Origin of the sequence: Botryobacter ruber, from assembly GCF_003347595.2 — a bacterium.
Taxonomy (GTDB): Bacteria; Bacteroidota; Bacteroidia; order Cytophagales; family Hymenobacteraceae; genus Pontibacter; species Pontibacter ruber_A.
In genome coordinates, this window is record NZ_QCZK02000016.1 from 1 (window position 1) to 57,671 (window position 57,671).

47 protein-coding genes (1 of these 47 running past the window's edge) are annotated in these 57,671 nt (G+C 50.3%); 20 read left to right on the forward strand and 27 right to left on the reverse strand.

Annotation, left to right across the window (positions count from 1 at the left end; genetic code table 11):
- Nucleotides 1-258: 258 nt before the first annotated feature.
- The 10 genes from porN to lipB all read right to left on the reverse strand — a co-directional run bounded on the left by porN (nt 259) and on the right by lipB (nt 10,369).
- Nucleotides 259-1,125: a type IX secretion system ring subunit PorN/GldN gene (gene porN, locus DCW36_RS03575; RefSeq protein ID WP_114782831.1), complete on the reverse strand. Its 867-nt coding sequence runs from the start codon at nt 1,123-1,125 to the stop codon at nt 259-261.
- A 12-nt stretch (nt 1,126-1,137) separates the two neighbouring features.
- Nucleotides 1,138-2,748, reverse strand: a complete 1,611-nt coding sequence (gene porM, locus DCW36_RS03580) for a type IX secretion system motor protein PorM/GldM (protein WP_114782832.1) — start codon at nt 2,746-2,748, stop codon at nt 1,138-1,140.
- Between the two features lie 51 nt (nt 2,749-2,799).
- Complete coding sequence (gene porL / locus DCW36_RS03585) at nt 2,800-3,603, reverse strand: type IX secretion system motor protein PorL/GldL (RefSeq protein ID WP_114782833.1); 804 nt, start codon at nt 3,601-3,603, stop codon at nt 2,800-2,802.
- A gap of 73 nt (nt 3,604-3,676) precedes the next feature.
- Nucleotides 3,677-4,696, reverse strand: coding sequence for a T9SS ring complex lipoprotein PorK/GldK (porK, locus tag DCW36_RS03590; RefSeq protein ID WP_114782834.1), 1,020 nt, complete (start codon nt 4,694-4,696; stop codon nt 3,677-3,679).
- A 222-nt stretch (nt 4,697-4,918) separates the two neighbouring features.
- Nucleotides 4,919-5,878 (reverse strand): PorP/SprF family type IX secretion system membrane protein, encoded by a 960-nt coding sequence (locus DCW36_RS03595; protein WP_114782835.1) that lies wholly within the window; start codon nt 5,876-5,878, stop codon nt 4,919-4,921.
- Nucleotides 5,879-6,047: 169 nt separating this feature from the next.
- Nucleotides 6,048-6,851: a uroporphyrinogen-III synthase gene (locus tag DCW36_RS03600; protein ID WP_114782836.1), complete on the reverse strand. Its 804-nt coding sequence runs from the start codon at nt 6,849-6,851 to the stop codon at nt 6,048-6,050.
- A gap of 64 nt (nt 6,852-6,915) precedes the next feature.
- Entirely contained in the window at nt 6,916-8,079 is a 1,164-nt protein-coding gene (locus DCW36_RS03605; protein ID WP_114782837.1) for a DUF4271 domain-containing protein, read from the reverse strand.
- On the reverse strand, nt 8,063-9,112 hold the full coding sequence (locus DCW36_RS03610; RefSeq protein ID WP_240676037.1) for an MraY family glycosyltransferase: 1,050 nt from the start codon (nt 9,110-9,112) through the stop codon (nt 8,063-8,065). The genes DCW36_RS03605 and DCW36_RS03610 overlap by 17 nt, the downstream gene beginning before the upstream one ends.
- 176 nt (nt 9,113-9,288) lie before the next feature.
- Nucleotides 9,289-9,693 carry a hypothetical protein gene (locus tag DCW36_RS03615; RefSeq protein ID WP_114782838.1) on the reverse strand — a complete coding sequence of 135 codons (405 nt, stop codon included), beginning with the start codon at nt 9,691-9,693 and terminating at the stop codon, nt 9,289-9,291.
- On the reverse strand, nt 9,677-10,369 hold the full coding sequence (gene lipB, locus DCW36_RS03620) for a lipoyl(octanoyl) transferase LipB (RefSeq protein ID WP_240676038.1): 693 nt from the start codon (nt 10,367-10,369) through the stop codon (nt 9,677-9,679). Before lipB ends, DCW36_RS03615 begins: the two co-directional genes overlap by 17 nt.
- A 221-nt stretch (nt 10,370-10,590) precedes the next feature.
- On the opposite strand from lipB, the gene DCW36_RS03625 reads away from it, so the two are divergent.
- Nucleotides 10,591-10,950, forward strand: coding sequence for a YraN family protein (locus tag DCW36_RS03625; protein WP_114782840.1), 360 nt, complete (start codon nt 10,591-10,593; stop codon nt 10,948-10,950).
- A gap of 182 nt (nt 10,951-11,132) precedes the next feature.
- Here DCW36_RS03625 and DCW36_RS03630 read toward each other — a convergent pair whose 3' ends face one another.
- Together DCW36_RS03630 and htpG are read right to left on the reverse strand one after the other, a co-directional pair.
- Nucleotides 11,133-12,035, reverse strand: a complete 903-nt coding sequence (locus tag DCW36_RS03630) for a toxin-antitoxin system YwqK family antitoxin (protein WP_114782841.1) — start codon at nt 12,033-12,035, stop codon at nt 11,133-11,135.
- 242 nt (nt 12,036-12,277) lie between these two features.
- The gene (gene htpG, locus DCW36_RS03635) at nt 12,278-14,101 is read right to left on the reverse strand and encodes a molecular chaperone HtpG (protein ID WP_114782842.1); all 1,824 of its coding nucleotides are present in this window, start codon (nt 14,099-14,101) and stop codon (nt 12,278-12,280) included.
- Nucleotides 14,102-14,395: 294 nt separating this feature from the next.
- On the opposite strand from htpG, the gene DCW36_RS03640 reads away from it, so the two are divergent.
- The 5 genes from DCW36_RS03640 to DCW36_RS03660 all read left to right on the forward strand — a co-directional run bounded on the left by DCW36_RS03640 (nt 14,396) and on the right by DCW36_RS03660 (nt 20,481).
- On the forward strand, nt 14,396-14,743 hold the full coding sequence (locus DCW36_RS03640) for a hypothetical protein (protein ID WP_125185432.1): 348 nt from the start codon (nt 14,396-14,398) through the stop codon (nt 14,741-14,743).
- 170 nt (nt 14,744-14,913) lie between these two features.
- Nucleotides 14,914-17,271, forward strand: a complete 2,358-nt coding sequence (locus DCW36_RS03645) for a TonB-dependent receptor (protein WP_114782844.1) — start codon at nt 14,914-14,916, stop codon at nt 17,269-17,271.
- A 48-nt stretch (nt 17,272-17,319) separates the two neighbouring features.
- Nucleotides 17,320-17,892, forward strand: coding sequence for a hypothetical protein (locus tag DCW36_RS03650; protein WP_125185433.1), 573 nt, complete (start codon nt 17,320-17,322; stop codon nt 17,890-17,892).
- A 335-nt stretch (nt 17,893-18,227) separates the two neighbouring features.
- Nucleotides 18,228-19,469 (forward strand): MFS transporter, encoded by a 1,242-nt coding sequence (locus DCW36_RS03655; protein WP_114782846.1) that lies wholly within the window; start codon nt 18,228-18,230, stop codon nt 19,467-19,469.
- Between the two features lie 682 nt (nt 19,470-20,151).
- Nucleotides 20,152-20,481, forward strand: coding sequence for a DUF4286 family protein (locus DCW36_RS03660; protein WP_114782847.1), 330 nt, complete (start codon nt 20,152-20,154; stop codon nt 20,479-20,481).
- Between the two features lie 218 nt (nt 20,482-20,699).
- Here DCW36_RS03660 and DCW36_RS03665 read toward each other — a convergent pair whose 3' ends face one another.
- From DCW36_RS03665 to DCW36_RS03685, 6 genes are all read right to left on the reverse strand, one after another.
- On the reverse strand, nt 20,700-21,179 hold the full coding sequence (locus DCW36_RS03665) for a GNAT family N-acetyltransferase (RefSeq protein WP_114782848.1): 480 nt from the start codon (nt 21,177-21,179) through the stop codon (nt 20,700-20,702).
- Nucleotides 21,180-21,262: 83 nt separating this feature from the next.
- A complete protein-coding gene (locus DCW36_RS03670) occupies nt 21,263-21,646 on the reverse strand; it encodes a co-chaperone GroES (RefSeq protein WP_114782849.1) in 384 nt (127 codons plus the stop codon).
- 16 nt (nt 21,647-21,662) lie between these two features.
- A complete protein-coding gene (locus DCW36_RS03675; RefSeq protein ID WP_114782850.1) occupies nt 21,663-22,199 on the reverse strand; it encodes a hypothetical protein in 537 nt (178 codons plus the stop codon).
- Nucleotides 22,200-22,278: 79 nt separating this feature from the next.
- A complete protein-coding gene (locus DCW36_RS03680) occupies nt 22,279-23,442 on the reverse strand; it encodes a homogentisate 1,2-dioxygenase (RefSeq protein WP_114782851.1) in 1,164 nt (387 codons plus the stop codon).
- 328 nt (nt 23,443-23,770) lie between these two features.
- Nucleotides 23,771-23,926 (reverse strand): hypothetical protein, encoded by a 156-nt coding sequence (locus tag DCW36_RS22455; RefSeq protein ID WP_164891018.1) that lies wholly within the window; start codon nt 23,924-23,926, stop codon nt 23,771-23,773.
- A 117-nt stretch (nt 23,927-24,043) separates the two neighbouring features.
- Complete coding sequence (locus DCW36_RS03685) at nt 24,044-25,729, reverse strand: S41 family peptidase (protein ID WP_114782852.1); 1,686 nt, start codon at nt 25,727-25,729, stop codon at nt 24,044-24,046.
- Nucleotides 25,730-26,251: 522 nt separating this feature from the next.
- Between DCW36_RS03685 and ruvX the strand changes: the two genes are divergently transcribed.
- Nucleotides 26,252-26,668: a Holliday junction resolvase RuvX gene (gene ruvX / locus DCW36_RS03690; protein ID WP_114782853.1), complete on the forward strand. Its 417-nt coding sequence runs from the start codon at nt 26,252-26,254 to the stop codon at nt 26,666-26,668.
- Complete coding sequence (gene def, locus DCW36_RS03695; RefSeq protein WP_114782854.1) at nt 26,665-27,234, forward strand: peptide deformylase; 570 nt, start codon at nt 26,665-26,667, stop codon at nt 27,232-27,234. The genes ruvX and def overlap by 4 nt, the downstream gene beginning before the upstream one ends.
- A 428-nt stretch (nt 27,235-27,662) precedes the next feature.
- Here the strand turns inward: def and DCW36_RS03700 are convergent, their stop codons facing one another.
- The 3 genes from DCW36_RS03700 to DCW36_RS03710 form a co-directional block, all read right to left on the reverse strand.
- Entirely contained in the window at nt 27,663-28,313 is a 651-nt protein-coding gene (locus tag DCW36_RS03700) for a response regulator transcription factor (protein WP_114782855.1), read from the reverse strand.
- Entirely contained in the window at nt 28,306-29,778 is a 1,473-nt protein-coding gene (locus DCW36_RS03705; RefSeq protein ID WP_114782856.1) for an ATP-binding protein, read from the reverse strand. Before DCW36_RS03705 ends, DCW36_RS03700 begins: the two co-directional genes overlap by 8 nt.
- A gap of 111 nt (nt 29,779-29,889) precedes the next feature.
- Nucleotides 29,890-31,149: an anthranilate phosphoribosyltransferase gene (locus DCW36_RS03710; protein WP_114782857.1), complete on the reverse strand. Its 1,260-nt coding sequence runs from the start codon at nt 31,147-31,149 to the stop codon at nt 29,890-29,892.
- Between the two features lie 387 nt (nt 31,150-31,536).
- Here DCW36_RS03710 and DCW36_RS03715 point away from each other — a divergent pair, with 387 nt between their 5' ends.
- The 5 genes from DCW36_RS03715 to DCW36_RS03735 all read left to right on the forward strand — a co-directional run bounded on the left by DCW36_RS03715 (nt 31,537) and on the right by DCW36_RS03735 (nt 37,056).
- On the forward strand, nt 31,537-32,904 hold the full coding sequence (locus DCW36_RS03715) for an alginate export family protein (RefSeq protein ID WP_114782858.1): 1,368 nt from the start codon (nt 31,537-31,539) through the stop codon (nt 32,902-32,904).
- 98 nt (nt 32,905-33,002) lie between these two features.
- Nucleotides 33,003-34,271, forward strand: a complete 1,269-nt coding sequence (locus DCW36_RS03720; RefSeq protein ID WP_240676039.1) for a CmpA/NrtA family ABC transporter substrate-binding protein — start codon at nt 33,003-33,005, stop codon at nt 34,269-34,271.
- 97 nt (nt 34,272-34,368) lie between these two features.
- Nucleotides 34,369-35,232, forward strand: coding sequence for a nitrate ABC transporter permease (ntrB, locus tag DCW36_RS03725; protein WP_114782859.1), 864 nt, complete (start codon nt 34,369-34,371; stop codon nt 35,230-35,232).
- A 170-nt stretch (nt 35,233-35,402) separates the two neighbouring features.
- Nucleotides 35,403-36,227 carry an ABC transporter ATP-binding protein gene (locus DCW36_RS03730; RefSeq protein ID WP_114782860.1) on the forward strand — a complete coding sequence of 275 codons (825 nt, stop codon included), beginning with the start codon at nt 35,403-35,405 and terminating at the stop codon, nt 36,225-36,227.
- Between the two features lie 379 nt (nt 36,228-36,606).
- The gene (locus tag DCW36_RS03735) at nt 36,607-37,056 is read left to right on the forward strand and encodes a hypothetical protein (RefSeq protein ID WP_114782861.1); all 450 of its coding nucleotides are present in this window, start codon (nt 36,607-36,609) and stop codon (nt 37,054-37,056) included.
- Between the two features lie 190 nt (nt 37,057-37,246).
- Here the strand turns inward: DCW36_RS03735 and DCW36_RS03740 are convergent, their stop codons facing one another.
- The gene (locus DCW36_RS03740; RefSeq protein WP_114782862.1) at nt 37,247-42,169 is read right to left on the reverse strand and encodes a LamG-like jellyroll fold domain-containing protein; all 4,923 of its coding nucleotides are present in this window, start codon (nt 42,167-42,169) and stop codon (nt 37,247-37,249) included.
- 496 nt (nt 42,170-42,665) lie between these two features.
- The gene (locus DCW36_RS03745) at nt 42,666-45,698 is read right to left on the reverse strand and encodes a LamG-like jellyroll fold domain-containing protein (RefSeq protein WP_114782863.1); all 3,033 of its coding nucleotides are present in this window, start codon (nt 45,696-45,698) and stop codon (nt 42,666-42,668) included.
- A gap of 425 nt (nt 45,699-46,123) precedes the next feature.
- On the opposite strand from DCW36_RS03745, the gene DCW36_RS03750 reads away from it, so the two are divergent.
- Nucleotides 46,124-47,155, forward strand: a complete 1,032-nt coding sequence (locus DCW36_RS03750) for a zinc dependent phospholipase C family protein (RefSeq protein ID WP_114782864.1) — start codon at nt 46,124-46,126, stop codon at nt 47,153-47,155.
- 83 nt (nt 47,156-47,238) lie between these two features.
- Here DCW36_RS03750 and DCW36_RS03755 read toward each other — a convergent pair whose 3' ends face one another.
- A complete protein-coding gene (locus tag DCW36_RS03755; protein WP_164891019.1) occupies nt 47,239-48,234 on the reverse strand; it encodes a GNAT family N-acetyltransferase in 996 nt (331 codons plus the stop codon).
- Between the two features lie 488 nt (nt 48,235-48,722).
- Between DCW36_RS03755 and DCW36_RS03760 the strand changes: the two genes are divergently transcribed.
- On the forward strand, nt 48,723-50,138 hold the full coding sequence (locus tag DCW36_RS03760) for a sensor histidine kinase (protein WP_114782866.1): 1,416 nt from the start codon (nt 48,723-48,725) through the stop codon (nt 50,136-50,138).
- Nucleotides 50,139-50,372: 234 nt separating this feature from the next.
- Here the strand turns inward: DCW36_RS03760 and DCW36_RS03765 are convergent, their stop codons facing one another.
- Nucleotides 50,373-52,748, reverse strand: a complete 2,376-nt coding sequence (locus tag DCW36_RS03765) for a TonB-dependent receptor (RefSeq protein ID WP_240676040.1) — start codon at nt 52,746-52,748, stop codon at nt 50,373-50,375.
- 288 nt (nt 52,749-53,036) lie between these two features.
- Here DCW36_RS03765 and DCW36_RS03770 point away from each other — a divergent pair, with 288 nt between their 5' ends.
- On the forward strand, nt 53,037-53,819 hold the full coding sequence (locus DCW36_RS03770) for an SDR family NAD(P)-dependent oxidoreductase (protein ID WP_114782867.1): 783 nt from the start codon (nt 53,037-53,039) through the stop codon (nt 53,817-53,819).
- A complete protein-coding gene (locus DCW36_RS03775; RefSeq protein ID WP_114782868.1) occupies nt 53,819-54,445 on the forward strand; it encodes a hypothetical protein in 627 nt (208 codons plus the stop codon). Before DCW36_RS03770 ends, DCW36_RS03775 begins: the two co-directional genes overlap by 1 nt.
- Nucleotides 54,446-54,458: 13 nt before the next feature.
- Here the strand turns inward: DCW36_RS03775 and DCW36_RS03780 are convergent, their stop codons facing one another.
- Nucleotides 54,459-54,974, reverse strand: coding sequence for a lipocalin family protein (locus DCW36_RS03780; RefSeq protein WP_240676041.1), 516 nt, complete (start codon nt 54,972-54,974; stop codon nt 54,459-54,461).
- 30 nt (nt 54,975-55,004) lie between these two features.
- Nucleotides 55,005-55,436, reverse strand: a complete 432-nt coding sequence (locus DCW36_RS03785; RefSeq protein ID WP_114782870.1) for a GNAT family N-acetyltransferase — start codon at nt 55,434-55,436, stop codon at nt 55,005-55,007.
- Nucleotides 55,437-55,676: 240 nt separating this feature from the next.
- Here DCW36_RS03785 and DCW36_RS03790 point away from each other — a divergent pair, with 240 nt between their 5' ends.
- The 3 genes from DCW36_RS03790 to DCW36_RS03800 all read left to right on the forward strand — a co-directional run.
- A complete protein-coding gene (locus DCW36_RS03790; RefSeq protein ID WP_114782871.1) occupies nt 55,677-56,174 on the forward strand; it encodes a YajQ family cyclic di-GMP-binding protein in 498 nt (165 codons plus the stop codon).
- 331 nt (nt 56,175-56,505) lie between these two features.
- Nucleotides 56,506-57,279, forward strand: coding sequence for a TerC family protein (locus tag DCW36_RS03795; RefSeq protein ID WP_114782872.1), 774 nt, complete (start codon nt 56,506-56,508; stop codon nt 57,277-57,279).
- Between the two features lie 145 nt (nt 57,280-57,424).
- Nucleotides 57,425-57,671: the beginning of a M28 family peptidase gene (locus tag DCW36_RS03800; RefSeq protein ID WP_114782873.1), read on the forward strand. The gene runs 2,051 nt beyond the window's last position; 247 of the gene's 2,298 nt are visible here — the first part of the coding sequence; the start codon lies at nt 57,425-57,427; its stop codon lies beyond the right edge, outside the window.

Here is a 57,671-nt window from a genome sequence, read left to right on the forward strand (position 1 = left end):
ATACAGGAAGGAGATTCCTTGTGGTCCATATCACCAAGTGTATGTAGATTCCCTATAGTTACCTTCCTGCATCTGTCTTTTAAAAGTATATAAAATTTGTACTGTATACGCTTGTGGTAAAGGTATGAGATCCCCTACGCGTTGACAAAGTAGGAGTAGTTTTGTGGAACTGATTAAATACTATCTGGTATAAATATCCTGCATAAAAAAAGGGAAGTTCTGTGAACTTCCCTTTAACATTTCAAGCTACTTGTGTGTCTAATAACTCCAAAGACTGTACTCAAATTCTATCAAAGCTTCCGCTGCGTCCTGTGAGGCGAGCAAGCCTTTTTGTCCGGCTCCATAAATATCAGACAGGGCTCTGTTGCCTGGGTTTGATATTTTGGTAATATACGAGCTAAACAGCCACAGGTCAAAAGCATCTGCCAGATTGATGTGCTTTGCTTCGTTCTGGGCATTGTACCAGATCGCTACATCCTTGTTGGCTTCATTTTTGAAAATACGTGCCAGATCGCTCATTTTAAACGTGGCAATATTCTGCTCAAAACCAAGCGGGTTAAGCGTAGAAGGCAACTTTATGCTGATAGACTGAATATCGTGGTACATGCGCGAGCGCTTCTTATCGAATATTACCTCTTCTTTCAGTTCCAGCAAATACAATTGCTTCGGGAAGTATTCTATACTAACAGGAGCTGTACTTGTTTGGGTAGCATTATTCCCAAGAGCTGTTGCCCATGGATCGTCTGCCGCTTGTTGCTGCCCAAAACCAGCTGCTTTTTCTTCCTCAGATAAACCACCCTCTGTATCTCTCACACTCATGTTCGTGGAAAACTCCTCCTGCGTAAGAGGCGTATTCAGCGAATCGCTTTTATAGGCTGTCAGTTCCCCGCTTTTCACCGCATTAATAATAATTTTGGTGATCTCTTTATTTTCGGAGAACATAGGCTTATTCTGCTTTTCACGCAGGTCTATCTTCCGCCAGACGATTTTTTTGAACATCACGTCTGAGTCGGGGATGGGCCTTACCGAAGCTCTGCTATCTGCAGTGCTTGGCACCTGTTGCGCCATAGTTCCTACCGAGAACATAACGCCTGCAGCTACTCCTATTATTTTAACTAATTTCATACTTCTTGCTTATTAATTCAGCGGAACACTGAAGTTTGGCTGACCTACATTGACATCTACTGCCCTGTTCTGGTAATTCAACCGCTTCACATCCAGTACCTCAATCACGATTCGGTCTCCTTTGCTGGCTTTTGCTGCAAAGTTTGTCAGGTTTGCGCTAGGGCCATTAAACTCGCCCTGGTCAATCGGAGCATTACCTCTTACCAAATAAGCTCTCCATTTCATTACCCTGAAGTTGGCATCTTTGGGAAGTAATTGTTTAAATCCTTCGTCTGCAACAGCATCAATGGTCACTTGTCGGAAGGAAGCTGCCGGAACGCCGCGTTTTACATCGATCGGTCTTCCGTTTACCAGTGGCACAATTTCTGGTTTAGGAATCGGACGTACTTTAAACGTTTCAGAGCCGATGTTATTGCCGCCGCTGCTTACATTCAGTTTTACCTCAGTAGCACTCGGAATAAGTGTCACCATTCCTTTTTTGGCACCTTTTACAGCCGTTGCACCGGAAGCGCTAAAGCTCGGGTCATAAACTGCTCCCAAAGCTGGCACCTGCACATTCAGCTCATTGGCGCACTGAAAGTATAACGCCTGAACAGAAGCAGATTGTATCTGGATTACAGGTTTTGCTACAATATATTCCTCCGTTACCATAAAAGTGGTGTCACGTCCGTTCTGGTTTATGGTAATCTGGCCTTTCCAGGTCTGCTTTGAATTACCTTCCGCATCATAATTAGAGGCTGAAGCGGTAAATTCAATCACGCCTTTTCCATCCTTCACAGGTATTGGTTTGCCCTGGAATGTCATTTTCGGGGTGATGGCATCAGAAGAAGCCGCGATAAACATATCTGCTTTATACTTTGTACCGGCCGCAACTACTTTAGATTCGGCGCGGGCCATCGCAAATATTTTCTCGAACTTGATAATTTCTGCACCTACCTCACTGGCAAGCTGTTGCAGCACATCGGCTTCGTACTTTAAAATCTCAGATTCCTTTTGCGAAAGCACTGCGAGTGCCGCCACCATCGGCGTCTGCTCAAAGTTAAGTTCTGCAAAATCTTTGTTTTTCTGCGCTTTGTCTAACTTAGCAACCGGGTCCTCGCTACCACTTAACGCGATACTGTTCGGTAACTTTAACTTGTCAGGGTGCGGCGTGGTCTCGCGCAGAAACTTCATGTAAGCATCCAGCTTGTTCTTCAGGTCATAGGCAAACCCGTTTCTTTTGTCTGCAGCACCAATCATGGTTCTGGCCACAGCATCGTCTGCTGTCGGGTTTACATAATGACCAGTTTCCGGGCTTATACCGCCGGAAGCTTTAACTAATTCTTCTCTTATACCACGTATATAGGTAATGATTTTCTTTGTTTCATCCCGTACGGCGTCTGCACTTGCCAAAACGCGTTTATCACTTGCAGTAGTCGCACCTTCCTCAACGGTTGATCGGATACTGGATAAAACATCTGCATGGTCTGCTGAAGTTTTGTTGTTCATCTCTTTCAGACTGTTGTCGAGGAACTCAAACTTCAAAAGGATTGCAGAGCTTACGTTTAGGGCGAGCATGGCGGTCAGTACTAGGTACATCAAACCGATCATCTTCTGCCGTGGTGTCTCTTTAGCTCCAGCCATTTTTACTCGTTATTGCTTTGCTTTATAATTTTCTGAATTAATTAAGACGCATTAGCCTTTCATAGCTGTAAGCATATTGCCGTACACGTTATTGAGCGAGTACAGGTTTTTAGTCAGTTTGCCTACTTCATCCTTCAGCTGTTCTGTGTCTTTGCTTGCATCAGAGAGGTTTTCCATGGCTGCGCTCAGGTTGCCGTAGAACTTGCTCATTGCTCTCATGTGGTTGTTGGCATCCTGTAGTTCCATTTCATACACCGCGTTCAGGGCACCCAGGTTTTTGGTCATGCTCTGAATCTGGTTGTGGTATTCCTTAGCATCTACTGTAGAGCCAGCCAGTTGAGAGATAGCATTGGCAGTTTCTGAATAAGCTACATTTATTTTTTCTAAAGAGTCTGTAGCTGCTTTTACTCTTACCGTATAATCCTGCGTTACCGCTGTCGCCTGGCTAAGATCGGCCATTTGAGCAGTTGTATCACTTAACCTGTTCAATCCGAGGCCCAGGCGCTGGATGGTATCCGGCGTGATGTCTGCATCGCTCATCATGTCGTCCAGTTTTTTAGAAAGCGACACACCTCCTGAAGTTGCTGCAGAAGCAGGTATTAATGCTTCTCCGGCATAATCGTCGGCTAACTGCGGGTATACCCTTGCCCAATCCGGCTCTGCATGAACAGGCTGAAACGCACTCAGGGCAAAGATGATAGCCTCGGTACCAAGACCCGCGATCAGCATTTCGTCGCCATAATTCCAGTGCATCAGTTTAAACAATGCACCCAAGATAACCACAGCCGCACCAAGACCATATACTTTAGGCATTAAAACGTCGTATAAGAAATTGCGACCTCTAGCTTTGCTCATTTTTTCTTTTTGTTAATTGTGAACGATGATAAGAGTTTTTTTAATTAAGTTTTGTTGTGTAAGTGCAATTAAATTAATTTAGTTCCTGTCCGGATGATCTTCCGATGTAAATTAATGAATTTCTGAAACCAATGTACGACCTGGCGGAATCCTGGTACTCAAAATTTCTCGTACCTGTCTCCAGGAAATAGGCTATATCTTTCCAGGAACCACCTCTAACCACTTTGCGCGGTTCGTTGTCGTCTTTGTAGCGCGGGTTCAGGTCCCAGGTGATCGGCACAGTAGCATCAGAATAAGCATCTTCGCACCACTCCGCTACGTTACCGGCCATATCATATAATCCAAAATCGTTCGGGAAGAACTGGGCAACCGGCGAGGTGTAAGTAAAGCCATCGCTGTAGTAATCGCCGCGGCCTGGTTTGAAGTTAGCCAGCAGACAGCCTTTTGCATTGCGTAGGTACGGTCCACCCCACGGATACACCGCCATATCTCTTCCGCCGCGGGCAGCATATTCCCACTCCGCTTCTGATGGCAGGCGGAATTTTGGCACTGGCGCTAAACCAGCATCCGCATTTGCCTGATTTTTGTGTTTCGTGCGCCACTCGCTGAAGTATTGTGCGGCAAACCAGTCCACACCTACTACCGGGTAATCATCAAAAGCAGGGTGTGAGTAATAATACTCCATCAGGGGGTCGCCCATGTGGTAAGTAAAATCCCGCACCCATACTGTTGTATCCGGATAAAGCTGCGTCATCACAAACTCTTCGCCCAGCACATCCAGGGAATCCTGCCGCATCACTTCCATGAACTGGCGGTATTCGTTGTTTGTGATTTCGGTTTCATCCATATAGAACCCGCCAATGGTAACCTGCTTGTTCAGGTTAGCCATGGATGCAGCTATATCCTGGTCTGCCTGGCCCATATGAAAAGTTCCGCCAGGACACGGCACCATACCATAGGGCACCTCCTGTGGATTATACTCCGGCCGGTCCACTGCTCCAACAAGATCTCCCTGAGGACCTTTTCTCATTCCACAACTTGCGAGCAATAGCACTGCCACAGCAAAAAGAGACAGCTTTATTGATTTATTCATAATAACTTAAAAAAGTAAAGTTTTTTAGTATTCTTTTTAGCTACACGTTTAGAAGACTAGCAAATATATAGGTTATATACCTAAATAAAAAGCAATTGATTCCAACTCTTTAGTATAAAATTTGAACGATTTTAATCAGCGTTTATTATCATTGCTATAGTTATTTTTTCATGTACTATTTATAGAAATATCCTATAGTATACAAATATTTTTGTATAAAGTTTATCTTATGAAATTATATCGGGGGGTTCGGATGGGAGGCCTGACTCTTGTAATCGGCTCAGGAAGCCTGTAAGAAAGCATTATTTCGTGTGAAGTAGGAGCTTTGGCTGCCTGGTTAAAAGTAAGAAAATCAATTGCATATCCTACTCTTAAAGCATTATCCTGGAGCAGGGCAATTCCCAGAAGGGCTCCAACCGCCTCCTGGTACCTGTAATTTAGGCCACCCCAGTATCTATCGTCAAACGTTACTCTTCCGCCTACATCAAATGAAGATGTTTCGGAGTCATGCTTCAGCAAAGCAGTGGGTGTCAGCACTAACTGGTTTGTCAGTGGCAGGTGATAGCCTGCGGTCAGGAAATAATGTCGTTCACCTGTAACCGTTCCTGTACCGGTACCGGCAGCGTCTGCAAACTCATACTGCGATTGCAGCAAATTTGTTACTCCGCCTCCGGCATAAAATGTTGCAGATTCATACCAAAGCCCTGCCCCCAGATCATACTTTGTATCTGAACTGTTAAACGGCACACTCGGATCGTTTGCATCGTTGGCTCTGTAATTTCCCTGTTTAATATTCCCGATATTGCCCTGTATGCCTATGCCAAGTTTGCCCGCACCAATTTTCAGGTGCTGCGAGTAGGAGAGCGCCGCACTGGTTATGGTGGTATTACCTACCCTGTCGCGCAGAAACTGAACGCCTGCGCCTCCCTTCAGGAAAGGAACCGGCGTGTGGGCCGTAAGCAGAAGCGACTGTGGAGAGCCGCCATCGTCGAAGGAGGGGTTATAGCCAAGCCACTGATAACGATAAAGCGACAGTACCTCGGGCCGGTTTGTTATACCTGCATAAGCCGGGCTTAAGAACATCCCATTGAAGCCATAATGACTAAATTGAGGCTGTTGCTGCGCCCACAAAAGGGGCTGACAGCACAACACCAATGCTAAAATGAGGATAAGCTTTCTCATAGGCTGTTGCTGCAAGCTGGTTTAAACTAACAGTTAAAATATAGAGGCATCCTGATAATCAAATATACCTTATTAAATGGTAAAACGCAAAAGCAGGCAGGCCAAAGGCTGTCACCCGCATTTGCGTTCTAGTTGTATGAGATTGAAGCACAAAAGTTACAATTGTAACTTATTTTTTTGCATTAAGTTTCTGATTCTGGATATAAACCTCTATCGCTCCTGTCATGGAAGGCGCATTGGGCATAGGGGCCTCAATGTCTAACTCCAATCCTGCATCGCGCACCGCTTTGGCAGTGGTAGGTCCAAAGGCAGCTATCCGGGTATTGTTTTGTTTAAATTCCGGAAAGTTGATAAACAACGAGGTAATACCGGATGGACTGAAAAAGGCGATGCAATCATACGTTACATCATCCAGATCAGATAAATCGGCAGCCACTGTTTTATAAATAATAGCCTCTGTAAACTTAATCTTGTTTGCAGCCAGGAAACTTGGAATATCGTCTTTGCGGATGTTAGAGCACGGGAAAAGGAATTTTTCGTTCTTATGCTTCTTTATGACCTCAAAAAGATCCTTAGCCGTTTTCTCGCCCACAAATAACTTGCGCTTGCGCAGCACAATGTACTTCTGCAGGTAGTAAGCCGTCTGGTCCGAAATACAGAAGTATTTCATATCTGCCGGCATCTCAATTTTACTTTCCTGGCAGATTCTGAAAAAATGGTCAACGGCATTACGGCTTGTAAAGATAACTGCGGTATGTGCCAGAATGTCAACCTTGTCTTTTCGGAACTCCTTATAAGGAACAGGTTCTACTTCGATAAAAGCCCTGAAATCTACTTTGATACCATACTTTTCAGCAATAGACAAATACGGTGAGTTTTCGGTGGTAGGCTGCGGTTGTGTTACCAGAATACTTTTTATCGGAATATTATGTCTGTCTGGATTTGCTCCTGCCCTTTCTTTACTGTCAGCCATATTTTATGATGAGGTTATTAATTGATCGCCTGCCAAGCCGGCTAACCTGCTGAATCATCAGTTTTTAGTAGTTAAAAACTATTAATTTTAGCATTATTGCCAGCGGGATTACTTCCGTGGCGCAAAGGTATGAAAATAAATGCAAATTTAGTACCGGCGCTTTTTTATTTACTGCATCAAACACACGAACCATCGTTAATACCAGCAGCAGTGTAACAGCCAGATTGGAAATGTGGATAACCCTTTCGGGCATGGTCGCATTAAAAGCCAGGTACACCAGCATCACAACCGGCAGAAAAAGGCCCAGGAAAAGCGTAGTCCTCAAAAACTCCTGGTACTGCAAAGGTACTACCTGCTCCAGCCCGAATATGAACCCCATAATACTCAGGAAAATGTACTTTAACAGGATAAAGAGAAAAATAAGTGCTGCGTAAAAAAGAATTTTGGTCGTAATATCTGCTTCTGAAACAGGAAAAAGCTGGTTAAACAGCAGGAAATGCTGAATATTGGTATGTATGGCGGCAATAACCAGGGCCAGCGAAAGCGAGAACGTTACAATAAACAGGATACCGGACCAGGTAATAGACCGGACATACATATCCTGGCTGGAATCAGGCCGGTTCAGGATCCATAAACTGAAAATGCTGCTGAAATCGGCAGGGAAGGTAACTTTCAGGCTGCCATACAACAGGCAGATCAGCAGCAGGAAAATAATAAAGGCGTTCTGGTTTACGTACTCCCGCACCCGCACCGTTAGCGGGCGCCGGTTCAGCTGCTGCAGGGCATCCCGCACACTTACCTGGTTCCTGAAGGTGCTCACATTCGGGTGCTGCGACGGATGCCACACCGTAAGCAGGTATTTTCCTTCGACCGGCTCTATGTTGCCTACGTGCTGCGACAGGTCCAGCATGTAGGTATGCGCCGAATCAGCCACAAAAATCAACTGGTTGTTCAGAAAGAGGCACTGATCTTTTTTAGCTGTAAAACCAACTAAAAATGGTTGCGAAGTAGTAATGGAGAGCCACTGGTGCACTGCATGATGAGAGGAATGCAGTTCGGCCACATAGGGCACAAGCTGCGTTGCCCCCGGCTCCTGCACCAGCCAGTTGGCCGTAATCGTGTTCTTCTGGTCCAGGGGAAGCACTTGTGCCTGCAGGGGCCATGCAATGCTTGCAAGGGCCAGCAGGAGCCAGAAAAATCTGTTGCCGCCGCTATACTTTTTGAACACTCTGCGCACTCCGCGATTTGTATACTCCTAAAAATATACTCAACACCACTGAGAAAACCAACAGCGTCAGCAATATATTCGGATTACCCCAGCCGCTATAGTTAAAAACAAACAGGATAACCAACAAGTTGATGAAGGCCAGGATCAGGACAGTAGAAATCTGGTTAAAGCCCATCGCCAGCAACCGGTGATGGATGTGGTTCCTGTCGGGGGCAAACGGAGACTTTCCTTTTAAAATACGGATGGCGGAAACGCGAAAGGTATCGAACAGCGGGACAAACAGTATACCCAGTGCCACAGACGGCGACGAGGGCACTTCCCGCATTTCGATAAACTGAATAGCCAGAATAGAAACAATAAACCCACAAAGCAGCGACCCCGTATCTCCCATAAAGATACTGGCTTTATGAAAGTTGTAGCGCAGGAAGCCCAGTATACCACCAATCAGGCAGAAAGCGACAGCGGCATAATTACTGTAGGACACCCCGCCATACAGAAAAAAGCAAATGCCAAAGGTGGCACTGATAATTAACACAATGCTTCCGGCCAGTCCGTCCAGCCCGTCAATCAGGTTAATGGCATTGGTTATGCCCACTATTACCAGAAACGTAAAGCCGTAACTCATGCCAATCGGCAGTTCGCCTATTCCGAAAATTCCCTGGAAGCTGGTAATGCGGATATCGGCCATAAACATAACTATTCCGGTAGCCAACAGCTGCACTGCAAACTTTTTCAGTGCAGAGATGGTGATCAGGTCGTCCTTCATCCCGATAAAGAAGAGGATAATGCAACCTGCCAGCAGCTGCTGCACCCCATTATCGAGATCTGTAAAAATAGTAAGCGCCGACATAAAACCGGCAAACATAGCCACACCACCCAAGCGAGGCGTCAGGGTTTCGTGTACGGTTCTGAAATTCGGTTGATCCAGTATATTTTTAAGATGGGCTACCCTGATAATAGACGGAACAGCAAAGATGGCTATAAGAAAAGCCCAGCTGGAAGCTAGTATAAGTGGTAAGAGTCTCTGATCCATAAGTTTGATCTGCAAGGCAAAGAAATACATTTTTTCTGTACTTCGAAAGTTTATCCGCAACGTCAGTCATTTTAAAAGATTGCGGCACAGGTTATGAACATTAAGTATTACTTTAATGCAGATAGTAAATTTATATTAACTAAACAGGCCCATAATAGCCCCAGGAGCTGCGAGTTTTAAGTATGCAGCACACCCTGCATCTGTAACAGGCTTATATCTATCAGGTTATCTTCGGTAATAGAGTCAGGCACAAACACATACTTCTTATCATATATTTTAGTGGCTACATAGTAGCTCACCCAGTACTCATTGTTGATATGAAAGATGGCCGGATCTATGGGCTCTATCAGCACAAAGCTTTTCGGTTCTACCCTTTCGAACATATGCCGCAGTACGGAAGTTTTTAACTCGACATCGTCTACCACGCCATATCCTTTAGAGGCAACCAATACGTTGTCGAGCGGGAAGTTGTTGTTGTTGATCAGGTATACATGCCAGAACTGCTCCCCCGATTCGTCAAGCGAGGGGGCTATAGCTATGGAAACACCTTCTACTGTATTGAACTCAATATCTTTTTTCATTTGCTGTAACGGTAATGGTGGCATCAAACAGGTTTGCCAGGTGGTTCAGCAGCTTTTCTTCTACCTCCTCCAGGGCCACTTCATAGCCCAGCTCTTTGGCCAGCGAAGTCACCTGTTTATCGGCTATACCACATGGTACTATGTTATTAAAATAGGAAAGATCGGTGTTGATGTTGAAGGCAAAACCGTGCATGGTTACCCAGCGGCTGCACTTCACGCCCATGGCACAGATTTTCCGGGGATTTACCTGCTGCTCGTGGTCGAGCCACACGCCTGTCAGCCCCGGAATGCGGCCTGCGGTAAGGCCATAGTCCTGCAGCGTCAGAATGATGGCTTCTTCCAGGTAGCGGAGGTATTTGTGGATGTCGGTAAAGAAGTTGTCCAGGTCCAGGATGGGGTAGCCCACTATCTGGCCGGGACCATGGTAGGTAATATCGCCGCCGCGGTTAATCTTATAATACGTAGCGCCTTTGGCTTTGAGCAGTTCCTCGCTTATGAGCAGGTGCGATTCGTGGCCGCTTTTGCCCAGCGTGTACACGTGCGGGTGCGAACAGAACAGCAGGTAGTTTGGTGTAGGAAGCTGCGCATCCGGAGCTGCTGCCCTGTTCCGGGCCTTTATATCCAGCACCTGGCTGAAGAGCCGGTCCTGGTAGTCCCAGGCCTCTTTGTAATCCATCTGGCCCAGGTGCTCAAACTGTACTTGTTTATTTTGTAACACGAATCTGCTGTCTCCTATCAATTGTTTCTCCTCCGGCAACGCCTGGCATACCTGAACTTAATAACCACAGGAAAGGTATATATAGTTCCTCTGATAAAGGCTTTAGCGGGTACGACACCTATTTAAATCTGGCTGAAAAACCGTTTATTCTTCAGAATGAGGCAATTTATGAGTTTTTCATGGCTTCTCAAACTAATCACATCCATACCGGCCAAAGCGGTGAAGACAGCGCTGTAAATTTTCTGCGGACCAAAGGCTATACCATCCGCTTCCGGAACTACCGGTATAAGCGGGCCGAAATAGACATCATTGCCGAACATAACGGGATACTGGTATTTGTAGAGGTAAAAACACGCGCTTCGGATAAATTCGGCTACCCCGAAGAAGCAGTAGGCGCCAAAAAAGAACGCTTACTGATAGCTGCGGCAGAGAACTACATCTACCACACCAACTGGCAGCACGACATCCGCTTCGATATTATCTCCATTACACTGGGCACGACGCCTGTCATTTACCATATCGAAGATGCTTTTCACTAAGAGAAACCAGACGGACTACAGTATCTATTACCGGCCTGAAAAGGAGCAGAGGCAGTGGTGACTGGTGCAGCAGAATAATTTCCTCCTTCCGGAGCTTATTTTGTTCTGCTGCACCTGCCTCCAATGCCTCTGCTGTTCAAAATTACGCTGCTGCCCCTGTCACCACTCTCTCTGCACAACAATTACCGCTGTGCGGAGCGTTTATCCAGCTTTCCTTTTTCGAAAATGGTGGTGCCGTGGCGGTCGTACTCTTTTATCAGGAAGGGCTCAAATGGCTCGTCGTAGGCAGTCTTCGGATACTGGAATTCGTAGTGGCGGCGGTTCCGGAAGTCGTAATGTTTGATCCAGACGCCAACTTTGCGCCCCTTCTCGTACTGCCCCGACCACTCCAGCTGGCCGTTCTCGTAGAAGCGGTAGTAGGTACCCTGCACTTCGCCGAATTCGTATGGGATTACTTCTTTTATCTTTTTGGTTCCGTCGTAATAAGTCACGATCGCATCGCGCTGCAGCCCTTTTTCAAAGTGTTCTTTATCGACAAGCGTGTGATCGTCGTTGTTGCGGTAGCGCTCCCAGCGCAGGTGTTTGGTGCCTACATAAAAATAGCCTTCTTCCACCACCTGTTTGCCCTGTTTCTTTTTATAAGGACCGTGCAGCACCTTAAATTTTTCGGGATCTACCTCACCGCTTGTCCGGTAGATCTTTTTCTTTTTTACATCGAAAAAATATTTCAGCGGCGCATAGGAGTTGGGCTCCTCATAATCACGCAGGTAACTGAACGTTTCCAGTATCTGCCTGTCGCCTTTGCCGCCGGACTTCACAAAGCCGCGCTTTACTTTATAACCCATAAAGTAGCGCTTGTTCCGCTTCTTCTTTTTCTTTTTTTGCTCCTCAACCTCCTCTTTAGGCTCCTCCAGCATGGGTTTGGCAGTATCTGCCATGGCCACAGTGTTGTTTTTAGCCATTTCTTTCTGCATGGCACGGTTCAGGTTATAGTCGCTGTTGAACTTGCTAGAGCCACAGCCACTTAACGCCAACAGGTAAAATCCTGCCACTACAGAAAATATAAACCGAAAAGAAAAATTCATCCCAGACAAAATAAATCAGACATTAAAAAATTTGAGCTGCCTTTTTTGTTTTAACCAAACAACTGGTAGTGCAACGTAAATATGCACATAAATCATATACGTACCAATGCAGCAATATTTTAACTACCCTTATAACTAAACCTGCGGGTACATAGTTTCAATTACGCACCAGCCCCCTAACGAAGAAAGGCAGCGCCAACCGGTGCTGCCTTTCCTGCCATTGATGTATTTATTGCTAAACGTTACTCTTTGTCGATAAGCTCCACGCTTCGCTTCACGAAAGCCGTAAGGGCCGAGCCGGACAGCATGTTCTGCGACAGCAGCGCCAGGTCGAAGGCCTGACGGGCAATGCGCTCCTTGTTGTCTTCTTTGGCCTTCAGGATGCGCTGGTTAATGCTGTGGTTGGCGTTGATGGTTACGTTGTAGGTATCCGGCATGTCGCCCATAAACATCATACCGCCACCGCCTGTACGGCTCATGTCCTTCATGCGGCGCATAAACTCGGGTAGCGTAATGACAACGGGTGCATCGTCCGGAGAAAGTGGGGCCACCTCTACCTGCATGTGCTGGTTACTAATCGCCTGCTCGTATATCTTTTTGATCGACTCTTTCTCCTCGTCGTTCAGTACGCTTTCCTGCAGCTCGTCCTTCTCGATGAGTTTGCCGGCAGTTTCGGAGTCAACGCGCTTGAGGGTTGTTTTCTCGAGCTTCTGCTCCAGCATGCCAATAAAGTGGCTGTCGATAACGGTGTCGAACTTGAGCACATCGTAGCCGCGGTTTTTGGCTGCTTCTACATAAGCATGTTGCTTGTCGGCATCGGTTGTGTACAGCAGCACCAGTTGCTCGTTCTTGTCGGTCTGGCCGGCCTGCGTCTGCGCTTTGTACTCTTCTATGGTGTAAAACTTATCTTCGGTGTTCTGCAGCAGCACAAAATCTTTGGCTTTCTCATAGAACTTGTCATCGGAAAGCATGCCGTATTTCACAAACACGCTGATGTCGCTCCAGTTTGTCTCGAAAATAGCTCTGTCTTTCTTGAAAATATCGTTCAGCTTGTCGGCTACCTTTTTCGTGATGTAAGTGTTGATCTTCTTCACGTTGGTGTCGGCCTGCAGGAAACTGCGGCTCACGTTCAGCGGAATATCCGGTGAGTCGATAACACCGTGCAGCAGCATCAGGAACTCCGGCACCACATCTTTTACCTCGTCGGTAATAAACACCTGGCGGGAGTACAGCTGAATTTTATTGCGCTGCATCTCAAACTCATTCTTGATTTTAGGGAAGTACAGGATACCGGTAAGGTTGAACGGGTAATCTACGTTCAGGTGTATCCAGAAAAGCGGCGCCTCTGAGAAAGGGTAAAGCTCTTTGTAGAAATTCTTGTAATCTTCGTCTGTCAGTTCAGAAGGCTGCTTCGTCCAGATCGGGTTCGGGTTGTTGATGGTTTCGCCTTCGAACTCCACCGGTACCGGCAGGAATTTGCAGTACTTGTTCAGGATGGTGCGGATGCGGGCTGCCTCCAGGAACTCATCCGAATCCTGGGCCACATGCAGGATCACGGTTGTGCCACGGCTTTCTCTTTCTGCTGCCTCTATTGCAAACTCGGTGCTGCCATCGCATATCCAGCGGGCTGGCGCTGCACCGTCCTGGTACGATTTTGTAACCAGTTCTACTTTCTCGGCCACCATAAAGGCAGAGTAGAAGCCCAGACCAAACTGACCGATAATCTGGTTTTTGTCGCCAGCGTCTTTGTAACGCTCCACAAACTCGGTAGCGCCCGAGAATGCGATCTGGTTGATGTATTTCTTTATTTCCTCGGCTGTCATACCGATGCCACTGTCTGCAATGGTAATGGTACGGGCCTCTTTATCCACACTCACCACCACTTTCAGCTCGCCCACATCGCCTGTATACTCGCCAATGGCGCCCAGGCGTTTGATCTTCTGGGTTGCATCTACCGCGTTGCTCACCAACTCACGCAGGAAAATTTCGTGGTCAGAGTACAGGAACTTCTTGATAATCGGGAAAATGTTCTCGGTGTGAATCGAAATATTACCTCTTTCTTCCATGTTTATACCTTGATATAATAAAATTTATGTAACCGGATTTTCGTTGGATGTTGCTCCTGCCGAAGCATTTCAAATGCTGTTCCATACCAGTCGCCTGCCGCCGCTTTGTGACAGCTTGTCAGATTTAACTTACCTTTTGCTGATCATCAATCATAATAGTTACACCACAACCTACAGAATGGCACATTTTTAGAGTCAGGAAAATTTTCACTAAAGTTTCAGCTGCATTAACCATAACAACGTAAATGCAACATTGGTGAATTTATGCTACCTTTGTAAAATATCGTATCGCTGGTGCAACGGCTAAAGTCTTATATCGCCCTCTTTTTACTGCTGCTCTTTGTCCGGGCAATGGTGCCCGACGTATTGCTGCTGAGCCTGCACAGCCACGAGCACACGACGCATACCACCCAACACGATCCGCACAAAGCTGAGATCGGCAAGAAGCACACACATTGCGCCGTAGCAGAATTGTTTGGCGCTCCTTATCAGCCATCTACAGGCGCCGTTGAACTGACGCCGGTAGTGCATACTTCTGCCTACACCAGCACCTATGCCGGATTACACCAGCAATCTTCTCTCTTCACGGCCTACCTCAGAGGCCCTCCTCCTGCAGCCCCGACGGCTGTACTTTCGTTCTAAGGTTGTCTGCGCAAAGCAGGCTGCATTACAACAGCTGCATTTCCGGTCACAGCACCGGTAATGCGATTTCTGTCAGCTTACCCGGCTTTCTTCTTTAGCATCACAGGTTGTGCCTGTAGTGGTAAAGGCGGCATGGCGCAGGCTGCTAATTTTCTTTATTTTTATTTAACGTGCTGATAACCAAAAACATAAAACAGCTGCTGTTGCTGTTTGCGCTACTGGGCATCCTGCTGCCAGCACTGGCACAGGAGCCTGAGGTTAGCGCTTCTGCAGCAGCACAGGACTGTGGACTTACCTTGTCGGGCAAAGCCATAGATCACGATTCCCGTGAGCCGTTGGTAGGCGCAACAATCCTGCTGGTGGAGAAAAATATCTCTGCCATAACAGATGTATACGGCAATTACCACTTCCATCACCTGTGCCAGGGCAGTTATACCATCCGGGCAACGTATGTCGGGTATGAAGAAACCAGCACCACGTTCAGGCTTTCGTCTTCTGCGGTGCGCAACATCACCCTTCATGTCGATTCCAGGACCCTGGGTGCGGTAGAGGTAGTCGGAAGCCAGGCAGACGAACAGCCGCAGGCAACCGAAACGCTTACCGGCCGGGAGCTGGCCGAAACACAGGGACTGTCGCTGGGCGAGTCGCTGAAAAAGCTGACAGGGGTGAGTTCTGTGCAAACCGGTCCCAATGTATCGAAACCTGTTATTCATGGCCTCTTCGGCAACCGGGTGCTCATCATCAACAACGGTGTGCGGCACGAGTCGCAGCAGTGGGGCAACGAACACGCTCCTGAACTTGATCCGCTGATGGCCCGGAAGCTGACGGTGGTGAAAGGAGCGGCTGGCGTGCGCTACGGCTCCGATGCCATTGGCGGCATTGTACTGGCAGACCCGGCCCCGCTGCCCGACTCAGCCGGTGCAAAGGGAGCCATTGGCCTGATCGGCAGCACCAATACCCGCATGGGCGTGGTGTCCGGGATGGCAGAAGGAAAACTGAACCGCTGGCCCCTGAGCTGGCGCCTGCACTCCTCGCTGAAGAAAGCCGGTTCTGCCCGCACCCCGGATTACCGCTTGCATAACACCGGATTTGAGGAACAAAACATATCGGCAGGCTTAGGTTACAAGCGATCACGGTTCAGCACGGAGTTATATTACAGCTATTTCCACACCAAAACAGGCTTGCTCTCGGCAGCCCACATCGGCAACCTGACGGACCTGGCAAACGCCATTGCCCGCGAACAGCCCGAAACAACCGGCGACTTCAGCTACACCATTGAGCGGCCTTACCAGGACGTAACACACCAGCTGGCAAAAGCAAAGGGCACTTACAAAACCGGTGAGGCGGGAGAACTGCAGTTCACCTACGGGTTTCAGCACAACATCCGGCAGGAGTACGACCGCCACCGCCGCCGCGACGACAGCCCGGAGCTGAACCTGGACCTGCTGACACACACCACCGAGCTGGTCTGGGAGCATGAGCCGGTAGGGGGCTTGTCAGGAAGCATCGGCGCCAGCACCATCTGGCAGAACAACACCTACGAAGGCAGAGCGCTGCTGCCCTTCTTCCGCAACAGCACCTGGGGCGTTTTCTGGCAGGAACAATGGCGCAAAGGCAACCTGCAGCTAGAGTCGGGGGTGCGGTATGAGTACAAAGACCTGGCGATAAAACGCCGTGAGCAAAACCAGGTACTGCGGCCGGAGTATGTGTTTCATAACTTCTCGGGCAGCTTTGGGGCAATTTATGACTGGGGTTACCACCTTATCCTGAAGGGGATTGTCAGCTATGCATCCAGGGCGCCGCACACCTACGAGCTGTTTGCCAACGGCCTGCATAACAGTGCCGCTACCTTTGAGTTTGGCAACCCCGATTTTATATCGGAAAACGCCATCAGCACCACCGGCACCCTCGTTTACCATTCAAACCACCGCCTGAACGGTGAGCTTAGTCTCTATCACAATTTAATACACAATTACATTTACCTGCAGCTGTCTCCGGACTACACCCTGGGCATCAGCGGCGCTTACCTTACCGGGTATTACCAACAGGCCGATGCCCGTTTCTGGGGCGGCGACCTGAGCCTGCGGTTCAACATCACCGGCAACCTGGTGCTCGAAAATAAAACGTCGGTGGTTCGCGCCCTGAACACAGAGACCAGCAGCTTTCTGCCCTACATTTCGCCGGACCGCACCGACAATACGCTTCGCTATACGTTTAGCGATAAAGCAGGCAAAGCAGTATCAGGCGCTTATGTGGCAGCAGGCGGATTGCTGGTCGCCCGGCAGCACCGCTCCGATGCGCAGTCGGACCCGGTATTGGCGGCACCCGCTAATTACTTTCTGCTGCACGCCGAGGCAGGCACCAACCTGCGTATAGGCAAACAGGAACTGGAGGTAGGCGTAACCGGGAGCAATCTTTTAAACACAGCCTACCGCGATTACCAGAACCGCCTGCGTTTCTTTGCCGATGAAGTTGGCCGTATCCTTATGTTCAGAGTAAAGGTGCCGCTGCATTTTACCAGAAGTTAATTAACCGCCATGCGTAATGGCATTAAAAAATTAAAAATTCAGAAAAACATGAAGACATTATTCAGACCTTATCTTGCTTTCTTATTCCTCGGAAGTTTACTCACCATCACTGCCTGCAAAGATGATGAAGTTCCGGAACCAGACGAAGAGCAGGAACTAATCACCACCGTTACCTTGCGCCTCGACCCGGAAGACACCGACAAAGGCCAGAGTGTATCCGCTACCTGGCGCGACCTGGATGGCCCCGGCGGACAGCCTGAAACAAAAGAAACTTTAACGCTGCAACCTAACATGGTATATAATGGCACATTAACGATTCTGGATGAAAGCCAGACTGGAAAAACCGTGGATATTACAGCAGAAGTAAGAGAAGAAGGAGAGGAGCACCAGGTGTTTTATGTGGTAGACCCGCAAAGCCTGCTTACCATCCAGACAACCGACACCGACAACAAAAGCCGCCCGCTTGGGTTGCAAACAACCGTGACAACCGATGAAGTTACCGGCACCGGCACCATACGCATTGTACTAAAACATCAGCCCAAACTGAAAAGCGCCAGCAGCAACATAAACACCGGCGAAACGGATGTAGACATCAAATTCGATACCATCGTCCAGGATTAGTCAACCTGCATAGAATTAATTTATAAGAAAGGCCACTGCATAGTTGCGGTGGCCTTTTGCTTTAGATCCACAGCACGTTGCTGCAGCACATATTAAGGAGGAACAGGTTATCTGAACCGGGATTAAAGCAGAATTAAGGACTTCACAGATTTTACATTTTAACAGAAACAATCTGCTTAATCCAATAATCTGCTACAATCCAGGTTCTGACAAAACAATCTGCTGCAGCTGCCACCACAACCACTACTGCTGCCAGAAATGAATAAACACCCTTCACGTTACCAATTTTCCGATTACTTGCTCTATATTTAAAGCCTTATATCAGAAATAGCGCCATGAGCAACCCGATCACCAAAACGCACAAGCACTACCTGTTCAATGCCTCTGTTATTGTTGCTGCCTTAGGATACTTCGTCGACATCTACGACCTGGTTTTGTTCAGCATCGTCCGGATTCAGAGTCTGCAGTCGCTGGGGGTAACGGACCAGACGGCGCTGCTCGAGGAGGGTGTGCTGCTCCTGAACATGCAGATGGCGGGCATGTTGCTCGGCGGTATTGCCTGGGGCATACTGGGCGACAAAAAAGGGCGGCTCTCGGTGCTGTTCGGTTCTATTTTCCTGTATTCGGTGGCCAACATCCTGAATGGCTTTGTGACTACGATTCCCATGTATGCTCTTTTGCGGTTTGTAGCCGGAGTAGGCCTGGCCGGAGAACTTGGCGCGGGCATTACGCTGGTGTCGGAAGTGCTGCCAAAAGAGAAGCGTGGCTATGGCACCATGGTGGTGGCTACCATAGGCATAACCGGCGCAATTCTGGCCGGTTTTGTAGGCGAATACTTTGGCTGGCGAACAGCTTACTTTATCGGCGGCGGACTGGGCCTGCTGTTGCTTTTCCTCCGGATCGGGGTGTTTGAATCGGGCATGTTTGATAGCCTGAAGGAGCGAAGTGTTACACGTGGAAACTTTCTGAGCCTGTTTACCAACTTCAGCCGCTTCAGCAAGTACATGAAATGCATTCTTACCGGCGTCCCTATCTGGTTTGTAGTGGGCATCCTGATCACGTTTTCGCCTGAGTTTGGAATTGTTCTCGGAATCGAAGCGCCCGTATCGGCAGGCAAGGCTGTATCCTTCTGTTACATTGGACTTGTGTTCGGCGATTTTGCCAGCGGTTTCCTGAGCCAGCGCTTCGAAAGCAGGCGCAGCATTGTAGTGGCCTTCCTGGTACTAACGGCGCTGTTTATCGGAATTTTCCTACTTAGCAGCAACTACAGCATCACCCGCTTTTACGCCTTATGCGCTGCCCTTGGCTTTGCCAGTGGCTACTGGGCTGTGTTTGTTACCATAGCCGCAGAACAGTTCGGCACCAACATCCGGTCAACTGTTACCACCACCGTTCCCAACTTTGTGCGGGGAGCAGTCGTGCCGCTTTCGCTGGCCTTTAGTTACTTAAAAGACAGCATCGGGCTGGTACCCGGAGCAGCTTTACTGGCAGGTGTCTCGCTGGCGGTGGCACTTGCCTCTATCCTGACACTGGAAGAAACCTACGGAAAGGATTTGGATTACACCGAAACAATTTAAACCATCCAATCGACCACAAGGCCCGCATTGCAAAAATGCCCGCAATAACACATCATATCCACCTTTAGTTCAGCTATTTACATATATTTTTGCAAACGATTGTTTTTTTAATTTTTCCTGAATTCTACATTAATATTACCTAACATTTGTTTGTTTATTTCAGTATAAATACCTATAATAACACTTCTAAATAAAAAAATACTGACTATTTAGACAAACCAGAAAGTACAACTACTTATTCATGCTTCTTAAATGTTAGTGATATGAAAACGCCAGTCAATGACCCCGATATGTCTATAATTGCATTGCTTTTTATGCTGCTGCTGATCTATTGCACCGTATGTGTAACACCCGAATCCAGCACGACGGCAGACACAAGCAACCCTGCAGTTACTACTGCCACAACCAGTGTGGTAAGTTCGGTTAAATTTTAGAACAGCTTTGCCTGCTTTTTCCTATAGGTTCACTACAGCCACTACGTAACAGTATACCAGGAGCAGACAAACTTCAATTTGTAACATTTCGACCCTCCTCCCATAACTCTCCGGCTCCAGCGGAGCTACCATGCAGGTGTGCACTAACTGCTACAGCTGTACTTCCGCACGCATTTGCCTTTCCGGTTAATTAAAGCGACAACGCTTCCTTCTTATGATTAAAGGAAATATTTTCCGTACTTACAACTATGATACTTTATAACATTACTGTAAACGTAGAAAACAGCGTGGCCGATGAGTGGCTGGAGTGGATGACGGAGGTGCATATTCCGGAGGTAATGCGCACCGGTTTTTTCCTGCGCAACCAGATCTGCCGCCTCCTGACCGAAATAGAGAATGGAGGAACAACATACGCCGTACAATACCACTGCCGCAACCTCGACGACCTGGAGGAATACCAGCGCACGCACGCCGCCGAAATGCAGGCCCGGCAACTGAAACGCTACGGCGAAAGCGCCCTCGCCTTCGAATCGGTACTGGAGATTGTTGGTACGGACGTAGAGCGGGACAACAGCTAGCTCAACCGGAAATCCTACAGCACCTGCCACCACTCCTGATTGCTCAGCAGCAGGAGTGGTGGCAGGTGCTGCAACTAAATTGCCGATGGTTGATTACGTTAGACGCACTGCTCCCCTTGAGCCATTTAACAATTTAACAATTTCGCCATCTGTTTTTGTACTGCACCTGCCTCCACAGCCACTGCTCCTGCTGTTGTGCAGCTGCATTGTTGTAGCCCCTACAGCGAAGCTGTGTATTCCTGCAGCTCTTCTTCCGTCATGCGGCAGTTAATCCATTCGTTGTCGAGGCTGGCGCCGATCTTGCGATAAAAAGAAATAGCGGGCTCGTTCCATTCCAGCACCTGCCATGCGAATCGTTTAGCGCCTGTTTCCTGTGCTTCCCGGGCAACCGCATCGAACAGCTGTTTTCCTATGCCTGACCGCCGTAGCTTTTCCGTTACCACCAGGTCTTCCAGGTACAGTGCCCTGCCTTTCCAGGTGGAGTAGGCGGTGTAGTACAAGGCAATTCCTACAATGCCTTCGGATGTCTCGGCTACAAAAAAACGGTAGACGGGGTTGTCGCCAAAGCCGTCGCGGTACATCTCGTCCAGCGTGTTGGTTACTTCCTGCGGCGCCCGCTCGTAGGCTGCCAGCTCCCGGATAAGCGCAAGTACCTGCGGCAGGTCTTCGGCTGTTCCTTTTCTTATCTGTATGTTCATGGTTCTTTATCAAGCTGCTGAAACTGAAAAAGCGCCACCTCCTGCAGGAAGTATGGCGCTTTTTGTCTGCTGCAGCTGCATTACTATAAATCTTCTTCGCGCACCAGCATCAGCACCGCCGACTGTGGCACAATAAAATATTTTTCGCCGAGGTAATTAATTTCGATGGCGTCGCGCTGCAGGTAAATGGCCAGGTCGCCTTCTTTGGCTTGCAGCGGAATGTAACGCACGGCTTCTTCCTCTTCGTCTCGCTCCCAGGGCTCTTCATCAAAACTGTAATCGGCTGGTATGGGGTAGCCGGGGCCAACGCGCATAATGTAGCCTTCCTGCACCTTTTCTTTCTCCTGCACGCCCGGCGGCAGGTACAACCCGCTTTTGGTCTGCTCGCGTGCCGACTTCGGCTTTATCAGCACCCGGTCGCCCACAATGATAATTTTTTCCAGTTTGTTCTTTTCAGAAACTCTCATTTTACTTTATACCTGATTATAAGGGATCTGCTGTCACTTTAAAACGCATGGCAGCTTTGATGGTGGTATCTTTTGCTAATGGTTTTGCCAGCGTTGCCTTCGTCCGGATAGTATACGTATCGGCCTTGATGTATTTGTCCAGTTTGGCATTGGATGAAATAAGCGTCAGGCTGGTGGCATTGGCTGGAATCTGGTTCAGGTGCGCGAGCAGTACCTCATCGTTACCGTCGGTGGTAATGTAGATCTCGATGCTCTGCAGGAAATCAAACGTCTGCTGCTGCGGATCTGTGATGGTGAGGACCAGCCGATCCAGCGACACATCCTTCACCAGGTCGGCGCTGGTTTTGTTGTTCTTAAAAGTGTCTTTGGAATTCGTGGTAACCGGAACAGGCGATACAGGCAAAATACCTCCAATAGGCAGTGCAACCGTAGCGGGTACATAAATGGATTCTTCGTGGTTGATGTAAAAGGTAAGCAGGTTGCTGAACTTCTTACAGGACGCTCCCAGCAGGGCCAGCAGCGCCACTACCATCACCAGTGATATTTTATTCATAAACAGTGCTGATATAACAAAGCAAAGGTAGCAAATAATTAACAAATGCGCCGCAAGCGGGCAAGTTGCAGGAGCAGGTTCAGCTTTCTTTCCAGCTCATGGGGTACTTGTCGTCCAGGTAGGGCAGGGCGTCTGTGGCCAGGTGCAGGGGGTGGAAGGTGTCTATCATCACGGCGTATTCTTTTGTTTCTTTCTTGCCAATGCTGGCCTCTACCGTGCCCGGGTGCGGCCCGTGCGGAATGCCACCGGGATGGATGGTAAACGAAGCCCGGTCTACCCCTTTGCGGCTCATGAAGTCGCCATCCACGTAGTAGAGCACTTCGTCGGAATCTACGTTGGAGTGGTTGTAGGGCGCGGGGATAGACAGCGGGTGATAATCGAAGAGGCGCGGCACAAACGAGCAGATCACAAAGTTGTTTGCCTCGAAGGTCTGGTGCACCGGTGGCGGCTGGTGGATGCGCCCGGTGATAGGCTCAAAGTCGTAAATAGAGAAGGCATAGGGGTAGAAATAGCCATCCCAACCCACGACATCAAACGGACTGAAGTCGTAGTAGTACTGGTGCAGGAAGCCTTCTTTCTTGATCTGTACCCGGTGCTCGCCTCCCGGCTGAAAAGGTATGAGTTCCTGCGGCGGCCGAAGGTCGCGCTCGCAGTAAGGCGCATGCTCCAGCAGCTGCCCGAAGTGGTTGCGGTACCGCCGCACCGTCTCTACCGGGCTAAACGACTCCACCACCAGCAGCCGCACCGGCCCTTCGTTAAATTTAAACTGGTGAATAACCGTGCGCGGAATAACCAAGTAATCGCCCTCTTTGAATTCAAGTTTTCCCATCTGCGACAGCAGTTCCCCACTGCCTTCGTGCACAAACACCACCTCGTCGGCCTGCCCGTTTTTGTAGTAGTAGCCCATCTCGTGCTCCGACGGCAGGCAAATGCTGATCACCACGTCGTTGTTGAAGAGCAGGGGCTTGCGGGCGCTGAGGTAATCGGTGCCGGTAGTGGTAAGGGAGAGGGTGCGGAGGTGCTGTGGGGCCAGCTTTACATTTTCGGCGGGAGCAGGGGCATAAGGAACAGGTGCCCCGATGCGGCTGATGCGCGTAGGCGGGTTCACGTGGTACAGCAACGAAGAAACGCCGCTGAACCCGTGCGTACCTACCAGTTGCTCGGCATACAGACTACCGTCCGGCTGCCGGAACTGCGTGTGCCGCTTGTGCGGAATGTTGCCTAACCTGTAATAATACGCCATGTGCTGTCGTGGTAAAGGAGTAAGAAAAGGCAGTTACACAGAAGGCAGCCTCCGAAGCTGCTCATTCTTAACTGCTAATCCTTTTACGAAGCTGCGGCGGAAATGAGTTGTGGGAATATTGTGGTGCAGCGGGTGTGGTGACTGGAGCAGAAAAGGAATTATTATACAGGATTCTACTCTTTTCTGTCATTCTGAAAGTTGAAAACCCCGAACTTGTTTCGGGGAACCTTGTGGGCGGACTGCAGAAATGCGTTCATCTGGAACAGACGGTACGAGTTACAAACTCGCACCAGCGGAGGAGTTACAAACTCGCACCAGCGGAGGCTTTTTATTCATCAAGCTCTTCATCTTTACTCTGCGTTAACTTCATAATGACTTTAACAGCAAAATAAAGTATTGCTGTTGGAAAAACTATCCAAAATAGTAACAGCAACAGTAAATCACCGAAACCTGCAGGCCCACTTAAAAGAATGTATAGATTCATTTATTCTATTCTTTCACATACATGAAACAACAACAGTCGCTGCTCCCTGACTTAAAGATATTTCAGCTGACAAAGTTGAAAGGCCAATAGCACTATGCTCCTCTAACTCTCCCTAATTCACGCCCCGCTCGTTGCCAGCCGCTGCGCTTTGGCAAACTGCTTCAGTGCTTCCTGGAACTCCTCGTCCGACTCGTGCAGGATAGGGAAGAAGCCCGGATTGCCGTACACACTGCGGGCTATAAAGGCTTTCAGGTTGTTGCGGAGCAGGTTTTTGGACCGCTGAAACTGCTCCTCGTCGTAAGTAATACCGGCAGCATCGGCCATCCTAATCATGTCGCGGAGCATTTTATCGGTTACCTGGAAGGATTTGCTGAAGTTCTCGAAGCTCATTTTCTGCAGCTCCTTGCGGTGGTCGCGGTAGTACTCGAGCGTGTATTCCCGGATGATGTTTTTGTTATACAGCTGGCTCATGTACTCCGACAGCTCCAGCGTATCGCGGGCCACAAACACATCGGGCATAATGCCGCCGCCGCCATACACGGTGCGTCCGCCCACGGTTTTATATTTAAGCGAATCTACGAACAGGCTGCTGTCCGGGTGGAAGTACTCACCCCGCTCGAAACGGTGCAGCATGTCCTTCTGGTAATCTTCGGTACCGGCCACGTAAGGTTTCTGGATAGAGCGGCCGCTTGGGGTGTAGTAGCGCGAAATGGTAAGGCGCAGCTCAGAGCCATCGTTGAGCGGGATGGGCATCTGCACCAGCCCTTTACCGAAAGAGCGGCGACCAACAATAAGGGCGCGGTCGTTGTCCTGCAGGGCGCCGGCCACAATCTCCGAAGCCGAGGCGCTGCCTTCGTCTATCAGCACTACCAGCGCACCCTTCTCGAAATCGCCGCGCGTGCGGGCGTTGGTTTTAGAATCGTACTTGGTGCCCCTGCCATCGGTGTACACAATCAGCTTGTTTCCGGCCAGGAACTCATCGGCCATGCGGGTGGCGTGGTCCATGTAGCCGCCGGGGTTGCCGCGCAGGTCCAGGATGAGCTGCTGCATGCCTTTCTTCCGCAGCCCCGTCAGCGCCTGCTTAAACTCTTCGAAGGTATTTTTAGAGAAACGGCTTACTTTAATATACCCGGTGTTGGGATTAACCATGTAGCTGACATCAACCGAGAAGGTAGGAATTTTGCTGCGCTGTATTGTAAAGTCAAGTGTCTTGCCGGTGCCTTTGCGCAGGATCGTCATATTCACTTTGCTGCCTTTGGGGCCGCGGAGGCGCTTAAACACGCCTTCGTTGGTAATGCCAATGCCTGCCACCGTCTCGCCGTCAACTTTTATGATTTTATCGCCTGCCTGTATGCCTGCCGCCTCCGAAGGGCCGCCGCTTAAGGGAGCAACCACATGGATGGTGTCGTGAAAAATATTGAACTCTACGCCAATGCCTTCAAAGTCGCCTTCCAGGTAAGAACGTGCCATGGCTATTTCGCTGGCCGGGATGTAAGATGTGTGCGGGTCCAGTTTCTCGAGCATTTTGGTGATGGCGTAGTCCGACAGCTTTTCGACATCTACCGTGTCCACGTAATCGCGGTCGATGTAGCTCAGGATGTCACGGAACTTGAGGTAGCTTTTGGCTGTGCCCTGCGGATTGTTGGCAGATGGCGAGAACGTATTAGCCCCTATCAGCACCCCCACCAGCAGGGCAAGCGCTATGAACAAGGGAAGCCTGATCTGGAACAAATTATTGCGTGGCTGGCCATGCTGCTGTTCAGGGGTTTCCGCTTGTGGTGTATGGTTCGTTTCTTCACTCATCTCAACGTGGGTTTACTGTCCTTAAATATAAGCGTGTTTTTGGGCTGAATAAAAGTACAGGCACAAATTAAGTACACTTCTTTCTCCTTTTACCACGCCAGGCTTGGCTATGTTATAAACATAACAGGAAAAGATACAAAGTTTGTTCTGTCTTTCCAGCTTTTGTTTAATTTTTAAAACTCCCTCCGCACCCGAATAAATGAATCCGGATACATCTGCCAACAGCGCGGGCTCGCTTCTCCCTGGTTATGCCTGTCCGTTTAACCGGGGTCCCGCTGCTGCTGCGTAGCTTGTGCAGAGGCTGTGGTGACGGCAGCAGCAGACTTTTTCCTGGTCTTTGAGCCCGGTTTTATTTTGCTGCTGCTGTCACCATAGCCTCTGCACAAGCTAGCCAGGTTGTCTGCCGGTGTCGCTGAAAACCAAAATCCAAAGGAAACTGTTATCTTTGTGTTTTGATAGTTTATAAACCACAACCATCGTACCAGCTTACGATAGGAAACAAAAGCAGCAACCGCCGACCACATGGGACGAATCCTGGCCATAGATTACGGAAACAAACGGGTAGGCCTGGCCGCAACCGACGCCCTGCAGTTAATTGCCAACCCGCTGGAAACCATCCATGCCAAGGATATTTTCACTTACCTGAAAGCCTATGTGCAGCGTGAGCCCGTAGATGCCTTTGTAGTGGGCATGCCCCGGAACCTGACAGGCGAAGCCACCGATGCCACGCCACACGTTGTCGGCTTTGTGCGTAAGCTGCAAAAGGAGTTCCCTGACCTGCCGGTGCACACCGTGGACGAACGCTTTACCTCGCGTATGGCACAACAGGCCATGCTGGCCGGCGGCCTGAAAAAGAAAGACCGCCAGGACAAAGGCACCGTAGACCGTGTAAGTGCCACCATTATTTTACAATCGTATTTAGAAAGCAGAAGCATATGATTTACCCGATTACCGCCTACGGCGATCCCGTACTAAAGGAACACGCACAGGACATCCCGCAGGACTACCCTAACCTGAAAGAACTGGTGGAAGATATGTTTGCCACCATGTACCACGCGCATGGCGTCGGCCTGGCTGCCCCCCAGATCAGCAAAAGCATCCGCCTGTTTGTGATAGATTCTGAGCCCATGATGGACGAAGGCGACGAAGGCAAAGGCGTGAAAAAAGCTTTTATCAACCCGGAGATCCTGGAAGAGGAAGGCGAGGAGTGGGGCTTTGAAGAAGGCTGCCTGAGCATACCCGGTATCCGGGAAATGGTGTACCGCCCCGAGCGCCTCACCATCCGGTACTTCGACGAAGACTGGAATGAACACACCGACACCTACGACGGCATGACCGCCCGCGTGATTCAGCACGAGTACGACCACATCGAAGGCATCCTGTTCACCGATCACCTGTCGGGCCTGAAGCGTCGCCTCATCAAAAACAGGCTGACCAAAATTTCAAAAGGCGAAGTAGACGCCGATTACCGCATGAAATTTCCTGCACTGGCGAAGAAGCGATAGGTTGTGGAGAGACTAAAAAAAGCGCCTGTTACTGTTGCAGTAGCAGGCGCTTTTTGTATTGCTGCATTACGACAAGATCAATTAAACTCCTTCCATAGCATTTGCTATTTCCAATAGCCTCAGATGCTACAGGGCAGGCACATTTACCAGGTGCACAAAACGACGATAGACTGTTTGAGCGTTCAGCGAGTTTCTATCGTCTTGATTTTTTGAATTCCCCTCCTTTTTTCAAGGAGGGGCAGGGGTGGTCCTTGTATCAAGACAAAAAGTACAAAGACGCCAGCAATGAAACACACTGCACCTGCCACCAAAGCCTCACCAGCTGCTATGCAAACTTAAAATACACTACCAATAGCAGTTGCTTATGCATCTTGCACACAAGATCTTTCCAAGATGACAAAGTGGAGCTTATTTACTAAAAGAGCACATTAAACTAACTTCTCATCCAGTGCCTTCCGCACCAGTTCCACGGCATTTTTTACTCCCAGGCGTTTCATCATGCTGGCGCGGTGGTTGTCTACGGTGCGGGCGCTGAGGTTTAGCTTTTCGGCTATCTCGCGGCTGTTGGAGCCGTCTACGATGAATTTCAGAATCGTTTTTTCCTGCTTCGACAGCTTAGGCTTTGGCTGCGTTGCCTTTTCGGTTTCCTTTACCTTTTGCAGGTAAGAGGCGATGATGATGTTTGAAACAGACGGGCTGAAGTATTTCTCACCGCCGGCGATGGCTCGCAGGGCGCGCAGCATCTCATCACGTGACGTATCCTTCAGCAGGTAACCATACGCACCGGCTTCTACCGACTTCAGAATATAATCTTCGTTGTCGTGCATCGAGAGCATCAGGGACCGTGTCTGCTTGTGCAGCCTGCTTAGCTGTTCGGTTGCTTCGATGCCGTTCAGCACCGGCATCGAAATATCAATCATCAGTACATCCGGCGACAACTCTTTTACCTTCGCGACAGCTTCTGCACCGTCCTGTGCTTCTCCCACAATCTCCACATCAGCCACGCCGTCGAGCAACGACTTGATGCCATTTCTTACAATGGCGTGATCATCAGCAAGTACAACTCTTATTTTATGCATAATCTATCGCAGGGGCAGGAATTTTAACATGTATTTTAGTGCCTTTACCAGGTCTGGAAGCAATCTCAATTTCACCGTTAATCATGTGAACCCTTTCTTTCATGTTGCTGATGCCATTGGCAGACCCTTTTTCACCGGTGCGTAACGCAGACTTATGGTAGGCAAAGCCACGCCCGTTATCGGCAATGCTCAGATGAATATATTTCTTTTTACCTGAAAGGTCAACTGTTATTTCTTTGGCCTTCGAATACTTCAGCGCATTATTAATGGCTTCCTGGCTGATTCGGTACAAGCCTATTTCTATGTTTTTAGGCAGCCTTTTGCCATTCCAGTTGGTGGTGTACGATACGTGGGTGTCAGTGCCCGAAGCCACCTGCGTGGTGAGCAGTTTTAAGGCGGATGAAATTCCAAAGTCATTCAGCACGGAAGGCATCAGATTGTAGGACAGTGCGCGCGCTTCTGTAATGGTCTGGCCGAGCAGGTTGCGCAGTTCGGCAATGCGTAGCTGGGCTGCTTCCGGATCATGAACCGAATCGTCCAGCTTTTCAATTCCAAACCGGAGTGCGGTAAGCATCTGGCCCAGCCCATCATGAATTTCAAGTGCTATCCGTTTCCGTTCTTCTTCCTGCCCTTCGATCAGGGCGGCCGTTTTTAGCTTCTGCTCGTCTATTTTTTGCTGGTACTTTTGTTTGGTAGCTTCCACCAACGCTTCTTTTGTTTCCTCCAGCGACTTGTTTACCCGGACCAGTTCCTCGTTCATTTTCTGCGTCTGCTGCTCCGATTCCACCAGCTTCCCGACGGTATATTTAATCTGGTTTACAGCAGGCCTGAAAATAAACAAGCCTTCCGCAATCAGAACGCCCAGGGTACTGAACATCACAATGTGCTCGATGTTCTGCGACGAATTTACCCGGCGGGTTGCTTCGGCATCATACTGAAACACGATCTGGTTCATGCCACTCAGGAAGGCCCGCTCGTTACGCAGTATAATATCTATGTTTTTCTGAATATCCGCCGGGGCTGGCGCGGCATTGGAGTGGTAGTAGCTGCTGACAATGCTGGCATTGGTGAATATTGCCGTAAAAAGCGGATCTATCTCTGCAAACATCACATTGATCGTGTCGCTGTTGTTTACAGGCGTATCCATAAAATCAAGATAGCCATACTTCAAGCCCACGTGGCATTGCTTCCATAATTCCAGCGCCTCATCCAGGTCGGCCAGGTAAACCGGTACTTCCTGGCTGTCCTGGTGGTCGCGGAGCAGGAGCACTGTTTTGCAGATCTTCTGGCTGAGCATCCGCTGCCGGCCTGCTATGTTAATTACCCTCGAATCGCTTAACTGGCTTTTTAACGACCGCTGCACCAGCAGCTGTCCGCCCAGCGTCAGCAACGCGACAGCAGTAAGCGCCACTAAGTAAAGCCGGGTTAATTTCTTTGAGATTTTGGAGTCTGCTTTTGCGCTCATACCGGTATGGCTGAAATCATGGAACAATTATTTATAGAACAGATGCTTGTATCGCGGGTACTTTAAAAGGAGTAATTTTACTTTATGTAAACTTGCCGACTCCTGTCGCATTTAGCCGGCAGCTGCAGGCGAATTATTCCTGATCCACTCCAGCCCCTGCTGGTATAAGGCTATAGCCAGATTAACCCTTTTATCGAAATCTTCGTTCCCGGTAGCTCCCTGGCTGATGTAGCTGCGGATAAGGTCTGCGTTAGCGGCAGCCGCAGGATGCTCCACCACAGCATCTGCCTCAGCCCGGAAATCGCTGTAAATTTCGTGGGTAGCATCAAACGACTGCGTCAGGAAAGAACCGTCCGGTTGCCGTACGGCACAGGTAATACCGCTTGCCTTGGCGATTGATGGCACCAGCGTTCCTTCCAGCCCCCGCTTCAGCACAATCACTCCCGAAAAGCCGGCCATGCCGGCCAGTGTAATCATTTTATCTATATATGTAATATGAAACACAGAGGTAACCAGGATGCCTGCATGGCAGGGGTTCAGCACCTTTTCCAGCGTTGCCAGGAATGGCCGCTTGAATATCAGCCGCCGCCGGTCTACCCACTGGTCCAGTGCCGGGGAAAGCACCTGCTGGTCCAGCGCCCATCCATATTTGGGAGCAGGTTTGGCCAGGTCGCTGTTTTGCTGCAGGAACGGCGCTTCCAACTCCTTATATATGTCCAGCGTATTCAGCGCATATTTAGGCCCTGCCGAACGCCCCATGCTTACAACCACAGGATAACCTGCCTCCTGAAAGACATGCGCCAGGATAGGCGTGATCATATAAGAGTGCTCAACCCCGTCAAACGGCTCGGCCAGTTGCACCAGGTTGTTATCTAAAGGAGGAGCTGCCCGGAAGCTGGGGCTATAGGTAGCTATGGCCGCTTCCATTAGGCCCTGGTACTCGGCATCTGTTTCGTAGCGCATCCGCAGCATGCTGGCTGCCATTCCCCTGAAAGCCTCTCCAGGCAAATCCGAAAAAAGAAAATTACCTAATATCCGTGCTTCGTCGGCGTTCAGGGTTTCTTTACTAAGTAATTTTACTCCTGTCGCTTTCATGTCTGCCGGAGCGTCCTGGCAAAGCATTTTATAAATTGCTTCTGCCCCGTTTCCTTTACCCTTAAAAAGCTTCTGCTCCTCAACAGTAGGGTTTTTAGCTACCAGCGATCCGTAGAAAGCTCCTTTTTGTATTGCAATTACTTCTTTATCAGAAAGATAATTAAATATCTCTTCAATCTGGGGACCTGGAAGCGGTTTGCTGCCATGTTTCCCGATCCCAATTACTTTTATACCCTCCAGCAAAGGGTTATCCGATACTGCCTTTATATGCTCCATCCTGACTTCACTATTATGTATTTAACAAATATAAAAAGTTTTAAGGTAAAATTTAAAATATTCTCAACATCCCCTTATTTAGAATAGGGTATCTAAAATATTTTTACTGTTTTGTTAAAATATACCCTTTAAAATTTGGGAGTTAGTTTAATAATAAGTAATATTACTCAACAAAAGGGCATCAAAAACACATACCCACATGTTTTTAGAAACGATTTCCTCAAAATTAAATCATTTTCAGATAACCGGTGCCGAAGTATGTAAAATTGAACACCTGAAGCATTACAATAAATCACCCAAAAAAAAACCCTGAAAGATCGGCCAATCCTTCAGGGCATTAGTTAAAAGTCCATTTTAAATTATTACTAACTTAAAACAATCAAATTTATGAAAAAAAAGCTACTTAGCCAACTTTTTGGAGGCCTGGTACTTGGAATGATGTGCTCTACTGCTACCTACGCACAACTTTCTGTTACTGGCCAGGTTCGTACCAGATCTGAGCTGCGCGATGGGCAGGGCACTTTAGCTACACCCGAAGCAGACCCTGCTTTCTTTACTTCACAACGCACCCGCCTGAGCCTTGGCTACAGCGGGTACCGCTTCAAACTCTATACTTCTATCCAGGACGTACGGGTATGGGGACAGGATGCCTCCAGCATCAACCGCGTCACACTCGATGCCAACGACGGCTTACTGATGCACGAAGCCTGGGGCGAATTCGCACTCCTCGACACCACTTCTTCCATCGACAATCTTTCGCTGAAGATCGGACGCCAGGAGCTGTTATATGATGATTCCCGCCTGCTGGGCAACCTCGACTGGCTGCAGCAGGGCCGCCGCCACGACCTGGCTTTGCTGAAACTGGAAAACAAAGGCTGGACGGGGCACCTGGGTGTTGCTTTTAACCAAAACCAGGAACGCAAAACAGGGGTTGTATACAATGGCATACCGGCAGGTTATGGCGCCGGCACCAACGGCATCGGCACCATGTACAAGTCGATGCAGTTCCTGTACCTGGGCCGTAAACTAAAAGGCGGCAACGCATCGCTGCTCTTCCTGAAAGACGACTTTAACAAATACCACCTCGAAAGCGGAGCACGGGTTTGGGAGCAGGGTGTGTGGAGCCGCTTTACCACCGGTGCCTATGTATCGGCTACGCCGCTCAGCAACCTGAACGTTACAGCCAGCGCCTATGCACAACGCGGCAAAGACAAAGACGGCACAAAACTGGAAGCGCACCTGCTATCGGCAGCTGCCATGTACACGGTTACACCTAAGTTCAGCATTGGTCCCGGCGTAGATTATACCTCCGGCAATGACCCCAACAGCACCGATGGCGTAAACCGGAAGTTCGACCCACTCTATGGCACTCCGCACAAGTTCTGGGGCTACATGGACTACTTTTACGTGGCAGATGGCTTCGGCAAAAACGGGCTGGTGAACTACTACCTGAAGTCGCGTTACAAAGCGCTGGACAACCTGTCCTTTGCCCTGGATGCACACCAGTTTGTGGCTGCCAACGACGTAATGAGTCCGGATGCAGCTACCACCCTGGATCGTAACTTTGGCACAGAACTAGACCTGGTGGTAAACTACGGCATAACGAAAGTAGTGAACATCGAAGCCGGTTACTCCACTCTTTTTGCTTCCAACACACTCGCTTCTCCTGCTGTTAAAAACGTACCCAACGCCGAAAAGCAGGCCAACTGGGCTTACCTGATGATCAACATCAAGCCAACCATTTTTACAAAATAGTTTACAAGATCACGCCATTATCCAGCGGCAGACCGGTTTCCGGTGCTGCAGGGAGCTTCCTTGTCCTAAAAGTTTAAAAAATTGTTAATCACACAAAAATGGTACGTCACAACTTAAAACACTTCCTGCTTTCGATGCTGCTGACCATGGTGACAGCCGGCATCTTTACCTCCTGTGGTTCTAACAGCACCACCGCCGCCGAAGGCGAAACAGCTACAGAAGCTGGCGCTACACCGGTTACAGGCAAAAAAATAACCCTGGGCATCATTCCGCTTACCGACTGCGCTCCCCTGGTTGTAGCCCTTGAAAAAGGCTACTTCAAAAAATACGGGCTCGATGTGGCCATTTCGAAAGAAGCCTCCTGGGCCAACGTACGCGACAAAATACTGACCGGCGAACTGGATGGCGCCCACTGCCTCTTCGGCATGCCTTTCTCGGTATACACAGGCGTGAGCGGAAATGCTGGTTCTGAAATGCACATCGCCATGATGCTCAACAGCAACGGCCAGGCCATTTCGCTCTCCAAAGACTTCTGCGGCAAAGTTGGTTTCCGGGAAGTGGATAAAGTAGGTCCTGTGGTAGAAGAGATGATGTCTAAAAGAGAACTCACGTTTGCCATGACTTACCCGGGTGGAACCCACGATATCTGGCTGCGCTACTGGCTGGCTGCTGCCAAGGTAGACCAGAACAAAGTGAAAGTAATCACCATCCCGCCGCCACAAATGGTTGCCAACATGAAAGTAGGAAACATGGACGGCTTCTGCGTAGGCGAGCCCTGGAACCAGGTAGCGGTAAAACAAGGCATTGGCTTCACGCACATCTCGTCGCAGGACATCTGGAAAAACCATCCTGAAAAAGCACTGGTGGTAAACAAAGCGTTCAGCGAAGGCCGCCGCGATGAGCTCAAAAAAATGATGAAAGCGATCATAGAAGCTTCAATCTGGCTCGACGACCTGAAAAACCGTGCTGAAGCTGCTGAAATTATCGGCCGTCAGTCGTATGTAAACGCACCTGCCAAAGAAATTGAAGCGCGCCTGCTGGGCCAGTACGACCTGGGCTGCGACTACGGCCAGCATACTTACAAAGACGACTACATGCTGTTCCACAACAAGGGTTTCGTAAACTATCCGCGTAAGGCCTACGGTATCTGGTACATGAACCAATACGTGCGCTTCGGCTACCTGAAAGAGAATCCTGACTACAAAGCGGTTGCCGACAAACTGATCCTGCAGGACCTGTACAACGAAGTTGCCAAAGAGATGAACATCGAAGTGCCGAACGACGACATGAAGCCTTTCACCATCGACCTGGACAAAGCGTACTTCGACCCGAACAACCCTGGCAGTGTAACGGTAGCCGGCAAATAAGCCCCCAGAAGCAAGCACTATTTATTTAAACCATAGCGTGGGCAGCAATGCCCGCGCTATGCATCAGATAAGTTACAATCATTAAACTGTTAAGATCATGACTACTCAAACTAGCTCTCCGGCCTTAGAATTAGCGTCTTCTTCTCCTTCCATACGCAGCACCTTGCTCGACAGTGCCTTCCTGAAGAACCTGGCTGGTTCTGTGCAGTCCTCGGCTTACACCATAGGAGGTTTTGCGATCTTGCTGGTAATGTGGTATGGCATCAGTAAACTAACGGCAGACGCCCTGCCAGGACCGGTTACCACGCTGTCGGTGCTATGGGATATGCTCCGTGACCCGTTCTACGACTACGGTCCAAACGACAAAGGTATCGCACTGCAACTCATCAGTTCCCTCGGGAAAGTTTTTCTGGGTTTTGCCCTGGGCTCGCTGCTGGCCATACCGGTAGGTATCCTGATGGGCGCCAACCCGTTTTTCAACAAGCTGTTCTACCCGATTGTGCAGATCCTGAAGCCGGTGTCGCCACTGGCTTGGTTCCCGATTGGCCTGGCTGTTTTTCAGTCGGCCGGTACAGCTACGATCTTTATCATCTTTATCACATCCCTCTGGTCAACGCTCATCAACACGGCGTTTGGTGTAGGCTCCATTCCTGCCGACCATAAAAACGTGGCAAAGGCATTTGGTTTTTCCACGTGGAAGTACATCACCAAAATCCTGATCCCGTACAGCCTGCCGCACATCATCACGGGGCTTCGTTTGAGCATCAGCGTGGCCTGGCTTGTAATTGTTGCCGGTGAAATGCTTTCGGGCGGCCTGGGCATCGGGTTCTTTGTGTGGGATAGCTGGAACGCCCTTAGCCTCGAAAAAGTAATCGCTGCCATCCTGATTATCGGTACTGTCGGTTTGTTGCTCGACAAGTTGTTCTCTCTCATTGAGAAACGGGTGTCGTATGCCAACTAAAGCCTGATTTCCCGGCCAACAGCTGCATTTGAATTAAAAAAAAGCTTTGCTGCTCCTGCCACCATAGCCACTGCTGCTACTAAAACTGCTACCGGGACAGGTAAAATTCCGGTGCATCCGGTGCGGGGGCCGGCCGTTGAATTATTTATTAACATTAAATTTTGAAGCTTATGTACTTAGAGATAAACGACCTGGAAATAGCCTTCGCAACGCCCAAAGGCAAATTTGTAGCAGTAAAGAATGTGAACCTGGAGATAGAAAAAGGCGAAATCATATCCATCATCGGCCACTCGGGCTGCGGAAAGTCTACCATCATGAATGCCATCGGCGGCATGCTGACGCCGACCAACGGCTCTGTCACCATCAACAAAGTACCGGTAAAAGGCCCGGGCCCGGACCGCGGAATTGTTTTCCAGAACTACTCGCTGCTGCCCTGGCTGTCGGTGTACCAGAACATTTACGAAGCCGTAGATGCCGCCCTGACCGACAAAACAAAAGAGGAGAAAAAAGCGATTGTAGAAAAATACATCAACATGGTGGGGCTGTCGGCGCACCGCGAGAAGCTGCCGCGCCAGATTTCGGGCGGGATGAAGCAACGGGTAGCCATTGCCCGCGCCTTCGCCATCAACCCCGACATCCTGCTGCTCGACGAGCCCTTTGGCGCCCTAGATGCCCTTACCAAAGGCTCCATGCACCTGGAACTGCTCAAGCTCTGGAACCTCGAGAACCAAAGCAAAACCATCGTCATGGTAACCCACGACATCGAGGAAGCGCTCTTCCTTTCGGACCGCATTGTGGTCATGAGCAACGGACCGGCTGCTACCATCCGCGAGATTGAAGACGTGCACCTGCCACGCCCCCGCAACAAAAAGGACATCGTCGGCATGCCCGAATACAAAACCATCCGCGAACGCCTGCTGAGCCTGCTCATGGATAAAGTAGAGATTGACGATACCGATTTCTACAAAGGGAAGAAAGTGGCGGCTGTTGCGTAAGCTGTGGTACCTGGACCGTTTCCCCCAAGACCTGCCGGCCGGCAGGTCTTTTTTTTGCAGCAGCAGCCACCATTCCCGCTGCAGCTACGTTAATAGAAACATGTTTTGTCTCCTGTAACAGAAGCAGAAGGCAACTATGGGTGTTACGATGCATAGCAGGACTAAAAAATCATTTAATATCCTACTTTACCTTTGTTTCAAAAAAAAACAAGCCCTACTTTCCTTAAAATATTTAAATTTACCGAACTAAAAATCCTGATTAAGAGTAAACAATCTGTGTGATAACAACAAAGCAGGCGCAGGAAATGCAGGTGGTGAAGTTATTAATCTCCCATACTATCATACCCCAGGCAGGCATTGCGGATAATCAGCTAAATTTATGGTACTACATTGGGACAAGCTTGTAAAGTTTAATTATGCAGCCGGGCAGGATGTGCTATACGTAGAAACACTGGACCAGCGCGAAATATATGCCCCGGACATACAAAGTATTAACACTGCTATCAGCAACTGTGCAGCTGAGCATAAAATACAGCACCTGCTGATTGATTTAAGCAAAAACACGTTGCTGCTGACAGAAACAGAATTTAAAGCAGCCATGGCACAACTTGCCATCGGCCTGTTACCTTCAGCACTGAAAAAAGTAGCCCGTATAAAATCGAAAAATCCGGAGCGGGAGCGCATGATGGAGCGGGTGCTGCTCGAAATTCAGGAAGTAATTAAACTCCCCCTGGAATTCAGAAATTTTGCCGACAGAACAGAAGCTTTATGCTGGCTGCTCAATATCCCTTACGAAACCACCCCTGCTGATGCTGAACCACAACTTTAATGTTTTCTCAGGCAAACATTTTCCTGTAGCAGAGGAGCAGCGGCTGTGGTGGCAGGTGCAGCAGAACTAAAACAGCAAAACAAGCCGCCTGCCACGGAAAAAACACTTGTGCGCTGGCACTACGTGGTACCGTTACAAAAAAAAGCGGTGCAGCCCTGGGGCTGCACCGCTTTTTTGCTTCTGTTTCCGGTTACCGCTGGATAATAATGCGGTTGGTAATCACTTCTCCTTCGGTCAGGAGTTTGATCAGGTAGACACCGGAGGTGTAGTTGCTTGCATCCAGCTGGTGCTGAAACGGCTTATTCGCTTCGGCTTTGCCGGTGGCTACTACTTTCACCAGAGCCCCTTTCAGGTCGTAAATTTCGAGCGTGTAGCTGCCATCCTGCACCAGCGTAAACGCGATGGTAACTGTCTCAGACACTGGGTTCGGATAAGCAGTGAGCGCTGTTTTCTCCAGCTGCGCAGCCCGTTTCACCACACCGGTATACACATAGTCGGCAGTACAGCCGCCAAGCCGGCAGCCATGCGCCAGGTGCTCCGCCACAGAAGAGGCCTCAATGCAAATCTCTTCGCCGAAATGGCACATCACCAGTTTATCCAGGTTTTTGCCGCAACGCGGATCTATCACCGTAACGGTTACTTCTGCTGTAGCCGTACAGCCAAACTCATTCGTAGCGGTTACCACGAAGGTGTAGATTCCTGCGCTAACAGGCGTAAACACCGGATTAGCCGCTGCTGCATCGCTTAAACCTGCCGCCAGGCTCCAGTTGTACGTGGTAGCGTTGGCAGCTGACGTTGCATTAGATGCCGTAAGTGTTACTTTCTGCGCACCATAACCCAGGAAGATGGTATTGCCATCGCCGCCGGTAAAGGTGTTGTCGGTGCGGCTAACGGCAATAGCTGGCGCTGGTACAGCACCCACTACTGTTACGGTAGCCGTAGCGGTAGAAACAAGGCCACTGTTGTCAGTTACCGTTAAGGTCACTTCGTTTTCGCCAATGTTGGAGCAGTCGAAAGAGGTTTTGCTCAGCACCAGCGACTGAATACCAAAGGCATCGGAGCTGCCGTTGTCGACATCCTGCGCTGTTACGGAAGCAGTACCACCTGCCAGGGTGACGGTAACATCTTTAGCCAGGGCAAGCGGCTTCACGACATCTTCAATCGTAAACGACCAGACATCACCGGTTGCTACTTCACCGTCACGCACGGCATCCACGCGCCAGAAATAGGTTGGGGTGTCGTGGCTTTCAGGAAGTGCATAAGCAGGTGCCGCCAGGCCGGAAGCCAGCAGCTGCAGGTTGTCTGCCGAAGTGCCGGTATACAGGTGGTAGGTCTGCGCCTGCCCCGTCCAGTTCAGTGCCATATTTGCCGCATCTACTTTTGCAGCGCCGTTGGCTGGTGCAGGATTGGCTGCTTTGGCCACCAAGGGGCTGCCACTGTACAAAGTCTGGATTTCTGTAGCCGAAAGGGCATAGTTGTACAGCCTCACATCGTCCATCAACTTGTTGTAAGGTTTGTTCTCCGGAGAGTTTCCTATTTTCAGCGCATCCGACTTGCCAATGGTGTTCGTTCCATCCGCTTTAGAATTGGCTAACACGCCGTCAATATAAATCCGGAGCTGCTTTGTTTCCGTGTCCCGAACAGCGATAATATGCTTCCAGGTGTCTTTAAAGAGATTAAAGTTATTTGATCCGTTTACCGCTACCGATACATCTGTTTTAGTGATGCCATCGTCGATAGCAAAAAACATGCTTCCGTTCTTCAACTGAATGCCATACCATTTGCCGGTAGTTGCTTCAAATGTGCCTTTGTGCAGGAGGTAAGTATCAATGGTAGAAGAAGCGCCTGGCATTTTCACCCACATAGAAATAGTAAAGGAATTCTGATCGAGCAACACATGGCTGGCATTTGGCACCACAACAGCACCCGTAGAGGCTGGTGTACCGAAGTTGAGGCCACCTCCGAACTTGCCATCGGCTGTCCATACAGCATTGCTCATTCCTGAAAGCGAGCCGTTGTGCTTAAAGTTGCTGTTATCGGCGGCAACCGTTCCGGTCGTTTCGTCCAGTTTCCAGTGGCCCACCATGCCTTTCGGGTTGCCGGTTCTGAACGACCAGATATCACCTGTTGTGGTTCCGCCATCACCCTCAGCTATTACCTGCCAGAAGTAAGTTGTATTCGCGTCCAGATCCTGCAGCTGGTAAGTAGCCGCGTTCAGCGGCACATCTGCTATAAAGGCCATGTTATCTTTGTCGGTGCCCGCATACAGTTTGTAGCTGTTGGTCTTGATGCCGCCTTTCCACGAAAGACTTACCTTGTCGAAACCTTCCACCAATTCGTTGTTGGCCAGCGATGGCTCGTAAGGTTTTATTGGCGTTGGTTCGGTGTGGTAGAGCTCCAGCACCTGCTGTGGTGTAAGGCTGTAGTTAAATAGCTTCAGTTCATCCAGCATGCCTTTGTAGGGCGCAGGTTGATTGGTGGTGGCCAGAAATTCCAGCTCTCCGATATTACCCACCACCAGCGCACTGGCTTCGCCGATACCGAATTTCGCTTTCGTAATCGTCTGGTCTTTCACAAACACGCCGTTGCGGTAGAGCTGCAGTTTATTTGTAGCCACATCCCGGATTACCACCACGTGCACCCACTCATTTGTAAAGAAGGGCGTACCATCGGCCTGCAGTTCGTCTTTACCGCCGCCGAGCGCTTCGCTGTCATCGTCAATGGCAAAGCGGATCTGCTTGTTTTTGAACTCGATGTCGAAGCGTTTCCCGGTGGCGCCCGTGGCGGCGTTGCGGGTAATGGAGCCTTTGCACAGCAGGTAAGCACTGGTGTTGTTATCCTGCGGCAACAACGAAACAGGCGCTTTCATCCAGAACGAGATGGCGAAAGAGTTTTTATCGAGCCACAGCTGGTCCTGGTGCGGAATGCTTACCACGTACATATTCGTGCTGGCAGTAGCAAAGTCGATGGCGCCGTTTACCTTACCGGCCACCCGGATGCTCTGGTCGTCGTCATCGAGGCCCAGCACGCCGTGGTTCTCGTATTCCGACTGGTCGCTGATCAGGGTGCCTTCGTCAGCGGTTTCGTCGAAGCCCCAATGGCCTACCATGCCTGCCGGGAAGTTGCGGGTGGTTCTGAAGGACCAGACATTTCCTTCGGTTGTTCCTTTGGCATTCACGGCATTGATGCGCCAGTAGTAGGTGGCATTTTCGATCAGACCTGTAACCGAGAAGGAAGGAGCCGCCACATAGGCAACTTCCCCTCTTTTGGTAAGGCTGACAGGGTCGGCACCAACATATACTTCGTACTTGGTGGTGTTGCTGCTGCCCGTCCATTTTACGGTAAGCGCTCCGTTTGTTAACTCGGCATACTGGTAGCCGTTGGCCGGCGATGGCGAAGCAGCTAAAGCAGGTGCAGTAGCAATAGGAGGCGTCAGGACAGAAGCGACTGTGCTGTAAGTAGAGGCTTCGGTCGCGTTTACTGCCTGTAAGCGGTAGTAGTAGGTTTTGTTCGGTACCAGGCCCGCATTGTCGGTATAAGCGGTAGCGTTAGCGGCAGCCTGTGCTATAACGGTAAAGGTGGTGCCGTTTTCGGAGCGCTCCAGTACAAAATGATCCTCGTTATCGGAATTGTCTTTCCACTTAACGATTACCTGGCTGTTTGGCGCAGGCAATTCACTGGAAGTAGCGGTTAAGGTAATGGCAGTAGGCGCATTTACAAAAGCAGGCGGCGGTGTTTCGATGAGCGAGTTTATGTATACCTCGATGTTGAGGTATTCCGGCTGTGTGGCGCTGAAGGCAACGGCATCCGCTTTATCGTTTTTGTTCAGGCCGTGGGCATCTTCCCAGGCATCAGGCATACCATCTTTGTCAGTATCCAGCGGAGCCGGCGCATTAAATACTTCGCCTAAGCCACCGTTGGTAAATGGCAGGTCCGTCTCCCGGTACGCGTACATTCCCTGTGTGCCCTTCGATGCTACCTCGTCTATCAGCAGCTGGTCTACCTGGTCGCGGCGCGGATAACTGGCACCTACGTTCTGGATGATGTACTCGTAGGCCTGCGCTGCCGTCATGGCAGGGTTAGCTGCCGGATAAGCAAAAGGCTGTGATTTAAAGCTGCCTTCCTCAATGCCCGGGTAACCGGTAGCATTGTACGGCACCAGCGCACCATCCAGCGCCCCGTTTTTGTTGTTATCGAAGTAGTTACCGGCGCCATAGAGGTAGAAGCTGCCCGTACCCCTCGAAAATGGTGTAGAAACGCTTGGAAGTGTCAGCGGACCGCTTACAAAGTAGTTGTTGATGATGTTCACTTCCGAAACGCCCGAAGAGCCACCCATAATGTAAGCATCGCCGCTAACCGAATGGCCATAGGTGTTGCCGTAGTTGCCCCAGTTATACACCACGTTATTTACGAACTCGTTCACCCCCTTCACCTTCGGGTTACGGGTTTTGTTCGAGATGTAGAGGTTCTTGAGTAAGCTCACCTTGCCGCCGTCCGGTGTCTGGATCAGGCCGCCTGCCGAATGGTTTTCGCGGTGCAGGCCCTGCCCGATAATGGAATTCTGGATGGTGATATTATCCGGAGCCGTACCTTTGCTGTCCCAGTTGATGGAGAAAACCTCATCCATGCCCCAGGTAATGGACATGTGGTCGAAAATCATGTTGGAACCGTTAGACAAACCGGAAGCATCTTTGCCCGAGTTGCCGGTAGCACCCAAGCGGATGCGCAGGTAGCGGCTGATGGAGTTGCTGGCCCCGCTATAGGTAACGCGCTTGTTAAAAAACACGATCCCGTCGCCGGGAGCCGTTTGCCCGGCAATGGTTACATTAGGCGACACCACCACATCGGAGGCCAGGTTCACGATACCGCCCACCGCAAATACCACAACCCGACCAGGCTTGCTTACCGCATCGCGGAAAGAACCTGTGCCGCTGTCGTTGAGGTTGGTTACAATGTACACTTCACGGGTGGCCGAAGCACGGGCTCCCTGGGCAAAACGGCCAAAGCCTTCTGCACCCGGAAAGGCCAGCGTCTGGGCCTGCAGGTGGTGGCTGCCAAACAAAAGCAGTACTGCTCCTAAACAGTACCTGAGTTTAGTTTTAAGGTTAAACATAATTGAAGTTTGTAAAGTGAAACATGAACGACATTTTTATGAGTGAAGAATAAATAACTAAAAACAGATTCTTTTGCACCTGCCATTCAACTGCACCAGCCACCACAGCCACTGCTCCTTCGTGCTGTGAAAAAGGAGGGTTGCGGCTGTGCTTTGCGCTTCAGGATGCGGCACAGAACAGCCCACCACCTTCTGCGCAGTGAAACATCAGGTAACTATTAAACCACAAGGCAGGCAACGCCTTACTTGTCGCACAGGAAAACAAAACCGGAAAAATGAATAAAGAAATCAGAGGGTATTCTTACCGTCATACACCTTCCGCCACAGGAGGCATAGTATAGTATAACAGTATCAGGAAAAGAGTAAAGTACAGAACAGCCTGTAAGGAAATTCGGATGTAAGCGGGCAGCTGCTTTCCTGTACTTTGTAAAAATATCTGTAAAAGTATTTTAAAAGCCCCGGGCAGACATCCCGGGGCTTTTAGCTTATGTTATAATTAGCGCTGGATAATAATGCGGTTGGTAATCACTTCTCCTTCGGTCAGGAGTTTGATCAGGTAGACACCGGAGGTGTAGTTGCTTGCATGCAGCTGGTGCCGAAACGGCTTGTTCGCTTCGGCTTTGCCGGTGGCTACCACTTTCACCAGAGCCCCTTTCAGGTCGTACACTTCCAGGGTGTAGTTGCCGGTACGGTTCAGCGTAAACGCAACGGTAGCTTTATCGGAAACCGGGTTTGGATACGCCGTCAGCCCTGTTTCAGGCGCAAGCACATCGGAGCTGGCACTTAACGGGTTGGCAAACAGGGACGTGATTTCAGCTTCAGAAAGCGCATAATTGTAAATTCGCAGTTCATCCAGCATACCCTTGTAAGGAGCAGGCGCTGTAGTAGAAAGGAATTCCAGTTCGCCAATGTTACCGATAATCAGGGCGCTGGCCTCGCCTATACCTGCGTTTGCTCTTGTAATAGCCTGCGATTTAACCAACGACCCATTGCGGTACACCTGAATCCGGTTAGTTTCTATATTGCGGATTGCCACCACATGCACCCATTCGTTGTTGAAGAAGGGCGTAGCGTCTGTCTGCAATTCATCTTTGCCGCCGCCACCAGAGTCGTTGTCGTCGTCGATGGCAAATCGAAGCTGCCTGTTTTTGAACTCGATGTTAAAGCGTTTCCCGGTAGCGCCGGTTGTGGCATTCCGGATAAACGACCCTTTGGCCAGCAGGTAGGCACTTGTGTTATTATCGGGCGGCATGATAGAAGCGGGCGCTTTCATCCAGAACGAGAGCGTAAACGAGCTTTTGTTGAGCCACAACTGGTCCTGGTTCGGTACGCTTACCACGTACATGTCGGTGCGGGCCGTAGCAAAGTCAAGGGCATTGCCTACTTTTCCGGCTACCCTGATGCTGGCATCGTCGTCGTCGAGGCCTAAAATACCATGTGCTTCGTAGGGCGACTTATCGGTTACCTGGTTTCCTTGCTCAGCAGTCTCATCGAAACTCCAGTAACCTACCAGACCGGCAGGAATCGACTTGGAAGTACGGAAGCTCCACACCTGGCCTTCGGCAGAACCTTTGTTGTTGCTGGCATCTATACGCCAGTAGTAAGTAGTGTTCTCCGTCAGCCCGGTAACCTGGAACGAAGGAGTGGCAGAGTAGGCAACCTCGCCTCGTTTTGTAAGGCTGGCAGGGTCTGATCCAAAGTAAACATCATACTTTTCGGTATTCGTGCTGCCTGTCCACTTTAAGGTAAGGTTACCTGACTCCGGTTCTGCATACTGAAAATTGTTTCCGGGCGAGGGCGCTGCAGCAGCTTCCGGTGCTGTTGGTATCGGCGGTGTTTTAACCGATGCAATGGCGCTGTAAGACGACACATCGGTAGCATTCACAGACTTCAGGCGGTAGTAGTAGAGCTTGTTCGGAACAAGGCCTGCATTATCGGTATAGGTAGTAACGTTGGCAGCAGGTTGCGCTATCTCGGTAAAGGTAGCACCGTCATCAGACCGCTCCAGCACAAAATGATCTTCGTTGTCGGAGTTGTCCTGCCAGGTTACAACAATGGTGCTCGCGGGTGCAGGCTCTTCTACCGACGAAGCATTTAAGGTAACGGCTGAAGGAGGTTTGATGAAAACAACAGGCGGCGTATCCACGAGCGAGTTTACATACACCTCGATGTTGAGGTACTCCGGATAGGTGGTGTTGAAAGCAACAGCATCTGCCTTATCGTTTTTGTTCAGGCCGTTGGCATCTTCCCAGGCATCGGGCATACCGTCCTGGTCGGTGTCTGCAGGAGCCGGTGCACCAAACACTTCGCCTAAACCGCCGTTGGCAAGCGGCAGGTCCGTTTCCCGGTATGCATACATGCCCTGGGTTCCACGGGAGCTCACTTCATTCACCAGCAGCTGATCTACCTGATCGCGACGGGGATAGTTGGCGCCCACGTTCGTAATAACGTGCTCATACGCTTCCGCCGCCGTAAGGGCAGGGTTGGCTGCCGGATAGGCAAAAGGCTGGGCTCTGAAGCTGCCTGCCTCTATTCCCGGATAACCTGTACCGTCATAAGGCACCAGCTCTCCGTCCAGTACTCCGTTCCTGTTATTGTCGAAATAGTTGCCGGCGCCATACATGAAGAAACTACCTGTTCCTCTTGAAAAAGGAGTTGTTTTACTCGGCGGTGTCAGCGGACCTCCTACAAAGTAGTTGTTGATGATGTTTACTTCCGACACACCCGAAGAGCCTCCCATAATGTAGGCATCGCCGCTAACGGTGTGGTTATAGGTGTTGCCGTAGTTACCCCAGTTATACACCACATTGTTCACGAACTCGTTCACGCCCTTTACCTTCGGGTTACGGGTTTTGTTCGAGATGTAGAGGTTCTTGAGTAAGCTTACCTTGCCGCCGTCCGGTGTCTGGATCAGGCCGCCGGCCGAATGGTTTTCGCGGTGCAGGCCCTGCCCGATAATGGAATTCTGGATGGTGATGTTATCCGGCGCTGTACCTTTGCTGTCCCAGTTGATGGAGAAAACCTCATCCATGCCCCAGGTAATGGACATGTGGTCGAAGATCATATTGGCGCCGTTGGAGATACCGGAAGCGTCTTTGCCTGAGTTGCCGGTGGCGCCCAGGCGGATGCGCAGGTAACGGCTGATGGTGTTGTTGGAACCGCTGAAGGTGATTCTTTTATTAAAAAACACGATCCCGTCGCCTGGCGCTGTTTGCCCGGCAATAGTTATGTTCGATGCTACACCAATATCGGACTGCAGGTTAACAATACCCCCCACGGCAAACACGACGATCCGACCAGATTTGCTCACGGCATCGCGGAAAGAACCGGGGCCGCTGTCGTTGAGGTTGGTTACAACATACACCTCGCGGGTTGCCGCTGCACGGGCACCCTGGGCATAACGTCCAAAGCCTTCTGCGCCAGGAAATGCCAGCGTTTGCGCTTCAGCCTCAGAAAAGCCGAACGGCAACAGCGCCAGCAGTGCACTCTTAATAAGAAAGCGTTTAGAAGTAAAGTAAAATTTTTTCATCAAACTTTTTTTAATAATACAATAACAGGTGAAATAGCAACAGCTTTCGTCAGTGCGTCAGGAAGTTGTTTTAGGTTGTGTACCGTTAACTGCCGGATAAAAATACTGCCATGACATCGTTGGCACAGCGTGCTACAATTTACCAGCATTCAGCACACGGAAATTACCACCCACCAAAACCAAACTTACATTCGTTCTAACATGCCGTTAATATATAGTTTCGCTTTTGGATACATATCCTGCTGTATCCTGCCTCAGGATCAGGTTTTTGGACTTTTGACCGGGCTTACCGGGCCGACCTGCCGCTACAGGCCGTTCCGGAAGAGCTAAAGGAATGGTGAGAGCGGCTGCAGACCCCAGCAGACCTGCTGCCCCTGCCACCACACCCTTAGCACCTGCCCGAAGCAACCGCGTATAAGGCTGGTATGACCGGCAAACTTCGCATCCTATCTTTCCTCCTTCTGCTGTTGCTTCCTGTTCCGGGGAACAGCTGGGGGTTCTTTGCCCACCAGCGCATCAACCGGCTGGCGGTTTTCACGCTGCCGCCCGAAATGGTGGGGTTCTACAAAAAGCACATCCGCTACATCACCGAAAACGCCGTTAACCCCGACCGCCGCCGCTATGCCGTACAAGGCGAAGCACCCCGCCACTACATCGACATCGACGTGTATGGCGACAGTGCCATCTATAAAATGCCGCGTTACTGGCAGCAGGCGGTGGCGCGCTATTCCGAAGATTCGCTGCTGGCGCATGGCATTGTGCCCTGGCATATCAACCAGGTGAAGTACCAGCTCACGCAGGCTTTCCGGGAGCGAAACACCGACCGTATCCTGCGCCTCTCGGCAGACTTAGGGCATTACATTGCCGATGCCTGCGTACCGCTGCACACCACCCACAACTACAACGGGCAGCTGACGGGGCAGCGGGGCATCCATGGCTTCTGGGAATCGCGCCTGCCCGAGCTGCTTTCCGACAACTACGACTTTTTTGTAGGGCCGGCACAGTACATCGAACAGCCACAGCTCAAAGCCTGGGACCTCGTTACCAGCGCTCACCTGGCGCTGGACTCGGTGCTTACTTTTGAACGGGAACTGACAAAGGAGTTTGACGAAGAAAAGAAATACAGCTTTGAAATCCGGAACAACATCACCACCCGGGTATACTCCCGTGCTTTTTCGGAAGCTTACCACAAAAAACTCAACGGACAGGTAGAGCGCCAGATGCGGCTGGCCGTGCAGACAGTAGCCAGTTTCTGGTACACCGCCTGGGTAGATGCCGGGCAACCCGACCTGAATAACCTGGCCGGCGACATTTCGGAGGAAGAGCGCCAGCAGCTGAAGATGGAGGAAAAGGAATACGAAAAAGGCACACACCCGCTACGGGAAGAAGGCGAAGCAACCCTGCCGCCACAACTGTACCAGTCCGCGTTCCTGGGTTGCTGCCACAAAGAGGAGTGAGGCCAAAACCTATGCCAGCTTCCCTAAAAGAACAGCAGTGGCTGTGGTGGCAGGTGCAGCAAAATAAAACAGCCGTGCGGGCGCTAATCGGGCTGGGGCGCCTGGCGAAGCAGCTTCCGGTAGGCAGCCATGCGCAGCTGGCGCAGCCACCGGACAGGCAAAAGCAGTTTGTCCTGGTGCAGCACATGGTAAGGAGCAGGCACAGCCCCAAAGCTGGCATAAAAATGCACGATACTCGAGCGCGAGGGACTTTCAAAATCCAGGATAAGGTTGGAACCAGCATGCCGCCTGATTATTTCGTCGAGCAGCAGCGTACGCCCGTTGGCTTTACGGCCTGTTGCATCCGCGGCGTTGAACAGGTACACAATATATTTTCCGTAGGTCACAAACAGGGCTCCTGCTGTCAGGGTACCGTCTGCGGTAGCGGCATAGAGCAGCTTTGCCAGCCCTTTCTGTTGCAGCACCTGCGTTAGTTCGCGCAGCAGCTCATAAGTAGTATCCGAAACACCGCCGTAGATCTTCTGCTCTATGTTTTCCTGGAAAAAAGAAATGAGCGGCTCTATGTTGTCACTTTCAACAATATGCAGGTTTGCCCGCTGTGCCCGCTTCAGGTTCATTTTGCGGTCGCGGGTGTAGTTTTGCGCAATGGCCTTATACGGCTGCTGCAGGGGCAGGTAGTGCGTGTAGTATTCCCGGAGCTGCAGTACGTCTGTTAACGGCTGCAGCAGCGCAGCATTTTCAGTGTTAAAGCTGTAGTCAAGTATTAACCGAAAGCGCTGCTTAACAACAGCTGTAAGCGCCTGTAGCTTTGCCGCATCCAGTCCTCCTGCTGCAGCATAAATGCCGAGTTGCTGGCAGAAGAAGGGCTGCCGCACCAGCCGTAAGGTGAGTTTTCGCACCACCGGCACCGGCATCACCGCCAGGTACTGCCCCTGTGTTTCCTCCACCACGCCCTCCCATCCCGGCGACACCACATCCAGGTACCACGAAAGGCCATAGAAATGTTTTTCAGCCGAAGCATCCACACAGGCGTCCCAGCGGGTTTTATTTATCTGCTCATGTCGTAGGTATCGAATCATAGAAAGATGAACGCAGGCAGCTTCCGCATGGTGCTCCGCTACCCGCAGGTACGGCGGCAAGTTACACATATACGCACAGCTGGTAAAATATCAGACACTTTCCGGTTGACACCTGCGCAACATTTGTGCTGCAGAAAAGGCTGCAGCCTCTTCCGGGTTTGCTATTTTTCTTTTGTTTTCCAGCACCGGTTTTATATATAAAGATTCATATATAAAAAAATAAAAAAATAAATCTCCTCCTCTATAACCTGTTTGTTGGCTGCCTACGTACCTACTAATTATTACAACAAATAATAAGCATAGTCACAGCTACACCTGCTTATTTGGCGGCACTTCAGTCGAAATTGCGTTAAACCTATTTTTTTTTAAATATTTTAGGAGCAAAATATTTATTGTTCATAAAATTTAATCATATTTATATCGAAATTGACATTTACCCGACACGACCACATATTCTCTGCTTATATTCATAACACCCGGCTTGCAATATGAGAACATACCTACTCCTGCTACTACTACTACTTATTTTCCAGACCGGCACCCTTAGGGCTCAGCAGAAGCAAGTACCTACACTTGTAAACGAGCTAAGCAGGGCTACTACAGACTCTGCCAGGGCAGCTATCTATTGCCTGTTAAGCGGCCAGTACCTTACCCTTGACCAGGAGAAGGCCGTGCAGTATGGGCAAAAAGCCTTGCAACTGGCAAAACAGGCAGAGGCAGGCGCAGAAATAGCAGCTTCCGCCCGGTTGTTAGAGGATATTTATGTTGACATGAATGACTTCAGGCTGGCTTATAAATACCAGGCCATTCGCGCAGACCAGGAACAGAAAATAAGTAAAGAGCTTGAAGAAGCAAAACTGGCGGCCCTGGCTGCGGCCTATAATGCCGAAAAAAAAGAGCTGGAAAAGGTAAAGCAACAGGCCCTGAACGAGAAAAAGGCACTGGAGACAGAACAGAAACTGCTGGCCTACACCCTGGCCATTCTCTCTGCTTTTGCTTTAACTACCCTGCTGCTGGTGTTCTTTGTGTTCAGAAGGCGCCTGAATGCAGCAAACCGCGAACTACGGGATGCACGCCAGCAATTGCATGCCCGCAACTACAAGATACAAATGCAGAGCGAGGAACTGGAACAGCAATCAGTCGCTTTTCAGCAGCAGAACGAGCAACTGGCACGGCATAACAACTTCAAAAACAAAATCTTCTCGATTATTTCGCATGACCTCCGCAGCCCGTTCGCTTCCGTAAAAGGGGTGCTGAACCTGGTGCAGAACAAGCCGATGTCTGAAACGGGCATTAAATACCTGTTTGGCCTGCTAAGCAAAGACCTGGACGTAACGCTGAACATGCTCAACAACCTGCTCGTGTGGTCGAAAGCACAGCTGGAGGGTTCAGCCATTAAATACCAGCCGGTTAACATGCAGCGCCTTACGCAGGAAAATATAGAACTGGCCTGCCTGCAGGCCAATCACAAAAACATACAGGTAACAAACCTGGTAGATGCCGGCGTTTTCGTGCTTGCCGATAAGGAAAGAGTAAACTTTGTGCTGCGCAACCTGATCATGAATGCCTTAAAATTCACCTTCGAAGGCGGCGAGATAACTGTAACGGCAAAAGAACTGGGCGATGCGGTAACCATAGCGGTGCGCGACAATGGAAAAGGCATATCAGAAGAAAACCTGTCACGCTTGTTTACCGACGAACGCTTTACCACCATCGGCACTTCCAGCGAAAAAGGAACCGGTCTTGGCCTGATGCTCTGCAAAGAGTTTATCGAGAGCATGAACGGCAGGATTGGTGTGGAAAGTGAGGAAGGCCAGGGAAGCACCTTTTACTTCACGTTGCAGAAAGCAATTGTACACACCACCGAAGACGAGGAAGTACTGAAAAGACTGCGCCTGGCGTAAAAAACGGTTCCAGCTCAGCAGCAGAGGGAGTGGTGGACGGCACAGCAGCTGTAAAATGCTTGCCGGCAACTCCTAAACCACCAACCTGTACCTCCTTTCATTGCCTTCTCCGGATCTGCTGCACCTGCCACCACAGCCTCTGCTGCTGCATACGGTGGCAAACGGTAGATGAATAACAGAATCCCAAAAAAGAAGCAGCTGCACCACCAGGAACAGCTGCTTCTTTTTTTGATATTAGAACTCGATGCGGTAATTCAGTATCGGCACCAGCCCGCTTTGGTAGCGTGTTTTCACTTCGCGGGTGGTACGGTCGTAGTACTGGGAATACACGTTCAAGCGGTTTGTCGCATTCTGCAGGTCCAGCGACAGGATGTAAGATGCTTTGGGGTTGTTTTTGCGGTAACTGATGCGCAGGTCCGTTCTGAAATAAGCATCAGCCTGCTCTCCGAACAGCTGGTCCTGCCGGTACACCGCAAACCCTCTCTCCCGCGACTGCTCCGCATTTATTGGTGTATACCGGTTGCCCCCGGCCCAGAGCAGCTTAATGTTCGTACCAATCAGGTTTTTCCCGGATTTTCCCACTTTGAATTCTTTGCCTGCCAGGAAGTTGGCAATGTAGTTTCCGTTAAAGCGGGTATCACGTTCTATCCCGTCGCCGGCCGTGTATTTCGAATTGTAAAGCGAGCCGGTGAAGAGGTAGTAGAAGTTGTTGGTGAAAAATTTCTCGAGCGTCAGTTCCACACCATAGTTGCGGCCTTTGCCCTCGTTTACCAGGCTGTCGGTGGTAAAGCCGTCGGTGTGGTTCAGGCTGGAGAAGCCGCGGTTTTCGCCGGAGCCAACCGGAACATTGTACAGCTGCTGGTAATACGTCTCCACTTTCAGGCGCAGGTCTTCGCGCAGCAGCTGGTCGTAAGCCAGTACATAATGTGCAGCCCGGGTAAAGCCGAGGTTCCGGTTGGGCAGCACCGGCGTATCACTGTTCTGGCGCTGCTCGGTAAAGTACGTAGAAAGCGCTTCGTGGCGGCTGTGCAAACCGGCCCCTGTACTCAGCGATTTGCCTGGCGCAAGCTGCCATTTCAGGCCCAGGCGCGGCTCCAGGCTGGCGTTTCCATTCAAGCCAAAATATTGCGCATGCAAACCCGAGTTCAGCGTCAGCGTTTCCGACAGCCTGTACTTCCACTGGCTGTAGCCCTGCACCATATAGGTGTTGCCACGCTGCTCCAGGAGCCGCGCATATATAAAGTCTTTGTTTTGGTTCTGCCCTTCGGCCCAGGCATCGTAACCGAGGCGGCTCAGGATGACGCCGGTGCGCGTGGTGTGGCGGTTGCTGAGTTTGCGGTTATACACCGTAGAAAGCCGCACGGCATCGTACTGCATGCGCTGGTGGTAGACCGGGAACGATTCCAGGTCCGCAGAAATGGAGTCGAAGGCGATGCTGTTGCGGTTACCGGAAAAGGTAAGCGAGGTTTCCAGGTAATCTTCCCGGCCCAGGAAAAGCATGTGCGAAATGCCTGTCGCGCCCATGTTAGCCGAGAAAACATCGTCGAACTGGTCGTAGTAGTTTACCCATTTCTGCGGGTCGCGCTCTGCCAACGCATTCTGCCTGCTCAGGCCGCCTGTGCCCCAGATCGAAAACACACCAGCCTTTTTCGTGGGAATACGGATTTTATAGGCCAGGTCCTGGAAATCGGGTGCAGCATCGCCGGCTATTTTTACACCTATCTTGTTGAGCATCGCCAGGGTAGAATAGCGGTAGTTGACCAGGAAAGAAGCTTTGGAACCGGCTTTAAAAGGACCTTCGGCAGCAAAATCTACGCCGAGCACGCCCGCCTGAAAAGCATATTCCCGCTTCTCGTTGTTCCCGTTCCGGAGGCGGATGTCGAATATACCGGAAAGTGCATTGCCATACTCTGCCGGGAAAGCGCCGGTGTAAAAATCGGAATTATCGAGCATGTTCACGCTCAGGATACTCACGGCGCCACCTGCCGCTCCTTCCTGGGCAAAGTGACTGGGATTGGGCACTTCCACACCTTCTATGCGCCAGAGCACGCCACGCGGCGAGTTGCCCCGCACCACAATCTCGTTGCTCATATCCGAACTGGCGCTCACACCGGCATAATTCAGCGCTGCCCGGGCAGGGTCGTTTATACTGGCCGCATAGCGTTTGGTTTCTTCTACCGATATAGACCTGGCGCTGAGCGTGGCCATGTCGTTTAAGGGATTGCCTTTCGCCTGCTTGTCGGCGCTGATCACGACTTCCTGCAGTTTGTTATACGATTCGCTCAGGCCAACATTCAGAACAAGCTCCTTCCCCGAGCCCAGCAGCAGTTCCGGAAGCACCTGGTCTTCGTAACCCATAAAACGGATGCGGAGGGTGTGGCGGCCAACCGGCACTTTATCGAGCCGGAAGTTACCATCCTGGTCGGTGGCGGTGCCCATCTGCGGGCTAACGGTTACAATGGCAACGGTGGCACCAGGTAAAGGCAGCTGCGATTCTCTGTCTACAATGCGGCCCCTGATGGTCTGGGTCAGCTGCTGTGCAGCTGCAACATGGGATATGCCTGCCAGGAGCATGGTCAGCAGGCAGAAAAACAACGTTTTCTGTCTCATTATCATAGTTTTATAGTATAGTAGTGTGGTGGCTTAAACAGGGCGCAAATGTAGCAAAAGTAATTACCGGCTGGTCAGTTTTTAGATGAACAGCTGCTAAATTCAGGCAGAAAGGCTGAAAAACAATACGAACGGGGTCGATTTGGGCAGGCAGGAAACACTGTGCAGGCACCGATAGCAGTTGTTATGCCCGCCAGTTAAAAGGAAAGACCTGCAGCCGGTCAGCTCCTGCTAACCCTAACTCCCTGCAACACGTTTATCCATTAAACCCAACAGGAAGACCACAACATGAAATACACGGCACTTATAACCGGCGCTTCGGCTGGCATTGGGCTCGAACTGGCCACCCTCTTCGCACAAAACGGCCACGACCTGGTACTGGTGGCACGCTCCGAAGACAAGCTGCAGCGCCTGGCCCTCAAGTTTGCAGTGAAGTACAAAGTGTACACGCTGGTACTGCCACAGGACCTGGCAAAGCATGAGGCACCCGACCATATTTTTGACGCGCTGAAGCAGGCAGGAATAACCGTGGATGTGCTGGTGAACAATGCAGGCTTCGGCAACTACGGCTACTTCCGCGACACCAGCCTGCGCAAGGAACTGGACATGATGCAGGTGAACATCGTGGCCTTAACGCACCTCACCAAACGCTTCCTGGACCAGTTGCCCAACGGCAGGCCCGGAAAAATTCTGAACATCGCTTCTACGGCAGCCTTCGTGCCCGGGCCGCTCATGTCGGTGTATTATGCTTCCAAGGCTTATGTGCTTTCTTTTTCGGAGGCGCTGGCAGAGGAGCAGCGAAACACCAACATAACAGTTACCGTGCTCTGCCCCGGCGCCACCGAAACCGAATTTAAGGAGCGCGCTAACCTGGAAGGTTCCGGCTTATTCAGCATGCCCTTTATGGCAGACGCCGCAAGTGTAGCCCGTGCTGGCTACGAAGGACTGATGGCCGGTGACGTAGTGGTAGTACCGGGACTGAAGAATAAATTAACCGCCCTCTCGGCACGGCTTGCGCCCCGCAGTTTCCTGAGACCTGCAGTCAAATCAATACAAGAAAAAAGAAAGTAATGCACGAGCCAGCCCACCACAACACCGATGTAAGGCCCCTGACCGAGAAGGTGAGCCATCATATTTCTTCTTTTATTCACGACTTTACCAGGCTGCTGTATATAGGAATGGGATTACTGGTAGCGGGCCTGGTGATGAAGTATTTTGCGGTTACGGGCGGAGGCTTTGTTTTTATTTTTGCGGCCTCGCTGCTCTCGCTGCTTTTTATGCTGCAGATCGTCCTGTCGTTCTTTTATGTGATTGCCAATTTGTGGCTGGCGCTTATGGGCGCCTTCTGCAGCTTATCGCTGGTGATGGGTTTTCTGGCGCTTATGTTCCGTTACCAGAGCTGGGTTGGCTGGAAACTGATGTTTTTCATATCGCTGCCGCTGTTCCTGATTACCCTTGTATTTCTGGGCATTTACCTGCCTAAGCGGGGAAGGCTGCCCATACCCCACCGCCACTTCCTGTTCCGCAACCTGCTGGGGCCCTACCTGTTTATGCTGTTTTTAGGCATCGCATCGATGGCGGTCAACATCAGCCAGTTTAACATGCGGGCAGATGCCAAACGGGAAAATATGCCGCAGGAAGCTACGCCGGACACGGATGCAGCAACCGATACTTCGGGTTTGTGGCGGTCGTACTAGCAACTGTTAAACCTCAGTAGCAGCTCTGGTCCATCAGCTCCAGTTTGGCAACGGGAAAACCTTTCTTCCGGGCCTGCTCCACCAGTTGCTGATAGGTAGCTTCGTCCATAGCAGGTGTGCGCGACAAGACCCAGAGGCTCCCGCGGTCGGGCGAGCCTACCAGCACATGACTGTAGTCGTCGGCCAGTTCCAGAATCCAGTAATCGCCTTTAAAGGGCCAGAAAAACTGCACCTTCAGTTTACTGTTGTTGCTGCCCTCCACCGGAAAAGCCTTTCCGGAAACATCGCTCACCTCGCCTGTGGAGCTGTTTTTGCGGCAGGCATTGTATACCTCCACATAGCCTTCGGAATTCAGTTTGTACTCGGCAGTTGTGCAGTGGCAGCCTCTCGAGAACCGCTGCGGGATAGACGCGATTTCATACCACCTGCCCGCATAGCGTTTCAGGTCTACAGCAGGCACCGTCTCTAAAGGAGGATGATTCCCGCAACTGCTTACTGCAATTGCTATCAGCACAGCAGTGATGCCCATGAAAAAAATTCTTTTTACGTTCACCATAAGCTACAACTGTTTTGCCATCTTGTAATGCTGAATACTCCCCCAGAGCAGGTACGATTTTTCTACCACCTCGTAATTGTTCCGGCGGTAAAAGTTAACGGCATAATCCCGGGCCTGCAGTGTCATGGTAGTAGCGCCAAGCTCCCGCGCCCGGTTCTCCAGGTACTCGACCAGCAGGTTTCCCAGTCCCTGGCCCTGCAAATCTTCCCGAATGCCCATAAACCGCAGCTGTCCCTCCTGGGGCGTGTTCAGGTGCAGCCGGCAAACACCGGCGGGTTCACCGGCATCGTCCAGCAGCAGGGCATGAATGGCAGAAGCATCGTCGTCGGCACGTTCGCTGCCTTCGGGCTGGTTCCAGGGGCGGCGCAGCGTGTCGTAGCGCAGGCGGTAATATGCTTCCAGGGCTTCGGGTGTAGCGGGTTCTACTATCTTCATCAACTAAGTGGTTAAATGGGTTGAATACGGGCTTTCATGGCTTTGGGCGTTTTGCTGCAGCAGCCACCATAGCCTCTGCTCCTCCATCTTAGACTCACAAATAACGCTGCTTTGCTTCTCAGGCAGGCTACCGAACAAATTAACGCATCAACCATTTAACAATTAAGCCAATTAAAATAACTTTGTCCGCGTTTAAACGTGTAATTCAATTTCTGAAATCAAGTACAAGCATAAAAAACTATGGCATCTTTCGACATCGTAAGCAAGGTTGATCCGCAAACCATGGATAACGCCGTAAACACGGCCCGCAAAGAAATCATGAACCGTTACGACTTCCGCGATACCAAAGGTTCGCTGGAGTACGACAAAAAATCCAGCGAAGTACACATTGCCATGGAAAACGAGATGCGCCTGCAGCATACGGAGGATGTACTGATTGGCAAAATGGTAAAACAGGGCCTCGACGCCACCGCACTCGACTTTTCGAAAGAGCACTACCAGTCGGGCGCTATGGTAAAGAAAGAGATCAAGGTAAAAGCAGGCATCGATAAAGAAACATCCAAAAAGATCATGAAGCTGATAAAAGACAGCAAACTGAAAGTATCGGCTGCCATCATGGACGAGCAGATCCGGGTAACCGGCAAAAAAATAGACGACCTGCAGGCCGTTATCGCCCTGCTGCGCGCCAATACCGAAGAGATCGGCATGCCCCTGCAGTATGTCAACATGAAAAGTTAGAAAGTTTGGGAGTTAGAGAGTTTGGGAGTTTAGGAGGTAGAGAGGTAGAGAGGTAGTGACTTTGGTAGGGGTTGAAAATCTTCAACCCTTTCACGAACCACAAGCAAACCTAAATAACAATCCTGCAGTTCTTTAAATCTTCTTCATCCTGTTCAGACAAACCTAATCCTGGAAATTCTAAAATTCTGTAAATCCTGATTCAGACAAAAAATCCTGATCATCCATAAATCTTCTTAATCCTGTTCAAGACAAAAAATTGCAAACGAAAAACCTATCTGCAGCAGCCACCATACCCGCTGCTCCTGTTACATATAACCGATAACTAAAATCAATGGAAATATTTGCGAATCCCGACACCTGGATCAGCTTGCTGACGCTTACTTTTATGGAGGTGGTGCTCGGTATTGATAACATCGTTTTTATCTCGATTGTGGTAGGCCGTCTGCCACAGGCAGAACAAGGCCGCGGGCGCACCATCGGGCTCACACTCGCCCTGGTGTTCCGGATCATGCTGTTGCTGGGCATCTCCTGGATTGTAAATGCCAACACGCCACTGTTCACCATCGATGTGCCTTTTGTAGAAAATGATTTTCCTGTTTCGTGGCGCGACATTATCCTGTTTGCCGGCGGCTTATTCCTGCTGGCTAAAAGCACCACCGAAATTCATAACAAGCTGGAAGGAGAGGAAGAAGGACACGGAGGCGCTGCAAAACACGGCACCCTTTCTAAAATCATCGTCCAGATTATCCTCATCGATATCGTGTTCTCGTTCGACTCCATCCTGACAGCGGTAGGACTGGCGCAGCACGTGGAGGTGATGATTGTGGCAGTTATTCTGGCCATGGGCATCATGCTGATTTTTGCCAAAATGGTGAGCGACTTCGTAAACGAACACCCGACGGTTAAGATGCTGGCCCTCTCGTTCCTGATCCTGATCGGGTTTATGCTCATGGTGGAGGCTATCCACATGCACATCCCGAAAGGCTATATCTACTTCGCCATGTTCTTCTCGCTGATGGTAGAGCTGCTGAACATGAAGCTCCGCAAGCGCACCACACCGGTGCACCTGCGCCAGAACGAAGTAAAAGAACCCGGCACGCTGTAACAGCTCCCGGAACAAGTCATTAAAAGTGGCCCCGCCTGTTGCTGGTGGGGCCACTTTTGCATTTTTGGTACGACAACATGGTATTGTAATTCAACCAAATTCATATATTAGAGTATTACTATAGCAGTTGTTGTACACCAGCTCTATGTCGTTTCGGAATAGCCTGATTGCCGTTTTTCTGCTGATCGCCTTAACCGGCCTTTCCTGGTTAAGCAGCTACGTAGTGCGTGCCCCCGAAGCGCTTCCTGCCGATGCGCCCTTGCATGAATTTTCGGCGGAAAGGGCCATGGAACACGTGCGCCATGTCGCGCGGCAGCCCCACCCCATGGGCACGGCAGCGCATGCCCGGGTGCGGAACTACCTGCTTCGCCAGTTACAACAGCTCGACCTGC

Excerpts from the sequence above, each read along its gene's own strand:
- porN (WP_114782831.1), bottom strand. The coding sequence starts at position 1,125 with ATGAAATTAGTTAAAATAATAGGAGTAGCTGCAGGCGTTATGTTCTCG.
- porM (WP_114782832.1), bottom strand. The coding sequence starts at position 2,748 with ATGGCTGGAGCTAAAGAGACACCACGGCAGAAGATGATCGGTTTGATG.
- porL (WP_114782833.1), bottom strand. The coding sequence starts at position 3,603 with ATGAGCAAAGCTAGAGGTCGCAATTTCTTATACGACGTTTTAATGCCT.
- porK (WP_114782834.1), bottom strand. The coding sequence starts at position 4,696 with ATGAATAAATCAATAAAGCTGTCTCTTTTTGCTGTGGCAGTGCTATTG.
- DCW36_RS03595 (WP_114782835.1), bottom strand. The coding sequence starts at position 5,878 with ATGAGAAAGCTTATCCTCATTTTAGCATTGGTGTTGTGCTGTCAGCCC.
- DCW36_RS03600 (WP_114782836.1), bottom strand. The coding sequence starts at position 6,851 with ATGGCTGACAGTAAAGAAAGGGCAGGAGCAAATCCAGACAGACATAAT.
- DCW36_RS03610 (WP_240676037.1), bottom strand. The coding sequence starts at position 9,112 with ATGGATCAGAGACTCTTACCACTTATACTAGCTTCCAGCTGGGCTTTT.
- DCW36_RS03615 (WP_114782838.1), bottom strand. The coding sequence starts at position 9,693 with ATGAAAAAAGATATTGAGTTCAATACAGTAGAAGGTGTTTCCATAGCT.
- lipB (WP_240676038.1), bottom strand. The coding sequence starts at position 10,369 with ATGGATTACAAAGAGGCCTGGGACTACCAGGACCGGCTCTTCAGCCAG.
- DCW36_RS03625 (WP_114782840.1), top strand. The coding sequence starts at position 10,591 with ATGGCTTCTCAAACTAATCACATCCATACCGGCCAAAGCGGTGAAGAC.
- DCW36_RS03630 (WP_114782841.1), bottom strand. The coding sequence starts at position 12,035 with ATGAATTTTTCTTTTCGGTTTATATTTTCTGTAGTGGCAGGATTTTAC.
- htpG (WP_114782842.1), bottom strand. The coding sequence starts at position 14,101 with ATGGAAGAAAGAGGTAATATTTCGATTCACACCGAGAACATTTTCCCG.
- DCW36_RS03650 (WP_125185433.1), top strand. The coding sequence starts at position 17,320 with ATGAAGACATTATTCAGACCTTATCTTGCTTTCTTATTCCTCGGAAGT.
- DCW36_RS03655 (WP_114782846.1), top strand. The coding sequence starts at position 18,228 with ATGAGCAACCCGATCACCAAAACGCACAAGCACTACCTGTTCAATGCC.
- DCW36_RS03660 (WP_114782847.1), top strand. The coding sequence starts at position 20,152 with ATGATACTTTATAACATTACTGTAAACGTAGAAAACAGCGTGGCCGAT.
- DCW36_RS03665 (WP_114782848.1), bottom strand. The coding sequence starts at position 21,179 with ATGAACATACAGATAAGAAAAGGAACAGCCGAAGACCTGCCGCAGGTA.
- DCW36_RS03670 (WP_114782849.1), bottom strand. The coding sequence starts at position 21,646 with ATGAGAGTTTCTGAAAAGAACAAACTGGAAAAAATTATCATTGTGGGC.
- DCW36_RS03675 (WP_114782850.1), bottom strand. The coding sequence starts at position 22,199 with ATGAATAAAATATCACTGGTGATGGTAGTGGCGCTGCTGGCCCTGCTG.
- DCW36_RS03680 (WP_114782851.1), bottom strand. The coding sequence starts at position 23,442 with ATGGCGTATTATTACAGGTTAGGCAACATTCCGCACAAGCGGCACACG.
- DCW36_RS22455 (WP_164891018.1), bottom strand. The coding sequence starts at position 23,926 with ATGAATCTATACATTCTTTTAAGTGGGCCTGCAGGTTTCGGTGATTTA.
- DCW36_RS03685 (WP_114782852.1), bottom strand. The coding sequence starts at position 25,729 with ATGAGTGAAGAAACGAACCATACACCACAAGCGGAAACCCCTGAACAG.
- ruvX (WP_114782853.1), top strand. The coding sequence starts at position 26,252 with ATGGGACGAATCCTGGCCATAGATTACGGAAACAAACGGGTAGGCCTG.
- def (WP_114782854.1), top strand. The coding sequence starts at position 26,665 with ATGATTTACCCGATTACCGCCTACGGCGATCCCGTACTAAAGGAACAC.
- DCW36_RS03700 (WP_114782855.1), bottom strand. The coding sequence starts at position 28,313 with ATGCATAAAATAAGAGTTGTACTTGCTGATGATCACGCCATTGTAAGA.
- DCW36_RS03705 (WP_114782856.1), bottom strand. The coding sequence starts at position 29,778 with ATGAGCGCAAAAGCAGACTCCAAAATCTCAAAGAAATTAACCCGGCTT.
- DCW36_RS03710 (WP_114782857.1), bottom strand. The coding sequence starts at position 31,149 with ATGGAGCATATAAAGGCAGTATCGGATAACCCTTTGCTGGAGGGTATA.
- DCW36_RS03715 (WP_114782858.1), top strand. The coding sequence starts at position 31,537 with ATGAAAAAAAAGCTACTTAGCCAACTTTTTGGAGGCCTGGTACTTGGA.
- DCW36_RS03720 (WP_240676039.1), top strand. The coding sequence starts at position 33,003 with ATGGTACGTCACAACTTAAAACACTTCCTGCTTTCGATGCTGCTGACC.
- ntrB (WP_114782859.1), top strand. The coding sequence starts at position 34,369 with ATGACTACTCAAACTAGCTCTCCGGCCTTAGAATTAGCGTCTTCTTCT.
- DCW36_RS03730 (WP_114782860.1), top strand. The coding sequence starts at position 35,403 with ATGTACTTAGAGATAAACGACCTGGAAATAGCCTTCGCAACGCCCAAA.
- DCW36_RS03735 (WP_114782861.1), top strand. The coding sequence starts at position 36,607 with ATGGTACTACATTGGGACAAGCTTGTAAAGTTTAATTATGCAGCCGGG.
- DCW36_RS03740 (WP_114782862.1), bottom strand. The coding sequence starts at position 42,169 with ATGTTTAACCTTAAAACTAAACTCAGGTACTGTTTAGGAGCAGTACTG.
- DCW36_RS03745 (WP_114782863.1), bottom strand. The coding sequence starts at position 45,698 with ATGAAAAAATTTTACTTTACTTCTAAACGCTTTCTTATTAAGAGTGCA.
- DCW36_RS03750 (WP_114782864.1), top strand. The coding sequence starts at position 46,124 with ATGACCGGCAAACTTCGCATCCTATCTTTCCTCCTTCTGCTGTTGCTT.
- DCW36_RS03755 (WP_164891019.1), bottom strand. The coding sequence starts at position 48,234 with ATGATTCGATACCTACGACATGAGCAGATAAATAAAACCCGCTGGGAC.
- DCW36_RS03760 (WP_114782866.1), top strand. The coding sequence starts at position 48,723 with ATGAGAACATACCTACTCCTGCTACTACTACTACTTATTTTCCAGACC.
- DCW36_RS03765 (WP_240676040.1), bottom strand. The coding sequence starts at position 52,748 with ATGAGACAGAAAACGTTGTTTTTCTGCCTGCTGACCATGCTCCTGGCA.
- DCW36_RS03770 (WP_114782867.1), top strand. The coding sequence starts at position 53,037 with ATGAAATACACGGCACTTATAACCGGCGCTTCGGCTGGCATTGGGCTC.
- DCW36_RS03775 (WP_114782868.1), top strand. The coding sequence starts at position 53,819 with ATGCACGAGCCAGCCCACCACAACACCGATGTAAGGCCCCTGACCGAG.
- DCW36_RS03780 (WP_240676041.1), bottom strand. The coding sequence starts at position 54,974 with ATGGGCATCACTGCTGTGCTGATAGCAATTGCAGTAAGCAGTTGCGGG.
- DCW36_RS03785 (WP_114782870.1), bottom strand. The coding sequence starts at position 55,436 with ATGAAGATAGTAGAACCCGCTACACCCGAAGCCCTGGAAGCATATTAC.
- DCW36_RS03790 (WP_114782871.1), top strand. The coding sequence starts at position 55,677 with ATGGCATCTTTCGACATCGTAAGCAAGGTTGATCCGCAAACCATGGAT.
- DCW36_RS03795 (WP_114782872.1), top strand. The coding sequence starts at position 56,506 with ATGGAAATATTTGCGAATCCCGACACCTGGATCAGCTTGCTGACGCTT.